This is a genomic window from Salinicola salarius (assembly GCF_003206135.1).
In the GTDB taxonomy this organism is placed as follows: Bacteria; Pseudomonadota; Gammaproteobacteria; order Pseudomonadales; family Halomonadaceae; genus Salinicola; species Salinicola salarius.
The window spans coordinates 1-57,671 of the sequence record NZ_PZJT01000014.1; the positions used below are offsets into that span (position 1 = coordinate 1).

Annotated in this window: 51 protein-coding genes and 1 tRNA gene (1 of these 52 running past the window's edge); 20 read left to right on the forward strand and 32 right to left on the reverse strand. The window is 63.8% G+C overall.

The window, feature by feature from the left end; all coding sequences use genetic code 11:
* Positions 1-133: 133 nt before the first annotated feature.
* Together pssA and ilvC are read right to left on the reverse strand one after the other, a co-directional pair.
* The gene (pssA, locus tag DOM32_RS13320) at positions 134-1,006 is read right to left on the reverse strand and encodes a CDP-diacylglycerol--serine O-phosphatidyltransferase (RefSeq protein ID WP_071230778.1); all 873 of its coding nucleotides are present in this window, start codon (positions 1,004-1,006) and stop codon (positions 134-136) included.
* A gap of 180 nt (positions 1,007-1,186) precedes the next feature.
* Complete coding sequence (gene ilvC / locus DOM32_RS13325; protein ID WP_071230777.1) at positions 1,187-2,203, reverse strand: ketol-acid reductoisomerase; 1,017 nt, start codon at positions 2,201-2,203, stop codon at positions 1,187-1,189.
* A gap of 194 nt (positions 2,204-2,397) precedes the next feature.
* Between ilvC and ilvY the strand changes: the two genes are divergently transcribed.
* Positions 2,398-3,282, forward strand: a complete 885-nt coding sequence (gene ilvY, locus DOM32_RS13330; protein ID WP_071230776.1) for an HTH-type transcriptional activator IlvY — start codon at positions 2,398-2,400, stop codon at positions 3,280-3,282.
* Between the two features lie 87 nt (positions 3,283-3,369).
* On the opposite strand, the gene ilvN is transcribed toward ilvY, so the two are convergent.
* Positions 3,370-3,861, reverse strand: coding sequence for an acetolactate synthase small subunit (gene ilvN, locus DOM32_RS13335; protein WP_071230775.1), 492 nt, complete (start codon positions 3,859-3,861; stop codon positions 3,370-3,372).
* The gene (locus DOM32_RS13340) at positions 3,861-5,585 is read right to left on the reverse strand and encodes an acetolactate synthase 3 large subunit (RefSeq protein WP_071230774.1); all 1,725 of its coding nucleotides are present in this window, start codon (positions 5,583-5,585) and stop codon (positions 3,861-3,863) included. The genes ilvN and DOM32_RS13340 overlap by 1 nt, the downstream gene beginning before the upstream one ends.
* Before the next feature lie 624 nt (positions 5,586-6,209).
* Between DOM32_RS13340 and DOM32_RS13345 the strand changes: the two genes are divergently transcribed.
* A complete protein-coding gene (locus tag DOM32_RS13345; RefSeq protein ID WP_110635275.1) occupies positions 6,210-7,553 on the forward strand; it encodes a sugar porter family MFS transporter in 1,344 nt (447 codons plus the stop codon).
* A 143-nt stretch (positions 7,554-7,696) separates the two neighbouring features.
* Here the strand turns inward: DOM32_RS13345 and clpB are convergent, their stop codons facing one another.
* The 3 genes from clpB to rluD all read right to left on the reverse strand — a co-directional run bounded on the left by clpB (position 7,697) and on the right by rluD (position 12,366).
* The gene (clpB, locus tag DOM32_RS13350; protein ID WP_110635279.1) at positions 7,697-10,282 is read right to left on the reverse strand and encodes an ATP-dependent chaperone ClpB; all 2,586 of its coding nucleotides are present in this window, start codon (positions 10,280-10,282) and stop codon (positions 7,697-7,699) included.
* A 321-nt stretch (positions 10,283-10,603) separates the two neighbouring features.
* Positions 10,604-11,410, reverse strand: coding sequence for a peptidoglycan editing factor PgeF (gene pgeF / locus DOM32_RS13355; protein ID WP_071230771.1), 807 nt, complete (start codon positions 11,408-11,410; stop codon positions 10,604-10,606).
* Entirely contained in the window at positions 11,410-12,366 is a 957-nt protein-coding gene (rluD, locus tag DOM32_RS13360; protein ID WP_110635282.1) for a 23S rRNA pseudouridine(1911/1915/1917) synthase RluD, read from the reverse strand. Before rluD ends, pgeF begins: the two co-directional genes overlap by 1 nt.
* A 146-nt stretch (positions 12,367-12,512) precedes the next feature.
* On the opposite strand from rluD, the gene DOM32_RS13365 reads away from it, so the two are divergent.
* Positions 12,513-13,325 carry an outer membrane protein assembly factor BamD gene (locus tag DOM32_RS13365; RefSeq protein ID WP_071230782.1) on the forward strand — a complete coding sequence of 271 codons (813 nt, stop codon included), beginning with the start codon at positions 12,513-12,515 and terminating at the stop codon, positions 13,323-13,325.
* Between the two features lie 116 nt (positions 13,326-13,441).
* On the opposite strand, the gene DOM32_RS13370 is transcribed toward DOM32_RS13365, so the two are convergent.
* The gene (locus DOM32_RS13370; RefSeq protein WP_071230769.1) at positions 13,442-15,082 is read right to left on the reverse strand and encodes an NAD+ synthase; all 1,641 of its coding nucleotides are present in this window, start codon (positions 15,080-15,082) and stop codon (positions 13,442-13,444) included.
* Positions 15,083-15,264: 182 nt separating this feature from the next.
* A complete protein-coding gene (gene thiO, locus DOM32_RS13375; protein ID WP_110635285.1) occupies positions 15,265-16,380 on the reverse strand; it encodes a glycine oxidase ThiO in 1,116 nt (371 codons plus the stop codon).
* A 59-nt stretch (positions 16,381-16,439) separates the two neighbouring features.
* Here thiO and DOM32_RS13380 point away from each other — a divergent pair, with 59 nt between their 5' ends.
* Entirely contained in the window at positions 16,440-16,994 is a 555-nt protein-coding gene (locus DOM32_RS13380) for a GspH/FimT family pseudopilin (protein ID WP_110635288.1), read from the forward strand.
* A 108-nt stretch (positions 16,995-17,102) separates the two neighbouring features.
* Here DOM32_RS13380 and DOM32_RS13385 read toward each other — a convergent pair whose 3' ends face one another.
* From DOM32_RS13385 to rplU, 16 genes are all read right to left on the reverse strand, one after another.
* Positions 17,103-18,827 (reverse strand): DUF7305 domain-containing protein, encoded by a 1,725-nt coding sequence (locus DOM32_RS13385; protein WP_157957078.1) that lies wholly within the window; start codon positions 18,825-18,827, stop codon positions 17,103-17,105.
* A gap of 29 nt (positions 18,828-18,856) precedes the next feature.
* A complete protein-coding gene (locus tag DOM32_RS13390) occupies positions 18,857-19,354 on the reverse strand; it encodes a PilW family protein (protein WP_157957079.1) in 498 nt (165 codons plus the stop codon).
* Between the two features lie 20 nt (positions 19,355-19,374).
* Positions 19,375-19,854 carry a type IV pilus modification PilV family protein gene (locus DOM32_RS13395; RefSeq protein WP_244179929.1) on the reverse strand — a complete coding sequence of 160 codons (480 nt, stop codon included), beginning with the start codon at positions 19,852-19,854 and terminating at the stop codon, positions 19,375-19,377.
* Entirely contained in the window at positions 19,835-20,296 is a 462-nt protein-coding gene (locus tag DOM32_RS13400; protein ID WP_276233078.1) for a GspH/FimT family pseudopilin, read from the reverse strand. The genes DOM32_RS13395 and DOM32_RS13400 overlap by 20 nt, the downstream gene beginning before the upstream one ends.
* Positions 20,286-20,741: a type IV pilin protein gene (locus tag DOM32_RS13405; protein WP_071230762.1), complete on the reverse strand. Its 456-nt coding sequence runs from the start codon at positions 20,739-20,741 to the stop codon at positions 20,286-20,288. The genes DOM32_RS13400 and DOM32_RS13405 overlap by 11 nt, the downstream gene beginning before the upstream one ends.
* Before the next feature lie 117 nt (positions 20,742-20,858).
* Entirely contained in the window at positions 20,859-21,827 is a 969-nt protein-coding gene (ispH, locus tag DOM32_RS13410) for a 4-hydroxy-3-methylbut-2-enyl diphosphate reductase (RefSeq protein WP_110635303.1), read from the reverse strand.
* 51 nt (positions 21,828-21,878) lie between these two features.
* Positions 21,879-22,337: an FKBP-type peptidyl-prolyl cis-trans isomerase gene (fkpB, locus tag DOM32_RS13415; RefSeq protein WP_110635306.1), complete on the reverse strand. Its 459-nt coding sequence runs from the start codon at positions 22,335-22,337 to the stop codon at positions 21,879-21,881.
* The gene (gene lspA / locus DOM32_RS13420) at positions 22,334-22,897 is read right to left on the reverse strand and encodes a signal peptidase II (RefSeq protein WP_110635309.1); all 564 of its coding nucleotides are present in this window, start codon (positions 22,895-22,897) and stop codon (positions 22,334-22,336) included. Before lspA ends, fkpB begins: the two co-directional genes overlap by 4 nt.
* A gap of 34 nt (positions 22,898-22,931) precedes the next feature.
* On the reverse strand, positions 22,932-25,781 hold the full coding sequence (gene ileS / locus DOM32_RS13425) for an isoleucine--tRNA ligase (protein WP_110635312.1): 2,850 nt from the start codon (positions 25,779-25,781) through the stop codon (positions 22,932-22,934).
* A gap of 191 nt (positions 25,782-25,972) precedes the next feature.
* Entirely contained in the window at positions 25,973-27,094 is a 1,122-nt protein-coding gene (gene ribF, locus DOM32_RS13430; RefSeq protein ID WP_110635314.1) for a bifunctional riboflavin kinase/FAD synthetase, read from the reverse strand.
* Positions 27,095-27,192: 98 nt separating this feature from the next.
* Complete coding sequence (gene murJ / locus DOM32_RS13435) at positions 27,193-28,815, reverse strand: murein biosynthesis integral membrane protein MurJ (protein ID WP_110635317.1); 1,623 nt, start codon at positions 28,813-28,815, stop codon at positions 27,193-27,195.
* Between the two features lie 142 nt (positions 28,816-28,957).
* Positions 28,958-29,224 (reverse strand): 30S ribosomal protein S20, encoded by a 267-nt coding sequence (gene rpsT / locus DOM32_RS13440; RefSeq protein WP_071230757.1) that lies wholly within the window; start codon positions 29,222-29,224, stop codon positions 28,958-28,960.
* Positions 29,225-29,470: 246 nt separating this feature from the next.
* The gene (proB, locus tag DOM32_RS13445) at positions 29,471-30,607 is read right to left on the reverse strand and encodes a glutamate 5-kinase (RefSeq protein ID WP_071230756.1); all 1,137 of its coding nucleotides are present in this window, start codon (positions 30,605-30,607) and stop codon (positions 29,471-29,473) included.
* 51 nt (positions 30,608-30,658) lie between these two features.
* Entirely contained in the window at positions 30,659-31,852 is a 1,194-nt protein-coding gene (gene cgtA, locus DOM32_RS13450; RefSeq protein WP_110635320.1) for an Obg family GTPase CgtA, read from the reverse strand.
* Positions 31,853-31,961: 109 nt separating this feature from the next.
* Positions 31,962-32,219 (reverse strand): 50S ribosomal protein L27, encoded by a 258-nt coding sequence (gene rpmA, locus DOM32_RS13455; protein WP_071230754.1) that lies wholly within the window; start codon positions 32,217-32,219, stop codon positions 31,962-31,964.
* A gap of 32 nt (positions 32,220-32,251) precedes the next feature.
* Positions 32,252-32,563, reverse strand: coding sequence for a 50S ribosomal protein L21 (gene rplU / locus DOM32_RS13460; protein WP_071230753.1), 312 nt, complete (start codon positions 32,561-32,563; stop codon positions 32,252-32,254).
* A 296-nt stretch (positions 32,564-32,859) separates the two neighbouring features.
* Between rplU and ispB the strand changes: the two genes are divergently transcribed.
* The 9 genes from ispB to crtB all read left to right on the forward strand — a co-directional run bounded on the left by ispB (position 32,860) and on the right by crtB (position 41,845).
* Positions 32,860-33,852 (forward strand): octaprenyl diphosphate synthase, encoded by a 993-nt coding sequence (gene ispB, locus DOM32_RS13465; RefSeq protein ID WP_110635323.1) that lies wholly within the window; start codon positions 32,860-32,862, stop codon positions 33,850-33,852.
* Positions 33,853-33,945: 93 nt separating this feature from the next.
* Positions 33,946-34,022: transfer RNA gene (locus DOM32_RS13470), tRNA-Pro, on the forward strand.
* Positions 34,023-34,297: 275 nt separating this feature from the next.
* Complete coding sequence (locus DOM32_RS13475; RefSeq protein WP_110635326.1) at positions 34,298-34,645, forward strand: hypothetical protein; 348 nt, start codon at positions 34,298-34,300, stop codon at positions 34,643-34,645.
* A 281-nt stretch (positions 34,646-34,926) separates the two neighbouring features.
* Positions 34,927-35,835: a polyprenyl synthetase family protein gene (locus DOM32_RS13480; RefSeq protein ID WP_110635328.1), complete on the forward strand. Its 909-nt coding sequence runs from the start codon at positions 34,927-34,929 to the stop codon at positions 35,833-35,835.
* Positions 35,836-35,919: 84 nt separating this feature from the next.
* Positions 35,920-36,963, forward strand: a complete 1,044-nt coding sequence (gene fni / locus DOM32_RS13485) for a type 2 isopentenyl-diphosphate Delta-isomerase (protein WP_110635331.1) — start codon at positions 35,920-35,922, stop codon at positions 36,961-36,963.
* Entirely contained in the window at positions 36,960-38,237 is a 1,278-nt protein-coding gene (locus tag DOM32_RS13490) for a glycosyltransferase (protein ID WP_110635334.1), read from the forward strand. Before fni ends, DOM32_RS13490 begins: the two co-directional genes overlap by 4 nt.
* Positions 38,234-39,403, forward strand: a complete 1,170-nt coding sequence (crtY, locus tag DOM32_RS13495; RefSeq protein ID WP_110635338.1) for a lycopene beta-cyclase CrtY — start codon at positions 38,234-38,236, stop codon at positions 39,401-39,403. Before DOM32_RS13490 ends, crtY begins: the two co-directional genes overlap by 4 nt.
* A gap of 19 nt (positions 39,404-39,422) precedes the next feature.
* Entirely contained in the window at positions 39,423-40,919 is a 1,497-nt protein-coding gene (locus DOM32_RS13500; RefSeq protein WP_110635375.1) for a phytoene desaturase, read from the forward strand.
* Complete coding sequence (gene crtB / locus DOM32_RS13505; RefSeq protein ID WP_110635341.1) at positions 40,916-41,845, forward strand: 15-cis-phytoene synthase CrtB; 930 nt, start codon at positions 40,916-40,918, stop codon at positions 41,843-41,845. Before DOM32_RS13500 ends, crtB begins: the two co-directional genes overlap by 4 nt.
* Here crtB and DOM32_RS13510 read toward each other — a convergent pair.
* Positions 41,784-42,311, reverse strand: coding sequence for a sterol desaturase family protein (locus tag DOM32_RS13510; protein ID WP_244179930.1), 528 nt, complete (start codon positions 42,309-42,311; stop codon positions 41,784-41,786). The two genes, crtB and DOM32_RS13510, sit on opposite strands and share 62 nt — an antisense overlap.
* Before the next feature lie 112 nt (positions 42,312-42,423).
* Positions 42,424-42,648 (reverse strand): hypothetical protein, encoded by a 225-nt coding sequence (locus tag DOM32_RS13515; protein ID WP_110635347.1) that lies wholly within the window; start codon positions 42,646-42,648, stop codon positions 42,424-42,426.
* Positions 42,649-42,833: 185 nt separating this feature from the next.
* On the opposite strand from DOM32_RS13515, the gene rapA reads away from it, so the two are divergent.
* Entirely contained in the window at positions 42,834-45,818 is a 2,985-nt protein-coding gene (rapA, locus tag DOM32_RS13520; RefSeq protein WP_110635349.1) for an RNA polymerase-associated protein RapA, read from the forward strand.
* A 48-nt stretch (positions 45,819-45,866) separates the two neighbouring features.
* Here the strand turns inward: rapA and DOM32_RS13525 are convergent, their stop codons facing one another.
* On the reverse strand, positions 45,867-46,772 hold the full coding sequence (locus DOM32_RS13525; protein WP_071230743.1) for a TIGR01777 family oxidoreductase: 906 nt from the start codon (positions 46,770-46,772) through the stop codon (positions 45,867-45,869).
* A gap of 142 nt (positions 46,773-46,914) precedes the next feature.
* On the opposite strand from DOM32_RS13525, the gene DOM32_RS13530 reads away from it, so the two are divergent.
* The 3 genes from DOM32_RS13530 (at position 46,915) to phrB (ending at position 50,073) form a co-directional block, all read left to right on the forward strand.
* Complete coding sequence (locus tag DOM32_RS13530) at positions 46,915-47,286, forward strand: sirohydrochlorin chelatase (RefSeq protein ID WP_071230742.1); 372 nt, start codon at positions 46,915-46,917, stop codon at positions 47,284-47,286.
* A 320-nt stretch (positions 47,287-47,606) separates the two neighbouring features.
* Entirely contained in the window at positions 47,607-48,524 is a 918-nt protein-coding gene (locus tag DOM32_RS13535; RefSeq protein ID WP_071230741.1) for a MerR family transcriptional regulator, read from the forward strand.
* Between the two features lie 112 nt (positions 48,525-48,636).
* Complete coding sequence (gene phrB, locus DOM32_RS13540) at positions 48,637-50,073, forward strand: deoxyribodipyrimidine photo-lyase (RefSeq protein WP_110635351.1); 1,437 nt, start codon at positions 48,637-48,639, stop codon at positions 50,071-50,073.
* Positions 50,074-50,174: 101 nt separating this feature from the next.
* On the opposite strand, the gene DOM32_RS13545 is transcribed toward phrB, so the two are convergent.
* Positions 50,175-52,010 carry a putative bifunctional diguanylate cyclase/phosphodiesterase gene (locus DOM32_RS13545; protein ID WP_071230739.1) on the reverse strand — a complete coding sequence of 612 codons (1,836 nt, stop codon included), beginning with the start codon at positions 52,008-52,010 and terminating at the stop codon, positions 50,175-50,177.
* A 234-nt stretch (positions 52,011-52,244) separates the two neighbouring features.
* Here DOM32_RS13545 and fabA point away from each other — a divergent pair, with 234 nt between their 5' ends.
* Entirely contained in the window at positions 52,245-52,760 is a 516-nt protein-coding gene (gene fabA, locus DOM32_RS13550) for a 3-hydroxyacyl-[acyl-carrier-protein] dehydratase FabA (protein WP_071230738.1), read from the forward strand.
* Positions 52,761-52,773: 13 nt separating this feature from the next.
* On the forward strand, positions 52,774-53,991 hold the full coding sequence (gene fabB / locus DOM32_RS13555) for a beta-ketoacyl-ACP synthase I (RefSeq protein WP_110635353.1): 1,218 nt from the start codon (positions 52,774-52,776) through the stop codon (positions 53,989-53,991).
* An 86-nt stretch (positions 53,992-54,077) separates the two neighbouring features.
* Here the strand turns inward: fabB and DOM32_RS13560 are convergent, their stop codons facing one another.
* Positions 54,078-54,836, reverse strand: coding sequence for a lysophospholipid acyltransferase family protein (locus tag DOM32_RS13560; protein WP_110635356.1), 759 nt, complete (start codon positions 54,834-54,836; stop codon positions 54,078-54,080).
* Positions 54,833-55,747 carry a sugar nucleotide-binding protein gene (locus DOM32_RS13565; protein ID WP_083387222.1) on the reverse strand — a complete coding sequence of 305 codons (915 nt, stop codon included), beginning with the start codon at positions 55,745-55,747 and terminating at the stop codon, positions 54,833-54,835. Before DOM32_RS13565 ends, DOM32_RS13560 begins: the two co-directional genes overlap by 4 nt.
* Positions 55,748-55,943: 196 nt before the next feature.
* Between DOM32_RS13565 and DOM32_RS13570 the strand changes: the two genes are divergently transcribed.
* Positions 55,944-56,825: an SMP-30/gluconolactonase/LRE family protein gene (locus DOM32_RS13570; protein ID WP_110635359.1), complete on the forward strand. Its 882-nt coding sequence runs from the start codon at positions 55,944-55,946 to the stop codon at positions 56,823-56,825.
* 8 nt (positions 56,826-56,833) lie between these two features.
* On the opposite strand, the gene DOM32_RS13575 is transcribed toward DOM32_RS13570, so the two are convergent.
* A protein-coding gene (locus DOM32_RS13575) for an OPT family oligopeptide transporter (RefSeq protein ID WP_110635362.1) crosses the window boundary here: on the reverse strand, positions 56,834-57,671 show its 3' end. The gene runs 1,250 nt beyond the window's last position; 838 of the gene's 2,088 nt are visible here — the last part of the coding sequence; its start codon lies off the right edge, out of view; the stop codon is at positions 56,834-56,836.

The window sequence follows — 57,671 nt, forward strand, 5'->3', positions numbered from 1 at the left end:
CTTTACGGACCAGCGACCCGCTTGGCAAGTGTTGTTTGTCACTTTTTGCGCATTCGGTCAAAACCGTGCCCGGCAAAAACGACAACGCCCGCGCGGGGCGGGCGTTTCAGCGGCATGAGGCCACATTCAGCTTTCAGTCATCCTGCGAGTTCTGACCGCCGGCTTCGCTACGGCGCTTCTCCCTACGCCCCTTGTTCAATCGTCCCAGCGCCAGAATCGGGCCGGAAATGACGTAGCAGCCAAACAGAGCCAGCAGCATCACCGAAGGCTCGATGGAGATCAGCACGAACAACAGCACGATCGCCAACAGGAACACGAACGGTACCGGCCCCTTGAAATCGATCTCCTTGAAGCTGTGATAGCGCACGTTGCTGACCATCAGCACCCCGGCAGCGGCAACCACGACGGTCATCAACACCTTGAAGCCCAGCGACTCGGCGTCGAAGGTGTGAAAGACCCACACGCAGGCAGCCACGATGGCCGCCGCCGAGGGGCTGGGCAAACCGACGAACCATTTCTTGTCGATACTGCCGATCTGGACGTTGAAGCGGGCCAGGCGCAACGCGGCACCGGCAACGAAGATGAACGCTGCGATCCAGCCGATCTTGCCGATGTCCTGCAATATCCAGGTGAACGCAACCAGCGCCGGAGCCATACCGAACGAGACCATGTCGGCCAGGCTGTCGAACTCGGCACCGAAGGCACTCTGCGTATTGGTCAATCGCGCCACGCGTCCATCCAGCCCATCGAGCACCATGGCAACGAAGATCGCGATGGCGGCCTTGGCGTAGTCGCCGTTGATGGCAGCCACGATGGAGTAGAAGCCAGCAAACAGCGCCGAGAGCGTGAACAGGTTAGGCAGCAGATAGATGCCTCGGCGGCGTATCCGCTTGCCGTTCTCCACCGTTTCCTCGATGACTTCATCCTCGTCGTCGAACAATGGAGAGGTGGCACCAATGGTAATGGTCTCGGGCTCTTGCTCGTGGTGGCGGTCATCCTGCGTCATGAAGCGAGTCCTATAGTGGCGAGTGCGCTCGGGCATGTATAGCCAGCCCATTCTACAGCCTAGCGGGAATCTCGACAGATGCTCGCGCAAAGCGCCTGGCAAACGTCATGGGTTCGGCCAAACGAACAGGGGCGCGACAATCGTCGCGCCCCTGTCGAAACCAAACCTGCGGGTCGAGTCTTAGTTCTTGCTCTTGTCGACCAGCTGGTTGGCGGTGATCCACGGCATCATCGCGCGCAGCTTGGCTCCAACCTGCTCGACCGGGTGCTCGGCAGTCTGGCGACGGCGTGCGTTCAGCGAAGCGTAGTTGCAGGCGCCCTCGGCGATGAACATCTTGGCGTACTCGCCGTCCTGGATGCGCTGCAGCGCCTTGCGCATGGCGGCACGCGACTCGTCGTTGATGATCTCGCGGCCGGTGACGTACTCGCCGTACTCGGCGTTGTTGGAGATCGAGTAGTTCATGTTGGCGATGCCGCCTTCGTACATCAGGTCGACGATCAGCTTGAGCTCGTGCAGACACTCGAAGTAGGCCATCTCCGGCGCGTAACCGGCCTCGGTCAGCGTTTCGAAGCCGGCCTTGACCAGTTCGACCGCCCCGCCGCAGAGAACCGCCTGCTCACCGAACAGGTCGGTTTCGGTCTCGTCCTTGAAGGTGGTTTCGATGATCCCGCTGCGACCGCCGCCGATGGCCGCCGCGTAGGAGAGCGCGATCTCCTTGGCCTGACCGGACGCATTCTGATGAATGGCGATCAGATCCGGGATGCCACCGCCGCGGACGAACTCGGAACGCACGGTATGACCCGGCGCCTTGGGCGCGATCATGATGACGTCGAGATCGGCGCGCGGCTCGACCTGGCTGTAGTGGATGTTGAAGCCGTGAGCGAAGGCGATGGTGGCGCCCTCTTTCAGGTTCGGCTCGATATCCTGCTCGTAGATGACCTTCTGGTTCTCGTCCGGAGCCAGGATCATGACGACATCGGCGGTCTTGCACGCTTCGGCGACACTGGCCACCTTGAGACCGGCGCTTTCGGCCTTGGCAGCCGAAGAAGAGCCCTTGCGCAGACCGACGGTCACGTCGACCCCGGACTCTTTCAGGTTGTTGGCGTGAGCGTGGCCCTGTGAGCCATAGCCGACGATCGTGACCTGCTTGGCCTGGATCAGGGAAAGGTCACAATCCTTGTCGTAATAAACGTGCATGTCGTACTCCGGAAATCGATGGGCCGTTGGCCCGGAACTGTCGTCACTCAATATCTGTCAGCGTTGATGGCCACTGGCGTCGTCTGGCGCGGCGCTCTTCGTTTTAGCCTGGAGCCACGATAAGCCAGGCAACTTGTTGCGTAAAACGCTATATTTGCAACGCGACATTTCAATTTCTGAAACGAAACAAGCCCATGGATTACCGTCCGCTCACCCAGTTTCTGGCCCTGGCCGACCATCTGCACTTCGGCCGGGCCAGCGATGCCTGCCATGTCAGCCCGTCGACACTGAGCCGCTCGATCCGCCAGCTCGAGGAGACGCTCGGCGTCACCTTGTTCGAGCGCGACAACCGCCATGTCACGCTGACGCGAGAAGGACAGCTGTTTCACTCCTACGCCAGGGAGACGCTGGAGCAGTGGCAGGCGATGCAGGCCACGCTGATGGCGGAAACCCGCGAGCTGGCCGGCGAGATCAGCATCTACTGCTCGGTCACCGCCAGCTACAGCTTCCTCTACCGCCTGCTGAGCCAGTTCCGCCTGCGCCATCCGCGTATCGAGATCAAGCTGCATACCGGCGACCCGGCGGACGCCATTGCCCGCGTGCAGGCCGAGAACGAGGACATCGCCATCACCGCGCGCCCGCGCAGCCTGCCGGATGCCCTAGCATTCAAGCCACTGGCGACCTCGCCGCTGGTGTTCATCGCGCCCCGTGACGGCGCCGACTGGCTGCCCGCCACGCCGGAAACGCCGACGCCCTCGCAGTGGAAAGGCGTGCCGATGATTTTGTCCGAATCCGGCCTGTCGCGGGATCATGCCGATACCTGGTTTCGGGCGATGGGCATCAGCCCGCGAATCTATGCGCAGGTGGCGGGTAACGAAGCGATCGTCAGCATGGTCGGACTGGGATTCGGGGTCGGCATCGTGCCGCGCATCGTGCTCGACAACAGCCCCTTGCTGGACCGGATCACGATCCTGCCGGTCAAGCCGGAACTCCCTCACTACGACGTCGGCCTGTGCGTGCTCAAGCGGCGCCTGAAGAGCGCGCTGATCGAGGCGCTGTGGGCTCAGTTGCCGAACTGATCCGACACGCCGGAGAGGCTAAATACGCAAAAACGCAAAACGCCCGACAGGATCGCTCCTACCGGGCGCCGAATTACCGCTGGCCACTTACAACGTGAGCAGCTTGTCTCCGCGAGCAATGCCCGACACGCCGGTCCGTGCCACTTCCAGAATGCCGATCGGCGCCATCGCCTGGATGAAGGCATCCAGCTTACCGGCATCGCCGGTGATCTGCACGGTGTAGACGCTCGGCGTGACGTCGACGATCTGCGCCCGGAAGATGTCCGCCGTGCGCTTCACCTCGTCGCGGGCCGCCCCCAGCGCCTTGACCTTGACCAGCATCAGCTCGCGCTCGATGTGGTTGCCCTCGGTCAGATCGACCAGCTTGACCACGTCGATCAGCTTGTTGAGGTGCTTGGTGATCTGCTCGATCACCCGGTCGTCGCCCACCGTGGTCACGGTTAGCCGCGACAGCGACGGATCTTCCGTCGGCGCCACGTTGAGGGTTTCGATGTTGAAGTTGCGCTGGGAGAACAGCCCCACCACGCGGGACAGAGCGCCCGGTTCGTTTTCCAGCAGAATCGAGATGATATGGCGCATCAGGTCCGCTCCGTCTTCGAAAGCAGCATGTCACGCATGGAGCCCAACGGCACCTGCATCGGATAGACGTGTTCGAATGGGTCGACGTAGATATCGAGGAACACGAGCTCGTTGGTATCGGCGAAGGCACGCTCCAGCGCCGGGGCCAGCTCTTCGTGCGTCGTTACCTTGATCGCGGTGAAGCCGTAGGCCTCGATCAGCTTGGCGAAATCCGGCAGCGACTCCATGTAGGAGTGAGCGTGACGGGACTTGTAGTTCAAGTCCTGCCACTGGCGCACCATGCCCAGCGACTGGTTGTTGAGATTGACGATCTTGACGCCGACATCGAACTGCTTACAGGTCGACAGCTCCTGCATCATCATCTGGAAGCTGCCTTCACCGGTGAAGCAGACCACGTCGTCCTGCGGGTAGCTGAGCTTGACGCCCATCGCCGCCGGAAAACCGAAGCCCATGGTGCCGAGGCCGCCAGAGGTGATGAAACGGTTGGGCTTGGCGAACTTGTAGTACTGCGCCGCGAACATCTGATGCTGGCCCACATCGGTAGTCACGAACGCCTCGCCGCGCGTGGCCCGATAGACCGCCTCGATCACCTCTTGCGGCTTGAGCGCTTCGCCCGGCTTCGAAGGTTCGTAGAGCCTGCCCTTGCGCTCGGCCCGCCAGCCATCGATGCTTTTCCACCATTCGCCCAGCGCCTCGGGATTGGCCGGCTCGCGGTCCTGGACCAGGCTGATCATCTCGTTGATGACGCTGCCCGCCGCACCGACGATCGGCACGTCCGCCCGCACGGTCTTGGAGATCGAGCTGGGGTCGATGTCGACATGGACGATCTTGGCCGTGGGGCAGAACTTCGAGGTGTTGTTGGTGACACGGTCGTCGAAGCGCGCGCCGATGGCAACGATCAGATCCGCGTGATGCATAGCCATGTTGGCTTCATAGCTGCCGTGCATCCCCAGCCACCCCAGCGACTGGCGGTCGCCCTGCGGATAACCGCCGATGCCCATCAGCGTGGTGGTGATCGGGAAGCCGAGCCGCTGGACCAGATCGGTCAACGCCTCCGAGGCTCGCCCGGTGACGATGCCGCCGCCGGTATAGAACACCGGACGACGCGCCTTGAGCATCATGTCGACGGCCTTCTTGATCTGGCCGCTATGCCCGCGCGTCACCGGGTTGTAGGAACGAATCTTGACCTTCTTCGGATAGACGTATTCGTAGCGCTCGGTGGGCGCGGTCATGTCCTTGGGAATATCCACCACCACCGGGCCGGGGCGGCCGGTCGAAGCCAGGTAGAACGCCTTTTTCAGGACTTCAGGGATCTCGCTGGGATGGCGGATCGAGAAGCTGTGCTTCACTACCGGCCGGGTGACACCGACGATATCGGTTTCCTGGAAGGCGTCTTCCCCGATCAGGTGACTGGCGACCTGACCGCACAGCACCACCATCGGAATCGAATCCATGTAGGCAGTGGCGATGCCGGTGACGGCATTGGTCGCACCGGGGCCGGAGGTGACCAGCACCACGCCGGGCTTGCCGGAAGCGCGGGCGTAGCCATCGGCGGCGTGGGTCGCGGCCTGCTCGTGACGAACGAGAATGTGTTGAACGCTATCCTGGCGGAACAGGGCATCGTAGATGTGCAATGCCGCGCCACCCGGATAGCCATAGATACGCTCGACGCCTTCGTCTTTCAGAAAGCGGGCGATCATATCGGCGCCGGAAAGTAATTCCACTGGTGAGTCTCCCCTGGAAGTTCGAGTGCCGCTTCGCGGTTCTGGTCACAAAACCGGGTCCGTGAACGATTGGCGCGATCCACGGAAACGAAGCTCAATCACGGCGGTAAGCCGCTGCCGACAGCCGAAACCGTCAGCGCCTGATGCCATATCCTGGCGTCCTGGGCCCGGGGTGGGGACCCGCACTCATAGGAACCGCCTGCGCCTCGGCGCCGACAGCTCCTGACACGGCAGATCGCCGCATCGGGGTTGGCGGGAACAGGCGTTTGGCCCGCGCCCTTCTTTCCTCAGAAAGATGTCCTTCGACAGGCGGGTAGAGGTCGCTCGGAACCTACCCTTCACGCAGCGGCTGGGGATCACCCGGAGTTTGGCTGCGCCCGCAATCAGGAACCGCCTAGATTCCACCAGCGGCCCGAGGCTGTCAACCTTCAGCGCCGCCAACCACGCCCCGGACACGGCGAGTCCCGAACCTCTCGGATGACGCCGACTAAAGTCGGTTCGCTTTTCGCAGCGCCAACGAGACATCGCTGCTGTACTGAACCGAAGACCCGTGTCGAGTCCTGTCTTATCGGCTCGGATACCGATCGATGACTCGCAGACAAACGACCCATGGGAGTAACGCGCATGTCCCCCATCGTGAAATGGTCCGCGTTCGTGGCCATGGCAGGCTTTCTGTTCGGCTTCGATACCGCCGTGATATCCGGCGCCGACAAACCCATCCAGGAGCTGTGGGGGCTGAGCGATCTCCAGCACGGGCTGTTCATCATGTCGATGGCGCTGTGGGGCACCGTTCTCGGCGCGATCTTCGGCAACTGGCCGACCGATCGCCTGGGGCGACGCACCACGCTCTTCATCATCGGCGTGCTCTACTTCGTCTCCGCCGTGGGGTCGGCGCTGGCCACCGACCCGTTCTGGTTTTCGTTCTTCCGCCTGATCGGTGGCTTCGGGGTGGGGATGTCCTCGGTTGCCGCGCCGGCCTACATCTCCGAGATCGCGCCCGCCGAACGGCGTGGCAACCTGGTCGCCCTCTACCAGTTCAACGTCGTGTTCGGGATCTTCATGGCCTATGTCTCCAACGCCATTCTGGGCAGTCTGCTCGGCGACGATGCCTGGCGCTGGATGGTCGGGATCGAGGCGATCCCTGCACTGGTCTACACGCTGGCGCTGCTCAAGGTGCCGGAGAGCCCGCGCTGGCTGATCCTCAACCGCAACGACACCCGCGCTGCCGCCGAGGTGCTGGACCAGATCGATCCGCACCGCGACAACCAGGCTCAGATCGAGGAGATCCAGGCGGCAGATCGCGAAGACAGCAAGGTGCATTCGCGCTTCTTCTCGCGCCGCTATCGCCTTCCCATCGTGCTCGCATTTCTGATCGCCTTCTTCAACCAGTTCACCGGCATCAACTTCGTGCTCTACTACGCGCCTCGTATCCTCGAGTCCGCCCAGTTGGGAGATAACGCCGCCCTGCTCTCGACGGCGGGAATCGGACTGATCATGGTGATCTTCACCATGATCGGCATGTCGCTGATCGATCGATTCGGCCGGCGGACGCTGATGTACATCGGCTCGGTGGGCTACATCATTTCGCTGTCGATCATCTCCCACGCCTTCTTCACCGATAACCTGGGCGGCGCGCTGATTCCGCTGCAGCTATGCCTGTTCGTCGCCGCCCATGGCATCAGCCAGGGCACGGTGATCTGGGTCTTCATCTCGGAGATATTCCCCAACCGCGAACGGGCCCGCGGGCAGTCGCTCGGCAGTTTCACGCACTGGTTCTTCGCCGCCGTCATCACCTTGGTCACGCCGTGGGTTCTGAGCGTGTTCAACGGCGGACCGGTGTTCGCCTTCTTCGCTTTCATGATGGTGCTGCAGATCGTCTTCGTCGCGTTCCTGATGCCGGAGACCAAGGGCGTCTCGCTGGAGAAACTGCAGCAGAAGCTATCGCCGAGAGGGGAGTCTCGAACGTAAAAAAGCCCGTGACATCGAGCGCCACGGGCGGGAAGACGGTCAGGACGCGACCGTTTGTCTTGGAAAGACTGTTTCTCTTGCAAAGACCGTTTGTCTTGGAAAGACAGAGCCGATCGGCCCGGCGGCACCGCCGGGCCGAGTCGTTACTTGTCGAAGGCCAGATGGTCGCCCTCGGCGCGAACGCGGATCGTGTCGCCCGGCAGGAATCGGCCCGACAGCAGATCCTGCGCCAGCGGGTTCTCGATCCGACTCTGGATTGCCCGCTTGAGCGGACGCGCACCGAACACCGGGTCGAAGCCGACCACCGCCAGTTGGGCCATCGCCTCGTCGCTGACAGCGAGCTTGAGGTCGCGCTCGGCGAGGCGGCTGCGCAGGCGGTCGAGCTGGATCGAGGCAATCGCCTGAATCTGCTCCTGACCCAGCGCGTGGAATACCACGACCTCGTCGATACGGTTGATCAACTCGGGCCGGAAGTGGTTGCCCACCACCGCCATCACCGCGTCGCGCATGGCGGAGTAGTCGCTATCATCGCCGCCCATGCGCTGGATCACGTCGGAGCCCAGGTTGGAGGTCATCACGATCACGGTATTGCGGAAATCCACCGTGCGCCCCTGGCCATCGGTCAGGCGGCCGTCTTCCAGCACCTGCAGCAGGATGTTGAACACATCCGGATGCGCCTTCTCGACCTCGTCGAGCAGCAGTACCGAATAGGGCTTGCGGCGGACGGCCTCGGTCAGATAACCGCCCTCTTCGTAACCAACATAGCCGGGAGGCGCGCCGATCAGCCGGGCCACGGAGTGCTTCTCCATGAACTCGGACATGTCGATTCGCACCATCGACTCCTCGGTGTCGAACAGGAAGTTGGCCAGCGACTTGCAAAGCTCGGTCTTGCCCACCCCGGTCGGGCCGAGGAACAGGAACGAGCCGTTGGGCCGATTCGGATCCGACAGCCCGGCGCGGGAACGGCGTACCGCGTTGGCCACCGCCCTGACCGCTTCGTCCTGGCCGATGACCCGCTCGTGCAGCGCCTCTTCCATGCGCAGCAGCTTGTCGCGCTCGCCTTCGAGCATCTTGGCCACCGGGATCCCGGTCCAGCGCGAGACGACCTCGGCAATCTCCTCCTCGGTCACGTTGGAGCGCAACAGCTGGTGTTGCGCAGTATCGGCGCTGGCGCTATCGCTGCTATCGGTGATCTGCTGCTCGAGCCTGGGAATCACGCCGTACTGCAGTTCCGACATTCGTCCCAGATCACCCTGACGCCGGGCCGCTTCGAGGTCGATGCGCGCCTGCTCGAGATCGGCCTTGTACTGCGCCGCTCCCTGGATACTCGCTTTCTCGGCCTTCCACACCTCCTCGAGGTCGGCGTATTCGCGTTCAAGTTCGCCGATCTGGGTCTCGAGATTGTCGAGGCGCTTCTTGGACGCCTCGTCGGTCTCCTTCTTCAGCGCCTCGCGCTCCATCTTGAGCTGAATGAGACGCCGGTCGAGGCGATCCATCTCTTCCGGCTTGGAGTCGAGCTCCATGCGGATCCGCGAAGCGGCTTCGTCGATCAGGTCGATCGCCTTGTCGGGCAGTTGACGATCGGTGATGTAGCGAGTCGACAGCTTGGCCGCGGCGATGATCGCCGAGTCGGTGATATCGACACCGTGGTGAACCTCGTAGCGTTCCTTGAGCCCCCGCAGAATGGCGATGGTGTCCTCCTCGGACGGCTCGTCCACCAGCACCTTCTGGAAGCGGCGTTCCAGCGCCGCATCCTTCTCGATGTACTGGCGATACTCGTCGAGCGTGGTCGCGCCGACGCAGTGCAACTCGCCCCGGGCCAGCGCCGGCTTGAGCATGTTGCCGGCATCCATCGCACCTTCGGCCTTGCCGGCGCCGACCATGGTGTGCAGCTCGTCGATGAACAGAATGACGCGCCCTTCTTCCTTCGCCAGTTCGTTGAGCACCGATTTCAACCGTTCCTCGAACTCGCCACGGAACTTGGCGCCCGCCAGCAGCGAGCCCATGTCGAGCGATAGCACTCGCTTCTCTTTCAGCCCCTCGGGCACCTCACCGTTGACGATGCGCTGCGCCAGTCCTTCAACGATGGCCGTCTTGCCCACGCCGGGCTCGCCGATCAAGACCGGGTTGTTCTTGATACGGCGCTGCAGTACCTGAATCGTGCGCCGGATTTCATCATCCCGGCCGATCACCGGATCGAGCTTGCCTTCGGTGGCCCGGGCGGTCAGGTCGAGGGTGTATTTCTCCAGCGCCTCGCGCTTCTCCTCGGCGTTGGCGTCATCGACATTGGCGCCGCCGCGCAGCTCGCCGATCGCGGTCGCGAGACGCTTGCGATCCAGCCCCGCCTGGGCCAGCACCTTGGTAAGCCCGTTCTTCATGTCCAGCGCGGCAAGCAGTACCAGTTCGATGGCGATGTACTGATCGCCACGGGTCTGGGCCTCGCGATCGGCAAGGTTGAACAGCCGCGCCAGATCCTGGCTCATGCTGACGTTGCCATCGAACTGACCTACCTCGGGGAGATTGCCGAGATAGCCGACTAGTCCTTCCCGCAATCGACTGACATCGCCACCGGCTTTTTGCACCAGCCCCTTGATGCCGCTGTCGCGCATATCGAGCAAGGCCATCAGCAGATGGCCGGGATCGAGTTGATTGTGTCCGCGTCCTACCGCCAGCGATTGTGCCTCGGCCAGCGCATTTTGTAGCTTGGTTGTCATGCGATCCATACGCATATCGTCACCTCCAGAAGCCGGCGCAAGGGGTCTTGGCGGCTCGTCGTTTTCATCGGTTGACTATAAGATGGCGGTATGTTTGGACTTTTCAAGCGAGTCGAATGAAGAATTCGCTGCGGCAGGCTGTCGCATGAGAATTGCATTCAGGAAGCCGACCACAGACGTGAAAAGTCGCTGGCGGTAGCAGACTTGCGCCGCCGGACGGCGCTGAACATCACGAAGATTCAGCGAAGAGCATTCAATGGTAGAAAGCTGGAGCTGGAGCTGGAGCTGGAGAGCAGGCTGACGGTGAAAAGTCGAACTCAGACACCAAAGCGGTCGTCAGCGCAGCCAGATCACGCTGGCCATTCGCCCGGTATGCCCATCATCGCGGCGATGGGAGTAGAAACGGGATTCGCACGCCGTGCAGAAATGGCCGCCGCTGATCGAGAAAACGCCGATGCGCTCCAGGCGAAGCCGGGCGAGCCGATAGAGATCCGCCATGTAATGGTTCAGGCGATAGGGGCTGCGCTCGAACGCACTCTCGGCATCGGGCTGCATGGCGACGAAGGCTTCGAAGACTTCCGGCCCGACCTCGAACTGGGCGTTGGAGATTGCCGGCCCCATCCACACCATCAGCTCTTCGGGGTCGACACCCAGCGCTGCCACGCTGGCTTCCAGCACACCGCCAGCAAGACCGCGCCACCCGGCATGAGCCAAGCCGACACGCGTTCCCTGCCGATCGCAGAAAAAGACCGGCAGACAGTCCGCGGTGAGAATGACGCAGGCATGGCGACGGTCGAATGCCACCGAGGCGTCGGCTTGCGGCGGCTGCCGGCGATAACGCGACTGATAGTGCTGGACGACGCGGGCGCCATGCACCTGATCGAGCCACAGCAGCGGCCGCTGGTCGCCGATTTCGGTCACCAGCCGATCCCGGCAGCGAACCACGGTATCGGGATCGTCGCCAACGTGAGCCGCCGGATTGAACGCCGCGAAATCGCCCCGGCTGGGGCCGGTTTCGCGCGTGGTGACGAAGGCTCCGACCGTGCTCGGCGCGGGCCAGTCGGGCAGCAGCAGGGTCGGCGCGTCTACCGACGATGTCTCGGGTTCGTTCGCCAGTATCGACGAATCATGTTCGGAACTCATCAATCGGACTCCTGATCCTCGCGCAGCGCGTCCAGCAGTAGAAACATGTCGTCCGGCAGCGGCGCCTTGCACTCGATCGGCGCCCCGCTGACCGGATGCTCGAAGCGCAGCTTGTGGGCATGCAGCGCCTGGCGCGGAAATTCCCTCAGCAGCGTCTTCAGTGATTCACCGGCACCGGCCGGCATTTTCAGCCGCCCGCCGTATACCGGATCACCGACCAGCGGATAGCGAACGTGCGCCAGATGCACGCGGATCTGATGCGTCCGCCCGGTCTCGAGCCGGCAGCGAACATGGGTATGGGCACGAAAGCGCTCGTTGACCCGATAATGCGTGACCGCCGGCTTGCCCGAGGCCGTGACCGCCTGACGCTGGCGGTCCTTGGGGTGACGGCCGATCGGTGCATCCACCTTGCCGCCCGCGGTCATTGCGCCGACCACGATGGCATCGTATTCCCGCGAGACGGTTCGTGCCTGCAACTGAGCCACCAGAGCCGTCTGCGCCGTCAGCGTCTTCGCCACCATCATCAGGCCGGTGGTGTCCTTGTCGAGACGGTGGACGATCCCCGCCCGGGGAATCGCCGCCAGCGGCGCATGGTGGTACAGCAGCGCGTTGAGCAGCGTGCCATCGGGGTTGCCGGCAGCGGGGTGCACCACCAGGCCGGCAGGCTTGTCGATGACCATGACATCGTCATCCTCGAAGACGATGGACAGCGGAATCGCCTGAGGCTCCCACCGGACTTCCTCTTCGAGCCGGGTATCGAGCGCTAGCCGCTCGCCACCGATCACCTTATCCTTGGGTCTGGCCTTTTGCCCATCGACTGTCAATTCCCCCTGCTGAATCCACCCCTTGAGGCGTTCTCGCGAGAATTCGGGGAACATTTCGGCTGCGGTCTGGTCAAGACGTCGCCCGGCCAAATGCTCGGGTATGCGCTCGTCACGCTTCAAGATATCGGCCATACGTGGGGATCGGTTCCGTTTCGCCGGTACGTTTCGCCGCTGCGTTTCGTCGGCGCGTTTCGTCGGTACAAGGGTTTGCTTTATAGTGGGTCGGATTCGGCGGATTCTAGCACGGCCGCCAAGGAATGGTTGATACGAGGATGATGATGCGATTTTCTGCGCGATGTTCTGCTCTGGCTGCCATGTTGGTGGCAGGCGCCCTGCTCGCTGGCTGTGCCAGCAACGAGCCGGCCCCCGACCTGCAGGAGCAGGAACTGTACCAGCAAGCCCAGAGTTCCCTCGACGCCGGCCGTTACAGCACCGCCGTTACCCAGTTGGAGGCTCTGGATACCCGCTTCCCGTTCGGTCGCTATGCCGAGCAGGCCCAGCTGGAACTGATCTACGCCTATTACGAAGTCGAGGACTGGGAGAAGACCCGGGCCGCTGCCAGCCGATTCATCCGCCTTCATCCCGATCATCCGCAGGTCGACTACGCCTACTACATGCGCGGTCTCGGTGCCTATCAGGCGGGGCGCTTCAGCCTCGAAAGCCTAGAGCTGATCGATATCTCCAAGCGTGACCTGGGCGCGTCCCGCGATGCCTACGTCGACTTCGGCGAACTGGTACGCCGCTTCCCCGACAGCGCCTACGCGCCGGATGCCCGTCAGCGCATCATCTATCTGCGCAACGTCATGGCACGTCACGAGTTGCAGGTTGCCGACTTCTATCTGCGCAAGGGCGCCTACGTCGCGGCCGTCGAACGCGGCCGCTGGGTCATCGAGCATTATCCGAAAGCCGAAGCCACCCGCGATGCCCTGGCGGTCATGGTCGAGGGCTATCTCGGCCTGAACATGCGGGATCGCGCGCAGACCGTACTTCAGACACTGATCGAGAACGACCCCGACAACAGCCAGCTCGATGGCGACACCTTCGTGCCCAAGCACGTCGATGTCGATCCGCCGCTGGCGCTCAAGGGCTGAAGCTGCGAGCTGCGAGCTGCGAGCTGCGAGCTGCGAAAACCAGCATTGCGGTTTACCGTAAAGAAGAAAGTCAGCGATGAACGTCGCTGGCTTTCTTCATAGACCGTAGCCCGTAGCTAGTTTCCCGGCTTCCACCCGTTGACGATGGGATAGCGCCGGTCGCGTCCGAATCCTCTGAGCGTCACCCTCACACCTACCGGCGCCTGTCGTCGCTTGTATTCGCTGCGATCGACCAGCTTGACCACCTGATAGACGTCGTCGCGCTCGAATCCTGCCTCGATGATCGCCTCGGCGCTCATGTCGCCTTCGATGTAACGTTCGAGAATTGCATCCAGCACGTCGTAACCGGGCAACGAGTCGCTGTCCTGCTGATCCGGCGCCAGCTCGGCGGAGGGCGGCCGCGTGATCACCCGCTCGGGGATCGCCGGCTCCTGGGCGTTGCGCCAGTTGGCCAGGCGATAGACCCAGGTCTTGTAGACGTCCTTGAGCGCGTTGTAGCCACCGACCATGTCGCCGTAGAGCGTGGCGTAGCCCACCGCCATCTCGCTCTTGTTGCCGGTGGTCTGGACCATCAACCCCTTCTTGTTCGAGATCGCCATCAGCAGCACACCGCGCACGCGAGACTGCAGATTCTCCTCCGTGGTATCGGCCGCCAGCCCTTCGAAGCTCTCGGCAAGCGTTGCGCTGAAAGCCTCGACCATCGGCGCAATCGGCATCACCTCATAACCGACACCCAGCATCTTCGCCTGTTCGGCCGCGTCGGCCTGGGAGATCTCGGCGGTGTAGTGATAAGGCATCATCACGGCATGGACCCGATCCGGCCCCAGCGCATCAACCGCAATGGCCAGCGACAGCGACGAATCGATACCGCCGGAAAGCCCCATCACCACGCCCTTGAAGCCGCTCTTGTTGACGTAGTCGCGAAGCCCGGTGACCAGCGCGCAGTAGAGATTCTCCTCGGCCCCAAGCAGCGGCTCGCGCTCCCCCGCCTGAGGAATCCAGCTGCCGCCCTCCCGGGTGAACCGGACCGGCATCAGCCCGACCTGCCAGAATGGCGCGCGCACGGCGACGTCACCGGCAGCGTCCAGCACCAGCGAGCCGCCGTCGAACACCAGCTCGTCCTGGCCGCCGATGGCATTGACGTACACCAGCGGTCTGTCGACTTCCCGTGCGCGCTCGGCAAACAGGCGCTCGCGCTCGGCAGGCTTGTCGAGATGGAACGGCGACGCGTTGAGCGTCACCAGAATGTCGGCGCCGGCCTCGGCGGACCGACGCACTGGCGCGCCATCCCAGAGATCCTCACAGATCAGGATACCGAGTCTGGCGCCCCGATGTTCTATCACCAGCGGCTCGCTTCCAGGTTCGAAATAACGATCTTCGTCGAAAACCTGATAGTTGGGCAGCGCCTGCTTGGCATACTCGCCGCGCCACTGGCCACCCAGCAATACGCCGGCCAGATTGCGGCGCGCGCCCTGGCGCATGCCCGGATAGCCGATGATGACCAGCGTCTCCGGCGCGATCCTGTCGATCTTGCGGGCCATCTCCGCCAACGCCTCCTGCAGGCGCGATTCCATCGCCTCGCGCAGCAGTAGATCCTCCGGCGGGTAACCGGTCAGGAACAGCTCGCTGAACACGACCACATCCGCGCCGTGCTCGAGTCGCGCCTCGCGTACCGCTTCGATGGCTGCCGCGGTATTGCCGGCGATATCGCCCACCAGCGGGTCCAGCTGCGCCATCACCAGGGTCAGATCTTGCATCGGTCTACATTTCTCCAAACAGATGGGATTCTCGATATCGAAGACGTCTCCCGATCGAGAGCCCTCCGACGAGTGACGGCGCGCCTGGCGCTCGGATCGCTATCGAACAGAAAACCGTTGCCACGACAGCGCTTTCCGCCATTTTCGCGCATGCCATCCACGGAGGCAAAACCCGCCCATGCTCAACGAACCGACACATCGGAGCCGAGGAGGCGCGAGCCGGGCAGATAGGGGGAAGGGTCGACGATGGGCTCGCAGCCGATCAACTGATCGACCAGCAGCCGCGTGGCAGCCGGTGCCAGAACCAGCCCATTGCGATAGTGGCCGGCGTTGACGTGAAGCCCCTCGAACGTTGGCACTGTACCGATCATCGGCACTCCATCCGGCGAACCCGGCCGCAGCCCCGCCCAATGGTGCTCCACCGGACACTCGGCCAGCGCGGGCACGATGGAGAGCGCGCTGGCATGCAGCGAGTCGCGGGCCTCACGGGTCGTCTGCTTGTCGAAGCCGACCTCCTCCAGCGTCGAGCCCGCCAGCACCCGGCCATCACCGCGGGGAATGACATAACGCCCATCCTTGAGAACGACCCGCTCGACCAGCCCCGGCGGCGCCTTGAACAGAATCATCTGCCCTTTGACCGGCCGAACCGGCAGTTCGATGCCGATACTTGCCAGCAACCCTTGCGACCAGGCACCGGCGCAGACGACGGTCTGGCCCGCCCGGATCGCACCCTGCGACGTCGCCACGCCGCGAATGGCCGCCCCTTCACGAATCAGCGCCGAGACCTCGCACTGCTCGTGCAGGCCCACCCCCGGCATCTGCAACAGACGCGCACGCAGCGCCTGGCCCAGCCGCGGGTTGCGAATGCTGCCGAGCGTCGGCATCCATAATGCACTATCGAAGCCCGGCGCGGCGTTGGGCTCCTTGGCGTAGAGCGTGTCAGCGTCGATGCGGTTCAGCGGCTTGGCCACCTCCCGCGCCCAGGCGAGCGCGACATCGACATCCTCGACCCGCAGATAGAGCAGGCCTTTCTGGCGATATTCGGGATCGATGCCGGTTTCCTCGAGCAGCCGGCCGGCCAGCTCCGGATAGCGCCCTTCGGACCAGCTCGACAACGCCGAGATCGCTTTCGAGTAACGCCACGGATAGAGCGGCGAGACGATGCCACCACCCGCCCAGGAGGCCTCCCTACCGCACTGGCCACGCTCGACCAGCGCCACCGAATGACCCGCATCCGCCAACTGCAGCGCCGTCATCATGCCGATGACCCCGCCGCCCACGATCAAGAAATCCTGCATGCTGTCGATATCCTGACAAAAGGGCGATTCTATCACTTGCTCAGACCCCGGACGCCGCAATGGACTCTCGCGCGACACCTTCACAATCGCCTGCTGGCCGTTACGAAAAGCGGACGCGACAAGCAGGTTTTACGCTGATCGAGTTGCTGATCGTTCTTGTCGTGCTCACGATCCTCGTCACGATGGTCACGCCAAGTATCCAGAGGTTGATGGCACAGCAGCGCGTCTCGACCGAAGTTCTGCGCTTGCGCAATGCCCTGCAGTTGGCGAGAAGCCTTGCCATCACACGACATACGACCATGACGATATGCCCCAGTCATGACCGCCAGGTTTGCACCCCCGAAGACTGGACGGCACCCCTGATGATCGTGCAGGGCCCCGCCGATGACGACACGCTGGAGGACGAAATCGTTCTCCGGGAGCTGAGCGCCAGCCAGGTCGTTTCCGTCACCTACCGGAACGATGGGCGCCTCGTGCGCTTCAAGCCGATGGGCTGGTCGACAGGCCATAACGGTACTTTCGAGATCTGTGGCCAGTATGGCGAAGGGGCTCAGGTGGTTCTGAGCAATCTGGGAAGAATACGAACATCCGGAGAGACACCGCCCGGCTGCTGATCAGGCTCTGTACGAAATTGCCTGCGCTCGGCCAGACGGCGGTAAAATCAGCTCACTGAACCGCATTCAGAACGTCCGAAGGGCGAGCGGAGCGAGTAGTGCACTCATTTACAGCCAGGTGAAAGAGATCCCTCCCGTCCCCCCGGCACTCTCACCATTGGTGCCTACGGTCGATTCCATCAGCGCCTCGTCGTAATGGATGCCCGCGCCGCCGGACACCTCGACACGTCTGCCTTTCACGGCGCCATACAACCCCCCGCTGCCAGCGACGTTCACGGTGCTGTACGGCGCAAAAATGGTGCCCTTGAATGCAGAGCTTCCGGTGATATTGACGCCTGCATTCCAGGCGGGGGCATCACCATCGTCAAAAGTCGAGTAGAGGGACAGGATCGGGTTGCCCTCTTCATCGGTCGGGCTGTCGGAGGCAACATCCAGGCCACTGGACAGACTAAAACGCCCATCGGTAACTATTTTCAATGAACTGCCTTCGGCAACGCTGAACGTGGCGCCGCCTCCGATGTTGATATCGCCCTTGACGTAGAGCGTCATGTCGCCACCGTCCACGACGAAATTGGCGCTGCCGCCCAGCGAAAAACTATCCAGCACCAGTACGTTGGTGGGCTCGGGAAACACGCCGTCGATCATGACATCACGCGTGACCTGATAGCGCTCGGGGTTGGGTACGCTGTTATTGTTACTGTCCGCAGGTACCTGTATCCCGTACGGCGTCAATTTATAGGTCCGATTGCCGCCACCGATCGATAGGCTACCCGACGAGGCATAAGGTGTCAGCGCATCGCTCAAATCACCGATCGTCGCGCCATCGGATGTGATAAAGGAATCGCAGCTCGATGTCGCCACCTTGCCCACGTTGGGTGACGAGCGATTAATGCTTCCGCCCACCTGCTCCTCTACATCGCGATTGGTCGTGGTGCGTACGACTGGCGCGGTGGCATTGCCTTCGATACTTGACCCCCAATTACCGGTCACGATTTCCGTGTTCGCTTCGGCATTACCTGCGATGGTACCGCTGCCGGTCAGACGTATCGCCTGATTTGACGCGACATTGCCTCGAATATCCGCCCCACCATTACTAATTACGATGTCTCCATTCGCCTTCAGATTACCGTAGATAGTGCCAGAATTGCCGACTTCGATTCCCCCCGACGACACAACATCTCCATAAAACGGTTGCCCCGTACTCAGGACAATATCGCCTCCCGGAGCATTGGATTGGATTTTCGCGTTACTACGCCCCTGATTCTCACCACCGTAGCTTCCTTCACGAGAATCATAACTATCTATAGCACCACCGCCTGATACATTGACACCCTCACAGCCCAGCAACACCGAACCATATGCACCACCAGACGTACCGCCATCCACCTCAATAATCAATGGCTGGCCCACGAACGGCTTCGAGCCTCGTGATATGGCACTCCAGGCAACGATATAGTTGCCCGCTTTTCTGTCCTGAAACTCCTCGCCCTCGGGCACTTCGATATAGCAGGCGGCTGCGGTCATATCATCAGCAGCCTCGATCAGACAGCTCTTGCCGCCGTCATTCTCGGTCTTCGCGGCGAAACTTTGAAAGCCGTCCTGATCCATGTCGATATTGCTGGGCAAGGTAATGGCGGAGGCACCAGCGCGCACTTCGGAAGCCAGTGACATGGCGGTACGTTCCGTGAACAGAGCCGTTCTGGTGGACAGTTTATAGTTGCCGGCCATTTTCTCGTCGATCTGCGACGACTGCATGCTAGCCAGGCCAATCATGGTCGATATCGCTACGATGCCAAGCACCACGATCAAGGCAGCGCCACCTTGTCTCTTCATGGCAAGCCTTCCATATCCCTTCTGCATATCTACAAGGCTCCCATGGACTGATTGCGATTCATGACGACAAGGGTGATCTCCTTGTTGTTCTCGAACGTGATGGTGACTGGACACAACTCGTTCGCCGCGGTTTCGCACTTGTCTTTCGGCACGTCTAGGTGAGAGAAACCATTGAGAACGGGCTGCCCGTCGACATAAAGACTCAGCCCATCCTCGCTATCGGGGTCACCGCTCCAGCGATAGGTTCTTTCGTCACCGTCTCCCAGTGTCAGGATGACGACTTCGCCTTCATCGTCATTCTCGATCGTCACGTCGATCGCACGGCGAATATCTCCGATCAGGCTATCAGCCAAATAGGACAGGACGGCCTGGCGCTGACTTAGCCGCTGCGTCGCCTGCTGATTCTGTATGCCGATCATGAAGAGCCTTTCGGCCCCCAGCGCTATCAGCAGCCCGATCGCCATGGCGATCAGCAACTCGACCAGGCCAAATCCACGGTGGCGGGCCGGATAGCGCTCGGCGTCCACGTTCCCGTTCAGGTTCACGTTCATGTTCCTAACTTGGGCAGTCCGACTTCGTAGCTGTACGTTACAGAATCGCCGCCGTTTTCCCATCTCACCTCGATGGTGTAATCGCAACTGTCGCCCGATGCACTGTCAGCCGACGACTTGGTCTTCTGCTTGACTGCATTTCCGGACAAAAGGCCAGGAAGGTGGGATTGCCAGTTGTCGTACCAGTCGGCCGCGATCTCGCTACCCTTCGGACACTCGCTTCCTCCTGCCCCGGCCTTGTGGGCCGCCCAGAGACGCTCGACGGCATCCTGGGCCGCCAGCGAAGCGAGCGTGCGCTGGTATCCGGCCTGCGCCCCCTGAAGGGATTTGAGCTGTAAGCCACCGACGGCCAGCAGGCCGATTCCCAGCACCGCGACCGCAACCAGCACTTCGATCAGGCTGAAGCCCCGGGCGCGGCCGCTGCCCCAACACGGGGGAACAGGCAGCGACTGTCGATCATGGCGTCTTGTCATCATTTCGTTTGCCGATATAGCCAATCGGGGAAATCCACAATGTTTTGTCGGCAATCTCTATTTTCTTCTCCGGACACAGGGAGTCGGAATCGCACTGTAACCGGCCCACCTCATTGAACGTAACGTTCCATGTTCGCGTCACGCCGCCGCCCCGAAAGCTTTCTCTAAGCGGTGGGCCATCCAGACCATCAACCACCAGTGTCCAGCCGCCGCCTTCTCTCGGTGCCAGCGTGACGGAAACGCTCTCGCCCTCCGATATCGCCATGCTTCGTGCCTGCCGCAAGCCGCCGGCAATGTCGTTATAGTCGCTGGCAATGCGGTTATGGGTGAACAGCGACTGCATGCCCGGCACGGCCACTGACGCCAGAATCGCGACGATGGCGAGGGTTGCCAACAGCTCCAGCAGCGTGAATCCGCCCTGTCGTACGTCCCGGTTACCAGCCACAGTTGGCTTGGCTATCCGTGTTGTCTTCCAGCCCGTGCCGGCCAAGCTGGTCCAGCGTGAAAACGCCGCAAGTATCTCCCGCCTGTGAGCCGATGGGCTTCGCCTCCAGCTTGTACTCGCTTTCCCAGCTGTCGTCGGAACTCCCGGTAATCCGGTAATAGCCGCCTGTCTCCGCTCGTTCTGTCAAATCGACGCTACTGGCGCTCGGGTCCGCAATCGCGCACGAAGCGCCACTGTTACCGGCACTGGAGAAGTAAGCGCCCAGGTCGGCGTAGCAGCGCTCCAGTTGGCTCGCGATGTCCATCAAGGCGGTTTTGGCATAGGTACGCCGCGAGCTTTGCATGTAACTTGTGTAACTGGGGTAGGCAATACTTGCCAGGATCGCCACGATCAGCATGACGATCATCAGCTCCAGCAAGGTGAAGCCGTCCTCACGCTTTCGCATCACATACCTGCTCGATAGTTTGTTTCAGTCTGTATCAATCTATACAGGAGTGGCTGACGATCGTATATGAAAAAGCCGGACCTTGGTCCGGCTTTTCGTCAAATAGGCGTTGAAGTGTCAGTCGCTGACGATGACCTGCTCCCTGAGCTCTCGCGGCATCGAAAACGTGATGGTCTCGGCGCGCCCGGAGAGTTCTTCCGGCGCCTCGGCGCCCAGCGCCTGGAGCCTGTCGATCACGCCCTTGACCAGCACTTCCGGGGCGCTGGCACCGGCGGTGACGCCGATGGTCTCGACGCCTTCGAGCCAGCTCGGCTCGATCTGCTCGGCATCGTCGATCAGATAGGCCGGCGTGCCGACTCGCTCGGAGAGTTCGCGCAACCGGTTGGAGTTGGAGCTGTTGACGCTGCCTACGACCAGCACCAGTTGGGAACCTGCAGCCAGTTCGCGCACCGCATCCTGCCGGTTCTGGGTGGCATAGCAGATGTCATCCTTGCGCGGCCCCTGAATCTCGGGAAAGTGCTCGCGCAGCGCGTCGATCACCTTGGCGGTATCGTCCATCGAGAGCGTCGTCTGGGTGACGAATGCCAACCGCGAGGGATCGCGTACCGGCAGCCTGGCGACGTCGTCCTCGTCTTCGACGAGATAGATCGACCCGCCGTGGCTGTCGTCGTAACGCCCCATGGTGCCCTCGACTTCCGGATGGCCGGCATGGCCGATCAGGATGCACTCCTGGCCGCGCTTGGCGTAGCGCAGCACTTCCATATGCACCTTGGTCACCAGCGGGCAGGTCGCATCGAAGATCTCGAGGCCACGGCGTTCGGCTTCCACCTGTACGGCGCGGGAAACGCCGTGAGCGGAGAAGATCACGATGACGTCGTCGGGCACCTCGTCGAGCTCTTCGACGAAGATCGCCCCACGCTCCCGCAGCGAGTCCACCACGAAACGGTTGTGCACGACTTCATGGCGAACATAGATGGGCGGCCCGAAGACATCGAGCGCGCGATTGACGATGTCGATGGCACGATCGACGCCGGCGCAGAAACCGCGGGGATTGGCCAGCTTGATTTGCGTAGGAACCTTTGGCATAGCGACCTCGCTTGGTACGCCCGAATATCGTGGTGAAGGCGCAGTCCGGATTCAATGAGTCGTGGCTGGCTTCACGTCCAGAATTTCCACCTCGAAGGTCAGGGTACGCCCTGCCAGCGGATGATTGAAGTCGACCTCGACATGGCGCTCGTCGACGCTGGCGATCACGCCGGGCAGTTCGCCGCCGGCAGCGTCGGCGAACGACATCACCGTGCCCGGCTCCACGGCTTCCTCGAACGCATCGCGAGAGAGCCGCTGCACGTTCTGCGGATTGTGCTGGCCAAAGGCGTGCTCGGGCGAGATCTCGAACGCCCCTTCATCGCCGGCAGCCATGCCCTTGAGTGGCGCCTCGAAGCCCGGCGGCAGATTGCCGTCACCGAGCTGGAACGTGGCCGGCTGCTTGTCGCGGGTCGAATCGACGACTTCGCCGTCCTCGAGCTTCACCGTGAAATGCAGTGTGACCTCCATTCCGTCATCGATGCGATAGTCGTGCTGGCCGTTTTCGCTCATGAGTCACCCCTGGTCGAAGAAGATTGATCAGTCGAAGAAGATTGATCAGTCGAAGAAGATGGACCCTTGCGGGAATCCCGGGAGGCTTTCGGCCGGCGCGAATCGAACAGCGATTGCAGCACCAGACCGATCGCACCCAGCGTGATCGCGGTATCGGCGAGGTTGAACGCCGGGTAGTACCAATCGCCCCAGTGGAACGACAGGTAGTCGACCACGTAGCCGTGAACCAGGCGATCGTAGAGGTTGCCGATGGCGCCGCCGATCACCAGCGCCAGCGAGACCGCCGCCAGCGTCTCGCCGCGCTTGAGACGGGAGAGCCACACCGTTAGGCCGATACTAGCGCCGATGGCGATCAGCGCGAACAGCCAGCGCTGCCAGCCTGCGTGCTCGGCCAGGAAACTGAACGCCGCCCCGGTGTTGTGCAGAAGCGTCAGATTGAAGAACGGTAGCACTTCCAGCGGCCGACCGTACTCGAGATTCGCCGAAGCCAGCGCCTTGATGCCGAGATCAAGCACGATGACGACCAGCGACAGCCACAGCCAGCGCAGCGGACGCCGCATCGGCGCCCGCTCGACGGGTTGGTGAGAGGCGGAATCAGGCAAAGCGGCGCACCTCGCCCGGACCGTCAGGCAGGTTGGCTATCGAGCGGGCCGACAGCGTCGGATGCTCTGGATTCGTGCCCACGTCCGGGCGACGCTCCCAACTGCGCTCGTCCTTCTCATAAGGACTCATGCGAACCGCGACCTTTAGGCCATCCAGCTCAGTGGCCTTGGCATCGCCCGCTCCCGCCAGCGGCTCGAGCGTCGCCTCGGACGTGATCAGCACGAAGCGCAGTTCGTCCTCGAAACGCGACAGCAGCGCATGCAGCGCGTCATCGACGTAGAGCGTCACTTCGCTGTCCAGAGCACCCTTGATGACGCCGGCGTTGCGGGCATCCTCGAGCTGCTTGTTGACCGCCTGCTTGACGGCGATCACCTGCTCCCAGAACGCGCGACCCATCGGCGCGTCTTCCGGCAGCTGGCTCAGGCCTTCGTAGTAGGTCTCCAGATGCACGCTCTCGCCGCGTTCGCCGGGGATGTTCTCGTAGATCTCCTCGGCGGTGAACGACAGGATCGGCGCCACCCAGCGCGAGAGCGCCTCGACGATATGATAGAGCGCGGTCTGGCAGCTGCGCCGCGCCAGCGAGTCGGGCTGGGTGGTGTACTGACGATCCTTGATGATGTCGAGGTAGAAACCGCCCATGTCCCGCGCGCAGAAATCGTGCACCTGCTGGTAGACGTCGCGGAAGCGATAGTCGGCGTAGGCCTTCTGAATGCGCGCCTGCAGTTCGGCGGCACGATCCACGGCCCAGCGGTCCAGCGCCAGCATGTCGTCGAACGCCACGGCATCGCGGCTCGGCTCGAAGCCGCTCAGGTTGCCGAGCAGAAAGCGCGAGGTGTTGCGGATCCGGCGATAGACATCGGCGGTGCGCTTGAGGATCTCGTCGGACACCGCCATCTCGCCGGAGTAGTCGGTGGAGGCGACCCACAGGCGCAGGATATCGGCGCCGAGCTTGTCCATCACCTGCTGCGGCGCGACCACGTTGCCCAATGACTTGGACATCTTGCGGCCCTTCTCATCGACGGTGAAACCGTGGGTCAGCAGCGACTTGTACGGAGGATGGCCATCGATGGCGCAGCCGGTCAGCAGCGACGAATGGAACCAGCCGCGGTGCTGATCCGAGCCCTCGAGGTAGAGATCCGCGCGCGGCCCGTGTTCGTGCCCCAACGGATGCGACCCGCGCAGCACGTGCCAGTGCGTGGTGCCGGAATCGAACCAGACGTCGAGTGTGTCGGTGACCTTCTCGTACTGGTCCGCCTCGTTGCCCAGCAGCTCGCTCGGGTCCAGCTTGAACCAGGCATCGATGCCTTCCTGCTCGACGCGCTTGGCCACGGCTTCCATCAGCTCGACGGTGCGCGGATGCAGCTCGCCGCTCGCCTTGTCGAGGAAGAACGGGATCGGCACGCCCCAGTTGCGCTGACGCGAGATGCACCAGTCAGGGCGGTTGGCGATCATCGAGTGCAGACGCGCCTGCCCCCAGCCGGGAATGAAATCGGTGGCGTCGACGCCGGCCAACGCCTTGTCACGCAGCGTCTTGCCATCGCTGCCCTCGCGATCCATACCCACGAACCACTGCGCCGTGGCGCGATAGATCACCGGCGTCTTGTGGCGCCAACAGTGCATGTAGCTGTGGGTGATCTTCTCGTGCGCCATCAGCGCGCCCGCCTCTTCCAGGCTGGCGACGATGTGCGGATTGGCCTTCCAGATCATCTGCCCGCCGAACAGCGGCAGATCGGCGGCATAGACACCGTTGCTCTGCACCGGATTGCGAATCTCGTCGAAACTCATGCCGTACTGGCGGCAGGTGTAGAAGTCGTCTTCGCCATAGGCGGGCGACGAGTGGACGATGCCGGTGCCGGCACCCAGCTCGACGTAAGCGGCCACGTAGATCGGCGAGACGCGATCGTAGCCTGCATCCAGGCTCGCCAGCGGATGGCGGAAGGCGAGGTTCTCGAGGCTCGCACCCGGCGCCGTAGCGATGGTCTCGCCGGTCAGGCCGAAGCGTTCCAGGCTCGACTCGACCAGCTCTTCGGCGAGAACCAGCAGGCGCTCGCCGGTATCGACCAGCGCGTAAACGAAGTCGGGATGCACGTTCATCGCCTGGTTGGCCGGGATGGTCCAGGGCGTGGTGGTCCAGATCACGGCCGCCGCCGGCTTGGCCAGCGACGCCAGCCCGAACGCGGCCGCCAGCCCGGCATCGTCGACGCTGGGGAAGGCGACATCAATGGCATCGGACTGCTTGTCCTGGTATTCGACCTCGGCTTCGGCCAGTGCCGAGCCGCAATCGAAGCACCAGTTGACCGGCTTGAGCCCCTTGAACACGTAGCCGCCCTTGACCATCTCGGCCAGCGCGCGGATTTCGCCCGCTTCGTTGGCGAAGTTCATGGTCAGGTACGGGTTGTCCCAGTCACCCTGGACGCCCAGCCGCACGAAACCTTCCTTCTGCACCTCGACCTGGGCGGCAGCGTACTCGCGACACAACGCACGCGCTTCATCCGCCGGCAGATGCTTGCCGTGGGTGGTCTCGACCTTGTGCTCGATCGGCAGGCCGTGGCAATCCCAGCCCGGGACGTAGGGCGCGTCAAAGCCGGCCAGACTCTTCGACTTGACGATGAAGTCCTTGAGCAGCTTGTTGACCGCGTGCCCGATGTGAATGCTGCCGTTGGCGTACGGCGGGCCATCGTGAAGCACGAACCGCTCGCGCCCCCGACGCGCCTCACGCAGCTTGGCGTAGAGGTTCATGTCGTTCCACTGCGCAATTCGGCTCGGCTCCCGAGCCGGCAGATTGCCGCGCATGGGGAAGTCGGTCGATGGCAGATTCAGCGTGTGCTTATAGTCGCTCATGGCTTTTGGGTCCGCTCAGGGCTGTTTTCAGGTCGCTCAGGGCTGTCTCGGGTCGCTCAGGGCTGTTTCAGATCGCTCAAGACTATTTGTCAGATCGCTCAAGGCTGTCTCGGGTCGCTCAGGGCTATTTGTCAGATCGCTCAAGGCTGTCTCGGGTCGTTCAGGGCTATTTGTCAGATCGCTCAGACTGTTCAGTCGTCTCGGGATTCATGCGGTGCCGGCCCCGCATGCGTACCGCCATGCGAATTCTCGGACAGCGGCGCCGATGCCAGCGGAAACTGCGCCTGGGGCAAGGTGGCGGCGCAGATCTCTTCGATGGCGTGGTTCACATCGGCGCGGGCCGCTTCGGGAACATGAGGATCGCGCTGCCCGAAATAGCGGCGGGCGTTGTCGATATCTCGATGAATCTGGGTAACCAGCGCGCCGAAATCGTCGAATTTGGTTTCGCCGCGCAGCCGGGCGCAGGGCACGACGGTCAGGGTCTGGCCGTACAGCTCGACCTCGCGATCCAGCAGATGTACCTCGAGGATCGGCCGGTCGGCACCCACCGTCGGGCGCCAACCGATGTTGGCGACACCGGCGCCCCACTCCCCGCTCGGCAAGCGCGCGGCACAGGCGAACACGCCGCGCAGCGCCATGGGTCGTCGGGTCAACGGAATGTTGGCAGTGGGCACGCCGATGGTGCGTCCCAGCTGGCGATCACGGACGACTCGCCCCTGATAGCCGTAGGGCCGGCCCAGCATGCGTGCGGCCTGGAAGAAGTTGCCGCTGGCCAGCAGCGTCCGTACCCGCGTGCTCGAAACGCGCTCGTCGTCGAGGGCGAAGGTCCGCGTGTGCTCGACGGCAAAGCCCCGTTCGCGTCCCACCGCCTGCAGCAGCGCGAAATCCCCGGCGCGGTCGCAGCCGAAGCGGAAATCGTCGCCGACGACCAGGTGCCTGACCTGCAGGCCTTCGATCAACACCCGTTCGACGAACTGCTGCGCGGTCAGACTGCGCAGTGCATCGTTGAACGGCAGGCACAGGATTCGATCGGCGCCGTGGGCCTTGAGCAACGCGACCTTGTCGCGCAGCCGTGTCAGCCGCGGCGGTGCCTGATCGCCGGCGAAATACTCGCGTGGCTGCGGCTCGAAGATCACCACCGTGACCGGCAGCCCCTGTGCCCGGGACAGCGTCTGCAGCTGCTCGAGAATGGCCTGGTGGCCCAGATGCACCCCATCGAAGTTGCCGATGGTCGCCACACAGCCACGCGCGGCCGTACCCTGCGCGGCATCGTTGGCGGACGGCAAATTGTGCAAGCCTCGGATCAGTTCCATGGGGTCTGTTCCCGTTTCAGCGCGAACCGCATTTCTGCATAAAAGGGCGTCATTATAACCAAAGGGCTTGCCCCGTAACCAAAAGCGGCCTGGACCTCTCAGCCCTGCAGGCGAAAGTCTCTCAACCGGACGCCGCTGAGTGCCAGCCAGCCAAAATAGAGGGCGGCGCCACCGACCACCAGCGCGGCCAGCACCCCGGCCCGGTGCAGCGCGCCCCAGGTGACCCAGGCATGCCAGTCCGGCGAGCACCACCACAAGCCCACGCTCATCACCAGACAACCGCCGACGACCTGCACGGCATAGCGGCCCCAGCCGGGCTGGAAGCGCAGCACGCCCTGCCGGCGCAGCCCCAGGCCCAGCAACCCCGCGTTGAGAAACGCCGACAGTGCGGTGGCCAGCGCCAGGCCGGCGTGAGCCAGCGGCACGATGAGCGCCAAGTTCATGACCATGTTGGCGAACATCGCCACGATGCCGATCTTGACCGGCGTCTTGGTGTCCTGGCGCGCGAAGTAGCCCGGCGCCAGCACCTTGATCAGCATGAACGCCAACAGCCCCAGTGCATAGGCCCTCAGGCTGCGCGCGGCCATGATCACGTCGTGGTCGGTCATCGCCCCGTAGTGAAACAGGCTGACCAGTAGCGGCTCGGCCAGCAGGATCAACGCCAGCGCTGCCGGCAGCCCGATCAGCAGCACCATGCGCAGCGCCCAGTCCAGCATGCGCGCGAAGTGATCCCGGGACTGGTCCGCATGGCGCTTGGAGAGCGCCGGCAGGATCACAGTGGCAATCGCGATCCCGAACACGCCCAGCGGCAGTTCCACCAGGCGATCGGAATAGTAGAGCCAGGAGACGCTGCCCGAGACCAGAAACGAGGCCAGCACCGTATCCAGCAACAGATTGATCTGCGAGACCGACACCCCGAACAGCGCCGGGGCCATCAGGCGCAGAATGCGCCGGACGCCAGGGTGCCTGAACCGTGCCTTCGGACGCGGCATCAGTCCCAGACGGGCCAGGAACGGCAGCTGAAACAGCAGCTGCGCCGCACCGGCAATCAGGACGCCCCAGGCCAGTCCCAGCGCCGGGTCGCTCATCAACGGGGTCAGCCACAGCGCGGCGCCGATCAGGCAGACATTGAGCAGCACTGGCGTGAAGGCGGGTATCGCGAACCGCTCCCAGGTGTTGAGCACGCTGCCGGCGAACGCCGTCAACGAGATCAGCAACAGGTACGGAAAGGTCAGCCGCAGCATCTCCGCCGTCAGCGCCAGCTTGCCGGGGTCGGCCTGGAAGCCCGGCGCGAACAGCCACACGAGCCACGGCGCGGCAGCGATGGCCAGCGCGGTGATCAGCGCCAGCACGACACTGAGACTGCCGGAGACCGCGTCGAGCAGCTCGCGAACTTCCGCGCGCGTACGCTGCGTGGCGTATTCCGACAGCACCGGCACGAACGCCTGGTTGAATGCCCCTTCGGCGAACAGCCGTCGCATGAAGTTGGGGATCTTGAACGCCACGAAGAACGCATCGGCACCGCTGCCGGCACCCAGCAACGCGGCTATCACGACGTCCCGCGCCAGGCCGAGCACACGCGACAGCAGCGTCATCGTGCTGACCACCATGCCGGAACGCAGCAGCCCGCGACGCGAGACCGGGGTAGCCGTCTCCGCGGCCGCCACGTCTGCCGGCGTATCGTCTGGCGTCTTGTCCACAGGGCCGTGCTGTTCGTTCATGACGCGCCGTCACTCGCTCCAGGGGATTCGCACGCTTCGCCGCCCATACGGCGACCTCGATGCGATGTTCTCGATACGAGGGCCACGGAAGGCAGCCACAAAAAAACCGGCCGAAGCCGGTTTTTCATCAAGCGCGTCCGGCTCAGGCAGCCAGCGCCTTAATTCGCTTGTTCAAGCGGCTCTTGATGCGTGCAGCTTTCTTCTTGGACATGGCGTCCTTGTCGGCGATGCGATCGATGACCGGCTGAGCGGCCTTGAATTCGCTGTTCGCCTGCGCCTGATCGCCAGCCTGGATGGCCTTGATCACACGCTTGATGTAGGTACGAACCATGGAACGCTGACTAGCGTTGAGCTTGCGGCGGTCTTCCGCCTGACGTGCGCGCTTGCGCGCCTGCTTGGTATTCGCCACCGTCGACTCCTTGGAGATGTTGACAGTCAATTCTGTAAGTTAAATCACCCAGGCCAGCCTCGAAACCGCTTCAGGCAACCCTGAATGATTCGGCCGAATGTTCAATGACGCCCGAATTCATCATGCTTCGGGAGCCACTTCGACTGCCATTTTCGCAGTCTTCAACGGGCCATGTCTGAGAGGATGCGGGATTCTATCACAAGGCCCAAGCACGATACCAGCGCCAACTGGCGCGGCCTGCCGCCCTCAGATCACCACCAGATTGTCCCGATGGATCAGCTCCGGCGCTTCCATGTAGCCGAGAATGTCGGCGATGCGCTGACTGGGCTGCCCCAGCAGCCGGGCCGCGTCGACGCTTGAATAGTTGATCAGCCCCTTGGCAACGCGCCCGCCCTGCTCGTCGACGCAGACCACCATGTCGCCGCGCCGAAAGGTGCCCTGCACCTGCTTGACGCCCACCGGCAGCAGGCTCGACCCCTGGGAACGCAGGACGTTGACCGCGCCGTCATCCAGCGTCAGCGTGCCACGCACCTGCAGCTGACCGGCGAGCCAGCGCTTGCGTGCCGCCAGCGGTGCATGATCGGGATGCAGCAGCGTTCCCAGCGACTCGCCCTCGAGCAGCCGGGTCAGCACCGCCGGCTGGCGCCCGCTGGCGATCGCGGTGACCGCGCCGGAACGTGCCGCCAGCCGGGCGGCGCGCAGCTTGGTCGCCATGCCGCCGCGACCCAGCACGCCACCTCCGCCAGCAACGGCATCCAGCTCGGGATCGTCGGCCTGGCCTTCGCTGATCAGCCGGGCGTCGGGATCGTGACGCGGGTCGGCATCGAACAGACCTTCCTGATCGGTCAGGATCAGCAGCGCATCGGCCTCGAGCAGGTTGGCGACCAGCGCCCCCAGGGTGTCGTTGTCGCCGAAGCGGATCTCGTCGGTGACCACGGTATCGTTCTCGTTGATCACCGGGACCACATCGAGCTGAACCAGAGTGCGTAGCGCGGAACGCGCGTTCAGGTAGCGCTTGCGATTGGAGAGATCGTCATGGGTCAGCAACACCTGGGCGCTGCGCAAGCCGTGGCGGGCAAAATGCGTTTCGTAACACTGGGAGAGTCCGCTCTGCCCCACGGCGGCGGCCGCCTGAAGCTCGTGCACGGCGGTCGGGCGCGTATGCCAGCCCAAGCGCACCATGCCCTCGGCAATGGAGCCGGACGACACCAGCACGACTTCCACACCCCGGCGGTGCAGCTCTGCCATCTGATCGACCCAGCCACCGATCGCCGCCGCGTCGAGGCCACGGCCATCGTTGGTCAGCAGGGCGCTGCCGATCTTGACCACGACACGCTTCGCGCCCTCGAGTACGCCGCGCCCTGCTCGCTCTTCCGTCGCCATCTCATTCTCCGCCCGACTGCCCGCCTGTCATGACCCGAATCACGGTTACCCTCAACGAACGTATTCCACCTCGACGTCGTGATCGTCGTCGTCATCGTCGAACTCCTCGACGGCTTCACCACGCTTGACGCGCAGGCGGGTCTGGTGCGCCTCCACCCGCGCCACCGACTCGGCCTCCATGCGCCGACGCATCTCGCGCTCGCGCTCGGCGGCCTCCTCGTCGTCGTTCTCCAGCTGGCGCTGCTCGGTCAGCCAGCGATGCGCGGCCTGCACCAGCTCCCCGGTGCCGTCGCTGGAGATCGCCGAAATCAGGAATACTGGACCCTGCCAGCCGAGCCGGGAGACGATGTCCGCCACGCGCGCCTCGCGATCTTCCGCCGGCAGCAGGTCGAGCTTGTTGATCACCAGCCAGCGCGGCAACTCCGCCAGCGTCTGCGAGAACTGCTCCAGTTCCCGGGCGATCGCCTCGACCGCCGCGACGGGATCGGACTCGTCGAACGGCGCCGCATCGACCACGTGCAGCAGCAGCCGCGTGCGCGTCAGGTGCTTGAGAAAGCGCAGTCCCAGTCCGGCGCCATCGGAGGCCCCTTCGATCAGCCCGGGCACGTCTGCCATCACGAAGTGCTCGTGAGTCCCGAGCTTGACCACGCCCAGGTTGGGCACCAGCGTGGTGAACGGATAGTTGGCCACTTTCGGCTTGGCGGCGGAGACCGCCCGGATCAGCGTCGACTTGCCGGCATTGGGCAGCCCCAGCAAGCCGACATCGGCCATCACCTTCATTTCCAGGCGCAGCTTGCGCCGTTCGCCTTCGGTGCCCGGCGTGGTTCGCCGCGGCGCGCGGTTGGTCGAGGACTTGAAGTGGATATTGCCGAGCCCCCGGCGCCCACCCTGTGCCACCAGCACCACCTGACCTTCCGCCGTGACATCGGCGATCACCTCGAGGGTATCCTCGTCGATCACCGTCGTGCCCACCGGCACCTTGACGTGCAGGTCGTCGCCGGCCTTGCCGCTCATCTGACGCCCCTGCCCCTGCTGACCGCTCTGCGCCTTGTAGAAGCGCTGGAACTTGAAGTCGATCAGCGTGTTCAGCGACTCGTCGCCGATCAGATAGACATTGCCGCCGTGGCCGCCATCGCCACCGTCAGGGCCACCCTTGGGCACGAACTTTTCACGCCGGAAGCTGAGACAGCCATTGCCGCCTCTGCCGGCTTCGACGGTGATCGAGGTTTCATCGACGAACTGCATGTCACTCTCCCGGCGGCAGGTGCCGCACGCGTGGATGCTGCAAGAATAATACGGCAAAAACAAAAAAGCCCCGCCTGGGCGGGGCTTTTCATACAAGGTTCGTGACGTCTCAGGCGGAGACCACGCTCACGAACTTGCGGTTTCTCGGGCCTTTCTGCTCGAACTTGATGACGCCGTCATTCAGAGCGAACAGCGTGTGGTCCTTGCCGATACCCACACCGGTTCCCGCATGGAACTTGGTGCCGCGCTGGCGAACGATGATGTTACCGGCCGTAGCCTTCTGTCCACCGTACAGCTTGACACCCAGGCGTTTGGATTCGGAATCGCGACCGTTACGCGTACTACCGGCGGCCTTCTTATGAGCCATGGCGAATACCTCTTTCTGGGGGAATGTTCCGCTTAAGCGGAGATTCCAGTGATCTTGACTTCAGTAAACCACTGACGGTGGCCCTGACGCTTCATGTGATGCTTGCGACGACGGAACTTGATGATCTGCACCTTGTCGCCACGACCGTGCGAGACGATCTCGGCAGACACCTTGGCGCCGCCGACCAGCGGAGCGCCGACCTTGATGTCGTCGCCGTCGGCAACCAGCAGAACCTGGTCGAATTCCAGGGTTTCACCGGTCGGCACTTCCAGCTTCTCGAGCTTCAGCGTCTGACCTTCCTGCACGCGGTACTGCTTACCGCCACTCTTGATAACAGCGTACATAAGATTCTCCAAACACTCATCGGGGTTGGCGCTCTTTCATCGACCTGCGGCGAGTGGTGCCCCTTCCGGCAACCATCTGACAGGGAGCATGATGAGTTGGGCGGCGGATTATAACGGCTCACGCCATGCCAGGCAACCTTACTTGCGCGCCCGGCCCGCGCGCGTTCCGGCGGATGGGCAACCGCCGAGCGCCACGTCGGTTGACGCACCTGAGGGGGCCACCTAGCATACCCCCACACGTCGTCTCCCGGCCCGAGAAGCCGAACGACCCCACCCGATTCATTGACAAGCCGACCATGCAATCCAACGCTGCATCCATCCATGCATCGGTGGCTGAGGACTTCGCCGCCGTCAATCGTACGATCCTCGATCAACTGGCGTCGCGAATTCCACTGGTCGAAACCATCGGCCAGTACATCATCGAAAGCGGTGGCAAGCGTCTGCGCCCGCTGCTGGTGCTGCTGGCGGCGCGGGCGCTGGGCTATTCCAGAGACGAGAGCGTCCCCGGCGACAAGCACATCATCCTGGCGACGCTGATCGAGTTCATGCACACCTCCACGCTGCTGCATGACGATGTCGTCGATGAGTCGAGCCGGCGCCGTGGCAAGGCCACCGCCAACGACACCTGGGGCAACGCCCCTTCGGTACTGGTCGGCGACTTCCTCTACTCGCGCTCGTTCCAGATGATGGTCGAGGTCGGCTCGATGCGGATCATGCAGGTGCTCTCCGGCGCTACCTGCATCATTGCCGAGGGCGAAGTCCAGCAGTTGACCAACATCGGCAACGCCGATATCGAAGAGTCGGACTACTTCGACACCATCCAGGGCAAGACCGCGATGCTGTTCGAAGCGGCCTCTCATAGCGGCGCCATCCTCGCCGGCGCCGACGCCGAGCAGGAACAGGCGCTGCAGCTCTACGGCCGCTACCTGGGGCTCGCCTTCCAGCTGATCGACGACCTGCTCGATTACCAGGGCGACGCCGAGACCATGGGCAAGAACGTGGGAGACGATCTTGCCGAAGGCAAACCGACGCTGCCGCTGATCCATGCGATGCGCACGGGCTCGCCCGAACAGGCCGCGCTGATCCGGCAGGCGATTACCGATGGCGGCCTGGAACGCCTGGACGAGGTGCTCGCCATCGTGCGTGAAACGGGCGCCCTCGAATATACCCAGCAGCGTGCCGAAGAGATGGCGAGCCTGGCCCGTGCTCAGCTCGAAATCCTCGCGCCCAGCCCCTATCGCGACAGCATGGAAGCGCTGACACGAGTGGCTGTCGAACGCGACGTCTAAAAGGGTGCAAGATCAGGGTTGCACCGCGCCTTCGGATGAGTATAATTCACCCCCGTCGAGCTAGCCTGAGTGGCAACGGCCCGGCAATGACATCGGAATATAGCTCAGCTTGGTAGAGCGCTGCCTTCGGGAGGCAGAGGTCGTAGGTTCGAATCCTGCTATTCCGACCAAGAATTTCGAAACGCCCGTTCAGGCCCTGCCTGACGGGCGTTTTGCATTTCAGGGATCATGGCGTGGCAGGGTTTACGTGGCGGGGGCTCATACCGGCCACTTCCCTCATCAACCGGTCAACCGGCCACACCTATGATTAATGGCAGCCAGCCGTGAAATCTCTAGAGTAAAAGGCAGCGGTACTCGTTTCGGCCGTCTCCACTCGTCTTGGCAAGCGCTTGCCGGAGCACCCCTCGAAAAGCCTCCCGAGAGCTGCCCTTCAGGAGAACCCATCATGTCCCTATGGCTTCGCCTCACTTTCAGTGCGGCACTCTGCTGCGCCTTCGCCGTGGCGGCTCATGCACAGACGCAGGATGAAGAGACGCCACCGCCGCCGTGGTCGACAAAGGCCATCGAGGCTTCCCGGGCCCAATGCCGGGCCAACATCACGGCCAGCGGCATCGAAGGCCCCAAGGTCGAACGCTATTGCGAGTGCGTGACGGAAGCGCTGCAGGCACGCTTCAGCGAGGCCGAGGTGCGCAAGATGCAGCGAGAGTACGATCCGAGCGACGAGAACGACAGCCGACCGCCCGAGCTCGACAAGACGCTCGATCAGTGTTCGGCGGTCCTGGAGTCGCAATAGGCCCGGCCTGCAGCGGCCCTGCATCCATACACGCCAGGCATGCGTAGATGTCGGACGGGCGCCACTTTCTACCGACACGGACTACCGGGCACAGCGAAGCGAACCTCCCGGCGGCGACGAGGCGGACTCGGACAGGGTAATGTAGGATTTACGCACGCTTACCGAAACATCGCGTTCATGCGCGAGTTCGTAGCGCCGCCTCACCGCCGGGACAGGGATGTCCGGGCCGATACCGTCCGTATCGACGCGCACCGCAACATGGCGACAGCAGGGAAGTGACCATGACCGCTCACACCGCAGAAAAGACCCCGCCCCCGGACGAGGAGCTGGCGTTGCTCAAGGAGACGCTGCAGCGGCGTCTCGAACAACTCCTGCCCGCCGGCAGTCAACGCGATCTCGTCAGCGCCGCGATGCGCGAGGGTACGCTGACGCCGGGAAAGCGCATCCGGCCGCTACTGCTGATTCTCACCGCCCGCGACCTGGGCTGCGATGCGCATCACCCGGGCCTGCTCGACCTGGCCTGCGCGGTGGAGATGATTCATGCCGCCTCGTTGATGCTCGACGACATCCCCTGCATGGACAACGCCATGCTGCGACGCGGCCGGCCGACGATCCATCGCCAGTTCGGCGAGCATGTCGCCATTCTCGCCGCCGTGGCGCTGCTCAGTAACGCCTTCGGCGTCGTGGCCTCGGTCGAGGGGCTTTCGAGCGAATCGCGCAACCAGGCGGTTTCCGAGCTCTCCGCTGCCGTGGGCCTGCAGGGACTGGTTCAAGGCCAGTTCCTCGACCTGCAAGAGGGCAACCTTCCCCGCGGGGAAGACGACATCGTCGCCACCAACGAACTCAAGACCAGCATGCTGTTCGGCGCCACGCTCCAGTTGGCTGCCATCGCCGCGGATGCCGCCCCCATGGTGCGGCAACGGCTGCGCTGCTTCGCGCAGGATCTGGGCCAGGCGTTCCAGCTGCTCGACGATCTGGCCGATGGCCACGACAACACCGGCAAGGACGCCGGCAAGGATCTCGGCAAATCGACGCTCGTGGCGACACTCGGCGCCGAGGCAGTGCGACAGCGCTTGCGCGATCACCTGCACAGCGCCGAAGACCACTTCACTCATGCCTGCGGTCAGCAGGGTTCGACGCGTCGTTTCATGCACGCCTGGTTCGAACGGCAGCTGGCGGATTTCCAGTAGTTCCCGTCCCGCTCTTGCGCCCCGCCAGCGCTGTAGAAGATCGGCAATGCCTTACGGCGTATCCCTCAGGGCCATGGAGAATTCATGAAGGACGCGGAACTGCTGCAACGCAAGAACGATCATCTGGATATCGTCCTCGATCCGGAGCGGGCCAGATCTCGAACCCGGGCCGGATTCGAGCGCTTTCGCTTCGAACACTGCGCCCTGCCCGAGCTCGATCTCGATCGCATCGACCTCGGCACCACGCTCTTCGGCAAACCGCTGAAAGCCCCGCTGCTGATCAGCTCCATGACCGGCGGCGCCGAACGCGCGCTGACCATCAATCGCCATCTGGCACAGGCAGCACAGACCCTGGGCCTGGCGATGGGCGTGGGCTCCCAGCGCATCGCCATCGAGAGCGACGCCAATGTGGGGCTCGACCATACCCTGCGCGAGATCGCCCCCGACGTTCCGCTGCTGGCCAATCTCGGCGCCGCCCAGCTCAAGGGGCGGCGCGGGCGCGACTATGCTCGCCGTGCAGTGGAGATGATCGACGCCGACGCCTTGATCGTTCACCTCAACCCGCTTCAGGAGGCGGTCCAGAACGGCGGTGATCGGAACTGGCGCGGCGTGCTCGACGCCATCGAGCAGATCGCCGGCACGCTGGACGTCCCGCTGATCGCCAAGGAAGTCGGCGCCGGGCTGTCCGTCGGCGTGGCTCGCCGACTGATAGATGCCGGCGTGGCGATGCTCGACGTCGCGGGTGCCGGCGGCACCTCCTGGGCGGCGGTCGAGGGCGAACGCGCCGCGGAACCGCACCAGCGCGCCGTGGCGATGGCGTTCGCGGACTGGGGCATTCCCACCGCCGAAGCCGTCCGCGACATTCGCCGGGCCCTGCCGACGACGCCACTGATCGCCTCCGGCGGTATTGCCGATGGCATCGATGCGGCCAAGGCGTTGGCACTGGGCGCCGATCTCGCCGGCCAGGCGGCCGCGACGCTCGCCGGCGCCACCGATTCCAGCGAGGCCGTCATTCGCCATTTTCGCGTCGTCATCGATCAGCTTCGCATCGCCTGCTTCTGCACCGGCAGCGCCGATCTCGCCGCGCTCAAGCGCGCGCCACTCCTCGGTCGGGAGGGGCGGGATTGAGTCACTACGCCGTCATCGCGCCCGCCCTCTACAGCCATTTCCAGGCGCTGCAGGCGCTGGCGGGCGTGTTGATCGATCGCGGCCATCGCGTCACCTTCGTCCACCAGCAGGAAGCCCGCACGCTCGTCCACGATGCTCGCATCGGCTTCGAGCCGGTCGGGTTGCACACGCACCCCGCCGGCAGTCTGGCGCGCAGTCATCGATTGGCCGCGCATCCGACCGGGCTTTCGATACGCCGGCTCATTGCCGACATGGCCGCGACGACCGACATGCTTTGCCGGGAGCTGCCAAGCGCGCTCGAACGCCTCGGCGTGGACGGGATCATCGCCGATCAGATGGAAGCGGCCGGCGGCCTCGTTGCCGAGGCGATGGCGCTGCCGTTCGTGTCGGCGGCCTGCGCGCTGCCGATCAATCGCGAGCCGGCGCTGCCGCTGCCGGTGATGCCGTTCCGCTATGCCACCGACGAGCGCGCCCGGCGAATGTATGCGACCAGCGAGGCGATCCACGATCGATTGATGCGTCCTCACGCTCGGGTGATCGCGCATCATGCGAGCTCCTTCGGCCTGCGACATCGCACCGGGCTGCATGAATGCCTGTCGCCCCTGGCGCAGATCAGCCAGACACCGGCAACGCTGGACTTCCCCCGCCACGGGCTGCCGGCGAACTTCCATGCCGTCGGCCCGCTGCGCCGGGCGAAAGGCGATACGGAAAAGAGACGAGACGCCTGGCCGATCGATCCCGCACGCCCGTTCGTCTTCGCCTCGCTGGGTACGCTGCAGGGTCACCGCTACGGTCGCTTCAAGGCGATCGCCCGTGCCTGTCGTCGTCTCGATGTTCAGCTGGCGATCGCGCACTGCGGCGGTTTGCCTCCCGCCCGGGCGGAGGCATTGAAAGACCACGGTGCCACCTTTGTCACCGATTTTGCCGACCAGCGCGTAACGCTGCGCCAGGCACAGGCGGTGATCACCCATGGCGGCCTGAACACCGTCGTCGATGCGATCGCCACCTCGACGCCGATGCTCGTCATGCCGATCGCCTTCGACCAGCCCGGCGTCGCCGCCAGGCTGGTCTGGCACGGGCTGGGTCAACGGGTTTCCCGCCGGAGCGGCAGCATCCGCCTGGCGCGAGCGCTCAAGACGCTGCTGACGGATGACGCCTGCCGCCGGCGCCTCGACGACGCGGCCATTTCGCTGCGGTCGGCCGACGGCGCCGAACGGGCGGCCGGCATCGTCGAGCTGGCGCTCGGACCGATACCGATGAAGGTGGCGTCATGAGTCGACCATGGGATCTCATTCTGGTGGGGGCTGGGCTTGCCAACGGCCTGATCGCATGGCGGCTGAAGCAGCGCCAGCCGGACCTCGCGATTCTGATGCTGGAAGCGGGGCCACACGCCGGCGGCAATCACACCTGGTCGTTTCACGGCACCGACCTCACGCCGGCCCAATGCGACTGGCTCGCCCCGCTGGTGGCGCACCGCTGGTCCGGCTATGACGTGCGCTTTCCCGAGCTCACGCGAACGCTCCCCGGCGACTATCTCAGCATCACGTCGGAACGCTTCGCCGCGGCCCTGGCGGACACCCTCGGCGACGATCTGCGCACCAACGCCCCGGTCGACAACGTCTCGCCATGCAGCGTCACGCTCGCCGACGGAGAGCGACTCGAGGCCCGCGCCGTGATCGACGGTCGGGGCTATCGCCTTTCACCGCATCTGACCATCGGTTTCCAGGCCTTCGTCGGCCAGCAGTGGCGACTCGCCACGCCGCATGGTCTCGTCAGACCGACCCTGATGGATGCCACCGTCGACCAGCAGGGCGGCTATCGCTTCGTCTATACGCTGCCGTTGTCGCCGACCGAACTCCTGATCGAGGACACCCACTACGTCGATAGCGCCGGCCTCGATGCTGATCGCGCCCGCGCCAATCTCGTGCGCTACGCCGAGGCTCGGGGCTGGCAACGGCAGGCGCTGGTGCGGGAGGAGCAAGGCAGCCTGCCGATCACGCTGGCCGGCGACTTCGAGGCTTTCCGGGCGCCGCTGGCGAACCAGCCGGCCAGCGGCCTGCGTGCCGGGCTGTTCCATGCCACCACCGGTTATTCGCTGCCGACGGCCGCGGCGCTGGCGGATCGCATCGCCGAGCGCATGCCGCTCGGGGCATCAGCGCTGTCCGCGCTGATTCATCGCTTCGCCGCAACGCATTGGCGTCAGCAGCGCTTCTTTCGCATGCTCAATCGCATGCTGTTCCTCGCCGGCCGGCCCGACGAGCGCTTTCGCGTCATGCAGCGTTTCTACGGGCTCGACGCCGGGTTGATCGCGCGCTTCTACGCCGGCCAGTTGAAGCGTGCCGACAAGCTGCGAATTCTCGTTGGCAAACCGCCCGTCCCGGTCGTCGAAGCGGCCCGGGCGGTGCTGAAACGGACGCCGCGCCTGGATGATTTTCGATGATTCGGCCAAGGGCTTTTCAATGAAGAAAACGATCGTGATCGGCGCCGGCTTCGGCGGTCTGGCGCTTGCCATTCGCCTGCAGGCGGCGGGTATTCCCACGCTGTTGCTGGAGAGCCGCGACAAGCCCGGCGGGCGGGCCTACGTCTACGAGGACGAAGGCTTCACCTTCGACGCCGGCCCCACGGTGATCACCGACCCCAGCGCCATCGAGTCGCTGTTCACGCTTGCCGGCAAGTCGCTTTCCGACTACGTGGAGCTGTTGCCTGTCACGCCCTTCTACCGGCTCTGCTGGGAAACGGGGGAGGTGTTCGACTACGACAACGATCAGGCGAACCTGGAAGCGCAGATTCGCCGGCTCAACCCGAGCGACGTGGAAGGCTACCGGCGCTTTCTCGACTATTCCCGCGACGTGTTCCGGGAGGGCTACCTCAAGCTCGGCGCCAAGCCGTTCCTGTCGTTTCGCGACATGCTCAAGGCCGCGCCGCAGCTCACCCGATTGCAGGCGTGGCGCAGCGTCTACAGCATGGTATCGAGCTTCGTCGAGGACGAGCATCTGCGCCAGGCGTTCTCGTTCCACTCGCTGCTGGTGGGCGGCAATCCGTTCTCGACCTCGTCGATCTATACCCTGATCCATGCTCTCGAGCGCGAATGGGGCGTGTGGTTTCCCCGCGGCGGCACCGGTGCGCTGGTCAACGCGATGGTCAGGCTGTTCGAGGACATCGGCGGCGAGATCGCGCTCGACGCCAGGGTCGAACGGCTGGAGACCCAAGGCGATCGCATCAGCGCAGTCACGCTCGCGGACGGCCGCCGGCTCGAGGCGCGTGCGGTGGCCTCCAATGCCGATGTCGTCCACACCTACGAGACGTTGCTCGGCCATCACCCACGCGGCATGAAGGCTACCGCGAGCCTCAAGCGCAAGCGGATGAGCAATTCGCTGTTCGTCCTCTATTTCGGCCTCGACCACAACCACACCCAACTGGCGCACCACACGGTCTGCTTCGGGCCGCGCTATCGCGAGCTGATCGACGAGATCTTCAACAAGGACGCGCTGGCCGACGATTTCTCGCTCTATCTGCATGCGCCCTGCGTCACCGACCCGTCGCTCGCCCCACCGGGCTGCGGCGCCTACTACGTGCTGGCGCCGGTCCCGCACCTGGGCACCGCCAATCTCGACTGGGAAATCGAGGGCCCTCGCCTGCGCGAGCGGATCTTCGATTATCTGGAAGCGAACTACATGCCGGGCCTGCGCAGTCAACTGGTGACCCACCGTCACATCACCCCGTTCGATTTCCGCGATACGCTGAATGCCTATCAGGGCTCGGCGTTTTCGATCGAGCCGATCCTGACCCAGAGCGCCTGGTTCCGGCCCCACAATCGCGACAGCCGGATCGACAATCTCTACCTGGTCGGCGCAGGCACGCATCCCGGTGCGGGGATACCCGGCGTCATTGGCTCCGCCCAGGCGACCGCCGGACTGATGATCGAGGATCTGGGCAAGCGAGAGGCGTCAACATGAGCGAGGCGCTGCTCGACCACGCGACCCGCACCATGGCGGTGGGCTCGAAGAGCTTCGCTACCGCTTCGAAGCTCTTCGAGCCGCGCACGCGGCGATCCGCGCTGATGCTCTACGCCTGGTGCCGTCACTGCGATGACGTGATCGACGGTCAGACGCTGGGCTTCGAGACGGACCTCGGAGCAAGCCCCGACACACCCGAGCAGCGCCTGGCGCAACTCAAAGCCGCCACGCGGCAAGCCTACGCCGGAGCGTCCATGTCGGACCCGGCCTTTGCCGCGTTTCAGGAAGTCGCGCTGACCCACCAGATTCCCCAGTCGCAGGCGTTCGATCATCTGGAAGGCTACGCCATGGACGTACGCGGCGAGACCTATCCGCATCTGTCGGACACGCTGCGCTACTGCTATCACGTCGCGGGCGTGGTGGGGCTGATGATGGCGCGTGTCATGGGCGTGCGAGACGAAGCCGTGCTGGATCGTGCCTGCGACCTGGGCCTCGCCTTCCAGCTCACCAACATCGCCAGGGATATCGTCGACGACGCCCGGATCGGACGCTGCTATCTGCCGCTGGCCTGGCTCGACGAGGTCGGCATACCGCTCGATGAACTCACGGCGTCGCGCCATCGCGACCGCCTCGCCGTTCTCGCCAGCCGGCTGGTGGCCGTGGCGGAGCCCTACTACGACTCGGCGCGGGACGGCCTGCCCGCCCTGCCGTTGCGCTCGGCCTGGGCCGTCGCCACGGCGCGGGACGTCTATCGGCGGATCGGCGTCAAGGTCGCCGGGGCCGGAGAACACGCCTGGGATCGACGTCAGGGCACCGGCAAGGCGGAGAAGATCGGGCTGTTGCTGGCCGGGGCGGGGCAGGCGATCAGCGCTCGCGGACGGCGACCCGATCCTCGGCCCGCGCATCTCTGGCAGCGCCCTCGCTAGCGGAAGACGGCCGACGGCGACGCAATTCCGCCTTCAGCTTGTCCGTCGGCGGCGCATAGAGAAAGCCGAAGGAGATTCCGTGCTCGCGCTCCTTGACGGCATGATGAAGGCGGTGGGCCTGGTAAAGGCGCTGGAGATAGCCGCGCCGCGGAATGTAGCGAAACGGCCAGCGCTTGTGCACCAGCCCGTCGTGAACGATGAAGTAGAGCAGCCCGTAGGCGGTCATGCCGGCACCGATCCACTGCAGCGGCCAGACGCCCTGGGTCCCCAAGGCGATGAGCACGATGGCGATGGCGGCAAAGACCACGGCGTAGAGATCGTTCAGCTCGAACCGTTTTTGGTGCGGCTCGTGATGCGAGCGATGCCAGCCCCAGCCAAAGCCGTGCATGACGTAGCGATGGATCAGCGCCGCCGCGATCTCCATGCCCGCAACGGTCAATATCAGGATCAGGCTGTTCAGTAGCACAGGCACGCTCCGGGCGCGGGGATATGGCCAAGCTTAATGCATCCGAACGTGGATGCCATGGACGACATTCGATCGATGGCCGTCAGGAATCGACTGGCATTGGCCGGCGGCATCAATCGTCGTCTTCGCGCTTGCGGCGCTGCTTTCGGTTACGCCGATAACGTCGCACCAGCGCCAGCCAGGCCGCGGTCGCCAGCATCAGCGCCAGCGTCACCCCCTGCCAGGGCCTGGCACCGTCTCCCATCACCGTTTCCAGGGTGATGATCAGAACGAATCCTATCGCCTGGCTGGCGATCGCGATCCGACGCAGACCGTCTCTTGGCCCTGCTCCCGCCATGATCTCTCCTCGTAAGATGCTTCGCGCCCGTATCCGAGTCCGCGACGCCCGGACCCACGCCGAGGCAGTGTAACGCCAATGCCGGAACACGCCGAACCGTTCAGTGCTTAAGGCCGCACGCGGTTTACGCTAGAATGCGTCGCCCATTCGATCCGTTCCCGCAGCGTACACACGACCGAGGCACCATGAGCGACTTCTCTCCCGGCCAGCGTTGGATCAGCGACGGCGAAACCGAGCTTGGACTCGGCACCATTCTCACCGTCGATGCACGCAGCGTCACCGTGCTGTTCACCGCCAGTCAGGAAACCCGTACCTACAGCGCCCGTCAGGCACCGCTGACCCGCGTGGTGTTCGGCCCCGGTGATCGCATCGACACCGCCGACGGCGACCAGTTGACCGTCGAGCGTATCGAAGAACGCGATGGCTGCGTGATCTACCACGGCCAGACCGATGACGGCGAATCCGTGTCGCTCAGCGAAGCCAGGCTCTCCGACAACATGCGCTTCCATCAGGCACAGGATCGTCTGCTGACCGGCCAGGTCGACCGCAACGACTGGTTCCAGTTACGCTATCGCTCGCTGCATCACCACCAGCGCATCGCCCGTAGCCCGGCACTGGGCCTGGCCGGGCCGCGCATCGATCTGATTCCGCACCAGCTCTATATCGCCGATGAAGTCTCCCGGCGCCATGCCCCGCGCGTTCTGCTGGCCGACGAAGTCGGCCTGGGCAAGACCATCGAGGCCGGGCTGATCCTGCATCGCCTGCTGCTGACCGGGCGCGCCAGCCGGGCGCTGATTCTGGTGCCAGCCAGCCTGACCCACCAATGGCTGATCGAATTGCTGCGCCGTTTCTCGCTCTCGGTCACGCTGCTGGACGAAGCCCAGAGCGAAGCGTTCGACGAGGACAACCCCTTCGACAGCGGCCAGTGCATCCTGGCCAGCCAGGAGTGGCTGTTCGCCAACCCGCATCGTCAGCGTCAGGCCGAGAGCGCCGAGTGGGATCTGCTGATCGTCGACGAGGCGCACCATCTCGACTGGACGCCACAGGCAGAAGGCCCGGGTTATGCCTGCATCGAACGCCTGTCGAAGCATATCGCCGGTCTCCTGCTGCTGACCGCGACACCGGAGCAGATGGGTCTGGAGAGCCACTTCGCCCGGCTGCGCCTGCTCGACCCCGACCGCTATCACGATCTCGAACGCTTCCGGGAAGAAGAAGCCAGCTATACCGCCGTGGCCGAAGCGATCGAAGCACTCGAGCGGCTGCCGGGCGATGCCGCCGACCGCGACCGTCTCGGCGCCATCATTGATGACGGCGACAGCCGCGCGCTGCTCGACACCCTGCTGGACGCCGAAAGCGACGAGGCCCAGCGCGACAGCGCCCGCCGCCAGCTGCGCGAACAGCTGCTGGATCGCCACGGCACCGGCCGGGTCATGTTCCGCAACAGCCGCCGTCATGTCGGCGGCTTTCCCGAGCGCCACCTGCACGTTGCCTCGCTGGCGATGCCGACGGCCTACCAGGATCAGTTCGAGGAGCTCAGACAGGGCAACGATCACTTCGCCGCCCGCCTGACCGCCGCGGACCTGAGCACGCACGACGCCCGCCTCTATCCCGAGGCGGCCTATCGCGCCCTGCACGATGCCGCGATCCAGCATGACACGCCCTGGTGGCGTTTCGATCCCCGCGTCGAGTGGTTGATGGGCCAGCTCGAGGCACTGGGCAACCAGCAGAAGGTGCTGGTGATCGCCCACTGGCGCCAGACCGCCGTGGACCTGGCCGAGGCGCTGCGCGTGCGCGCCGGTATCCAGGCGCCGGTCTTCCACGAAGAGATGAGCCTGGTCGAACGCGACCGTGCAGCTGCCGCCTTTGCCGATGACGATGGCGGCTGCCAGGTACTGATCTGCTCGGAAATCGGCTCCGAAGGGCGCAACTTCCAGTTCTGCCATCATCTGGTGATGTTCGATCTGCCCTGGCACCCCGATCTGCTCGAGCAGCGCATCGGGCGACTCGATCGTATCGGCCAGCTGCACCCGATCGATATTCACGTGCCGGTGATCGAGAAAAGCCCCACCGCCACGCTGCTGCGCTGGTATCACGATGGCCTCGCCGCGTTCGAGGCACCGCACGCGGCGGGCGGCGACGTTCTCGAGGCTTTCGGCGATGCGCTGCGTGAAAGTCTCGATGACGACTATCGCGATGACGGCTCTCTCGACGACGACTCTCTCGATGAAAACAGCGGCCTTGATTCGCTGATCGCAGAGACCCGCACCTTCAACGACGCTCGTCTGGCCGAGCGCGAAGCGGGCCGCAATCGTCTGCTGGAGTGGAACGCCTGCCGCCCCGAGCGGGCGGATGCCGTGATCAGCGCGATCGTGGAGCAGGACAACGACAGCGCCCTGCCCCGCTACGTCGATCAGGCGCTGGACATCTTCGGCGTCGATAGCCGGGATCTTGGCAACGGTCAGATGCATCTCACGCCCGGCTCGCACATGATCGACAGCCTGCCGGGGCTGGCCCAGGGCGACGAGGGGTTCACCGTGACCTACTCGCGCACCCAGGCGCTGGCGCGTGACGATATCCAGCGTCTCTCCTGGGAGCATCCGCTGGTGACCACGGTGATGGAGCGCATTCTCGACTCCAGCCTGGGCAACACCGCCCTCGCCCTGCTCAAGCATCCCAACATTCCCGGCGGCCGGCTGATGCTGGAGCTGATCTTCCGCACGCACTGCCCGGCGCCCAAGCGGCTGCAACTGGGCCGCTTCCTGCCGGATACCGGCATTCGCGTGCTGCTCGACGAGAGCGGCGCCAACCTGTCGGACAAGGTCACCTTCAGCGGGCTCTCCCGCAACCTGCAGCGAGTCAAGAAAGGCGTCGCGCGCGAGCTGCTGAAATCCCGGCATGACGCGTTGCGCGAGCTGCTGAAGAAGGGCGAGCAGGAGGCCCAACGCGAATTGCCGTCGCTGGTCGAACGCGCTCAGCAGGAGATGCGGGAGACGCTCGATCTGGAGCTGTCGCGTCTCAAGGCCCTTGCCCAGCACAACGGCGCTATTCGCGACGACGAGCTGCAGGCCCTGAAAGACGAACGTCGCGCCCTCGATACCGCCATCGAAAGCGCGTCGCTGCGCCTCGACGCGGTGCGCGTGATCGTCACCGTCGACAAGGATGCACGCTAGTTCGCCAGCGCATCGAGGATCCGCGTCCGCGGCAAGCCGCGGGCGCTCTCAATGCGACACGATTGCCGCCAGGGCGTCGTCCAGCGTCGGATAGCGAAAGGTGAAGCCGGCCTCCTGGAAGCGCCTGGGACGCATGCAAGCGCCAGTCAGAAGCAGGCGCGACATCTCCCCCAGTCCGAGTTTCAGCAGCGGCGCGGGCACGAACAGCGCCGCCGGCCGATGCAGGTGTCGTCCCAGCGCCCTGGTGAACTCGGCATTGGTCACCGGTTGCGGCGCGGAGCCGTTGAACGGGCCGCTGAGCATGGTTTTCTCGAGCAGAAACTCGATCATGGCGACCAGATCCTCCCGATGAATCCACGGCATGTACTGGCGCCCATCCCCCAGGCGACCGCCCAGCCCCAGCTTGAACGCCGGCATCATCTTGGCCAGGGTGCCGCCGCCGGCATCCAGCACCAGCCCGGTACGCAGACAGGCCACCCTTACCCCGAAAGCTTCGGCCTTGAGCGCCTCCGCCTCCCAGGCCTGGCACAGGCGGTGGGCGAATTCGTCGTGGGGTGGCGTCTCCTCGGTCACGTCACGATCGCCCTGATCGCCGTAGTAGCCCATGGCCGAGCCGGAGACGAGCACTTCCGGCGGCTGTTCCCGCCGCGCCAGCTCCTCGCATAGCGCGACGACGTCGCGTGTCGCGTGGCGGCGCGATTCGACCAGCCGGGTCTTCTGCGGGTCGCTCCAGCGCCGGTCGGCAATCGGTTCCCCGGCCAGATTGACGATGGCCTCCGGTAGAGACGATGCAAAATCCATGGCATCGTCACCGATGCGCACGCTCTGCGGCAACTGCCGGCGAGCCCGTTCCGGGTCGCGAGAGATCACCATGACGTCGTGGCCGGCCGCCAGAGCCCGCTCGACCAGTCGACGTCCGACGAATCCCGTACCGCCCGTGATCAATAGACGCATGATGGATGCTCCAAGTTATACGGATATTGTACAATACGTTGAGCCTGGCCATCCGACGGCGAGCCGTCCCAGCGCGTCCTTTCCATGGTCGCGTGACAACTCGACTCCGCCCCCGGCATTCAACCCCTTTTCAGGGAGCAGCATGACACAGTCCGCCATGATTCTGCTGGCCCACGGTTCCAGCGATGCTCGCTGGCGTGCCCCGTTCGAAACGCTGGAGCAGAACCTGCAGCCTAGCGACGGCAAGCCTGTCGTTCTCGCCTTCACGGAGTTGAGCGAGCCTTCACTCGAGCCCCGGGTGGCCGAACTGGCAGCGCAAGGCATCTCGCGAATAGAGATCCTGCCGCTGTTCTTCGCGGCGGGCCGGCACCTGCGAGAAGGCGTTCCCGGCCAGCTCGAGGAGATCGCTCGGCAACATCCGGTTTCGCTGCATCTGCTGGATCCGGTCGGCCAGCACCCGGCTTTCGTCGACGCCCTCGCCAGTATCGTCGAATCGCAGGCGCAGGATCTGTAAAACCTGTCTACGTCTTACATGGATATTGTACAAACCACTTGAAACGTACAATATCTTCACCCATCCTTGAGGTATCGAGACGGTAGTATCCGTCTCGTCACGACTCGTCGAAGTCATCGCTCTCTAGCGATCGTCACCGAACCGAGGTGACGTCCTCAAGGCATCAGGGCACTATCGCAGGTTACACCGGTGCGGATCGCGACAGATGACCGTAACCGACGTCCTGACACTTTCGAAGCCGTAGTGATGACTCGCAGCATTGACATGACCTATCTCATTCGACGAGACGGCGCACGCAGAGACCTCGCAGGAGGACTTGCATGACTTACAAGGCAATGGATTCCAGTGCCGCGCCGCTCTACCCGATTCGTGAAGTATCGCGCCTCACTGGAGTCAACTCCGTCACTTTACGTGCCTGGGAGCGCCGCTACGGCCTGATCCGTCCCCAGCGCACGCCAAAAGGCCACCGGCTGTACGGCCGTGACGATATCGAGCGCGTCGAGCGCATTCTGCAGTGGCTCAACCGGGGCGTCCCGGTCAGCCAGGTACGGGAACTTCTGGATCAGCCGGAAGCGGTCGAGACGCCGGCGCCGCAGATGGGAGACTGGGCCAGCCAGCGCCAGCATCTGATCCACGCCGTGGAGTCTCTCGACACTGGCCGGCTGGAAGTGCTGTTCAACCAGAGCCTGTCGCTGTATCCGGTCAGCCTGTGTATCGCGGAACTCTGGCAGCCCGTCATCTCGCAGCTGGAAGAGCGCTGGGGCGACCAGTTCGGCGCCACGCTCCAACGCCGGGTGCTGGAGACTTTCCTGCGTACGCGGATCGGTACCCGGATCTACCACACCAACCAGTTGAGCAATGCGGGGGAGATATTGGTCGCCCGATTGCCGGACGACAGCAGCGGATTCTGGGCGCTGCTGATGGGCCTGGCCGCATCCGCCGCAGGCTATCGCGTCCAGCTGATCGATGGTGATCTGCCGCTGAGCGAATTTCCGTTGGCCGTCGAGCGTCTCGGCGCCAAAGCGCTGCTGCTCGCCAGCAGCCACGCAGAGCGCAGTGATGTCATTCGACGCCAGCTGCCGCGGCTTGCCGAACAGTCCCAGGCGCCGGTATGCCTGGTCGGGCCCGTCGCCCGCATCCGGGCCAGCGATTTCGAGAACACTTCGGTCGCCGTGCTGGGAGAGGACATGAGCCAGGCGTTGAGCCGGATGCGAGCGACGATCGAAGCCGGCAGTTGAGCCGGACATGGACGCACGGCGCGATCGTCAGGTCCGCCGTGACAGCGCAATAGGGTGAATAGCCCGCGACGCAGGGACGCGTCGCCCAGTCATCGGTAACAGGGACGTGTCTATGTCGCCCACGCAACTCGTCTGGTTTCGCAACGACCTGAGAACGTTCGACCACTCCGCATTGAGCGCAGCTGCCAGCAAGGGTCCGGTGATCGGCATCTATCTCGCCTGTCGTCACCAATGGCGCAGTCACGATCATGGTGCCAGCAAGATCTCGTTTCTGCATCGCGGCGTCATCGCGCTACGGAAAGCGCTGGCCGAACTCGATATCCCGCTGCTCTACCGCGATATCGGCGATTTTGATGCGGCGCCCAAGGCACTGCTGGAAGCAGCCAGGCGTTACGAAGCGCAAGCGCTCCATTTCAACCGCGAGTACCCGCTGGATGAGCGGGAGCGTGACGCCAGGGTCTCCGAAGCGTTCGCTCACGAGGGGCTCGCGGCCCATGGCTACACCGACTCTATTGCCTTCGAGCCGGGCGAGCTGCTGACGGGTCAGGGCGAGTACTACAAGGTCTTCACCCCGTTCGCCAAAGCCTGGCACCAGCGCGTCACCGCAGACCAGCTGGCGTTGCGTGAAACGCCACAGCGCCAGGCCAGGCTGGAGATTTCCAGCGATTCGATTCCCGAGCTACCCGAGCGGGACCGCTCCGCCGTGGCCTTCCCCGACTCTGCCAGCGCAGAGGATGAGCCCTGGCCGGCAGGTCAGGAGGCCGCCGCCGACCGGCTGTCCCGATTCCTGCAGCAGCGGGCGCGCCGTTACAATGATGATCGCGACTTCCCCGCCATCGCCGGCACCAGCGAACTCTCCGCCTACCTTTCGGCCGGGATGATCTCCCACAGGCAGTGCCTGCAGGCCGTGATGGCCCATAACGGCGGCCATCTCGGCGATGGCGACGCCGGTCTGACGAGCTGGGTCAACGAGCTGATCTGGCGCGAGTTCTACCAGCACATTGCCGTCGGCTTTCCCCGCGTCTGTCGCCATCGCCCGTTCAAGCTCGCAACCGACAGGTTGAGCTGGCGCCACAGCGACAGGGATTTCGAAGCGTGGTGCGAGGGCCGCACCGGATTCCCGCTCGTCGATGCCGCCATGCGCCAAATGGTCACGACCGGCTGGATGCACAACCGGCTACGCATGGTAACGGCCATGTTCCTGAGCAAGCATCTGCTGCTCGACTGGCGCCGCGGCGAAGCCTTCTTCATGCAACACCTGGTGGATGGCGATTTCGCATCGAACAACGGCGGCTGGCAGTGGGCAGCCTCGACCGGCACCGATGCCGCCCCCTATTTCCGGATATTCAATCCGACCACCCAGTCCCGGCGTTTCGATCCGGAGGCCAAATTCATCGCCCGCTGGCTGCCGGAGCTCGCCGGCCTGCCGGCCAAATCCCGCCATCAGCCCAACGCGGAGCAGCGCCGCCAAACGGGTTATCCGCCAGCGATCGTCGATCATGGACGCGTCAGAGAGCGGGCCCTGGAGGCATTCAAGAACTTGGGCTAATGCTGGTCTCAGTGGTGTCTACATGCGTCCACCACGCGGTCGACGCCTTGCCGAAGAGGGCATGCACGCTTTTACGGAACGACGCGAACGGCGGCGTCACTTCAGGACTGGACGCTTTCCACTGCCTCGCGCAGCCGGCTTTCCACCTCGTCGGCCGGCTGGGGCCGGGCGTAGAGATAGCCCTGTACGTGGCGGCATCCTCTGGCCAGCAGGAAATCCCGCTGCTCGGCGGTTTCCACGCCTTCGGCGATCACGTCCATGTGCAACCCCTGCGCCATTGCCAGTACCGCCGAGGTGATCGCGGCGTCGGCATGATCGTGGGGCAATGCTCGGATGAACTCTCGATCCAGTTTCAGCTTGTCGATCGGCAGACGCTTGAGATAAGCCATCGACGAATAGCCCGTGCCGAAATCGTCGATCGCGATCTGCAGACCTTCCTGCCGCAACGCCTCCAGTCGTGACGAGATATCGCCGGCACGCTCGTCGATCAAGACGGATTCGGTCAACTCCAGGCCGAGCAGCTGAGCCGGCACTCGATACTGTGCCAATGTCGAGATCAGGTGGGATTCCAGGTCGCCCTGAATCAGTTGCAGCGCCGAGAGATTGACCCAGATGGGCACGACTTCCAGCCCCAGCCCTCGCCAGGTCGCCAGCTGCGCCACGGCCTGGTCGATGACCCAGCCTCCCAGCGCCGGCATCAGGCCATAGCGCTCCGCCAGCGGAATGAACTCGCTCGGCAGGATCAGGCCATGCTCGGGGTGATGCCAGCGCAGCAACGCTTCCATCCCCACCATTTTGCCGTCGTCCAGCCGGTGCTGAGTCTGGTAATAGATTTCCAGCTGCGATCCATGGGCCAGCGCCTGGCGTAGTTCGTTGAGAATGGTCAGATGGCGATCGGTTTCGACTTCCAGGGAAGGACGAAAGCGTCGATCATGATTGCTGCCGTGACGTTTGGCGCTGTAAAGCGCGGATTCGAGCCGCTGGAACAGCACGTTGGGGTCGGTGCCATCTTCCGGCGCCCGGCAGCTGCCGATGGTCAACCCCAGATGGAGCGGCCTCTCCTCGATCTCGAACGGCTCGCTCAGCTGCTCGCGCAGGCTCGCGACCCATTGTTCATGGTCGTCGAATGTCGTGGTGCGGATGACCATGAATTCGTCACCGCCCAACCGCCCGACGACACCACCGACGATGTGATCGGCCAGGCGCTGGCCGAAGCGCGACAGCAGGCGATCTCCGTTCTCGACGCCCAGGTTATCGTTGATCGCCTTGAAGGCATCGATATCGATCAGTGCCAGGTCCAGCCCTTCTCCGGCGCGCAGATGCTGCAAGCGAGACGCCAGCAGGTCGTGCAGACGTCGCCGATTGGGCAAGCCGGTCAGCGGATCCTCGAACCCGATACGACTCAGATCCTGCTCCCGTGCCTTGTGCCGGCTGATATCGGTGAACAGCCCCACATAATGGGAAACCCGGCCCTTGTGATCCTGAAAGGCCTGAACCCGCAACCATTCGGGGAACTGGTCGCCGTACTTGCGCTGATTCCAGATCTCGCCTTCCCAGCGGCCGGTGCTTTTCAGCGTTTTCCAGTAGAGATCGTAGAACGCCTTGTCGTGACGCCCCGACGACAGTACGGAGGGATCATGGCCCCGGATTTCTTCCAGCGTGTAGCCGGTGATCTGAGTGAATGCGGGATTGACGGCCACGATACGATTGGCAGTATTGGTAATGATCACGCCATCCTGTGAAAGCCCGAGCGCGTGCTCGCTGAGGCGGCGACGTTGATGTTCGAGCCGGATCTGGCGCCAGCCATCGAGCATGCCAATGATCACCACCGCCAGCGCTGCCAGCCTCAGCCCCAGTATGGGCAGCACGCTGGCAGCAGCCAGAGCCGCCAGGGCCAACCAGATCAGCGGTCGATTCAGCGTAAAGAAAGGCCACATAGATTGTCGTTTGTCGTCGTCATCGTTTGACTGGCGGCTATTGCAGAGCCCCCCATTTCCGTCCGCATCATGCCCCGGGGGCATTCGCCAGGGCAAGCTTCACTCCGATCATTGCGCCACAGGTAGCACAAGACTAGGCTTTGGCTGGCGTGCAATCAGCGCGCGCAGCCATTAGACTGGCCGCGCCTTGCAGACGACGAGGCAAACTCTATTTTCGATTCTCGGAACGATCCAGTGACCAGACAGCACTCTTTCAGCCAAGACGATCTGCTGAAATGCAGCCGGGGGGAACTGTTCGGCCCCGGTAACGCCCAACTGCCCGCTCCCAACATGCTGATGCTCGACCGCATCACGCAGATCAACGAGGAAGGCGGCAAGTACCAGAAGGGCGAAATCATCGCCGAGCTGGATATCCATCCGGACCTGTGGTTCTTCCAGTGTCATTTCCCTGGTGATCCGGTGATGCCCGGCTGTCTCGGCCTGGACGCCATGTGGCAGCTGGTCGGCTTCCATCTCGGCTGGCTGGGCAACCCCGGTCGTGGTCGGGCCCTGGGTTGCGGCGACGTCAAGTTCTCCGGACAGATCCTGCCAAGCGCGGGCCAGGTTACGTACCATATCGAGATCAAGCGCGTGATTACCCGGCGCCTGGTACTTGGCATCGCCGATGGCACGCTGTCGGTCGACGGTCAGGCCATCTACGAGGCCAAGGACTTGCGTGTCGGCCTGTTCACCAATACTGAGAAATTCTGAGCGGGAGGCTTCCATGAAACGAGTGGTAGTCACCGGCCTGGGCATCGTTTCCTGCCTGGGCAACGACGCCCAACAGGTACTCGACTCTCTGCGTCAGGGGCGCTCCGGCATTCGCTTCAAGCCGGAATATGCCGAACTTGGCTTTCGCAGCCAGGTTGCCGGTGTCGTCGATATCGACATCGAGTCTCTGGTCGATCGCAAGCAATTGCGCTTCATGGGCGATGCAGCCGCCTACGCCTATATCGCCATGCAGCAGGCGATCGACGATGCCGGGCTCGAGGCCAGCGACATCTCCAGCCCGCGCACCGGCCTGATCGCGGGTTCCGGCGGCGCGTCCAGCGCCAACCAGGTCGAAGCCGCCGATGTGATGCGGGAAAAAGGTCTGCGCCGTGTCGGCCCCTACCGCGTGACGCGCACCATGGGCAGCACGGTTTCGGCCTGTCTGGCGACGCCGTTCAAGATCAAGGGCATCAACTACTCGATCTCCTCTGCCTGTGCCACCTCGGCCCACTGCATCGGCAGTGCCGTGGAACAGATCCAGATGGGCAAGCAGGACGTGGTCTTCGCCGGCGGCGGCGAGGAAGAGCACTGGACGTTGTCCTGCCTGTTCGACGCCATGGGTGCGCTGACCACCCATTACAACGACACGCCGGAAAAGGCCTCGCGCCCCTACGACGTGGATCGTGACGGCTTCATCATCGCCGGCGGTGGCGGCATGCTGGTGATCGAAGAGCTCGAACACGCCAAGGCTCGCGGCGCCAAGATCTACGCCGAGATCACGGGCTACGGCGCGACGTCCGACGGACACGACATGGTCGCCCCTTCCGGCGAAGGCGCGGCACGCTGCATGCGCCAGGCGCTCGCAGGACTGGAAGGCAAGGTCGACTACATCAATACCCACGGCACCTCGACGCCGGTAGGCGATGTGGCCGAGCTCAAGGCCATCCGTGAGGTATTCGGCGACACCACGCCGGCAATGAGCTCGACCAAGTCGCTGACGGGCCACTCGCTGGGCGCGACCGGCGTGCAGGAAGCGATCTACGCGCTGCTGATGATGCAGAACCGGTTCATCTGCGCGTCGGCCAATATCGACACGCTCGACGAACAGGCCAACGGTTTCGATATCGTTCGCCAGCGTCGCGATGATGTCGACATCAAGCGCGTGCTGTCCAACAGCTTCGGCTTCGGTGGCACCAACGCCTGCCTGGTACTGGATCGCTTCGAAAGCTGATTGCTGGCGTCATCGTTGCCAATGCAAAAGGCGTCCCGCGGGGCGCCTTTTTTTGGCTCGTTTTCCATCCATCCCAGCGAATCGGGTCAGGACGGCAGCTCCGCTGGCGGAGCTTTCTCCGGCAGCGGTGGACGCGGCACTTCGGATATCTCGTCGAGGGTGCGCTCGATCCAGGCTTCCAGCTCCGTCATCACCTCTTCGGGGCTGCGGCCGACAGTCTCGATCGGCTCGCCCACGACCACATTGAGCACGCCAGGCTGCTTGACCCAATGGCGACCCCAGCGCTCGCCGGCATTGTGAGCGACGGGCAGCACCGGAACGCCGGTACGACACGCGATCACCGCACCACTCTTGTTGAAGCGACGTCGCTGTCCCGGCGGTACGCGCGTCCCTTCGGGAAAGATCAGTACCGACAGCCCTTCTTCCAGACGCTGCTTGCCATGAGAAAGTACCTGGCGCATGGCGGCCGACGGCTTCGAGCGATCCAGCGGGATTGGCCGCAGCAGACGCACGCCCCAGCCGAATAGCGGAATCTCGAGCAGCTCCTTCTTGAGCACGGTGCAGATCGGTGTCTTGAGCAGCTGCAGATAAACCGTTTCCCATTCGCTCTGGTGATTGGCCAGGACCACGCAGGGCCCCTCGGGAACCCGCTCACGGCCTCGAATGTGGTAGCGAATGCCGCAAGTCAAGGAGAGCCACTTGATGATGAAACGGTTATGCCAATTGAACAGACGGAACCGCGAGCGGGTCGGCAGGGCGAAACCGACGGGCAACATCAGCAAGCCGGATACGAGGATCGCCAGGAAATAACCGATATAGAAGATCACACTACGAAAGACTTTCATGCGCGGGACGTTTCCCTTTTGCGACTGTCTCGGCTGCCGTTATCGGCCTCATCACGATCGGGATAGTGCTGCTGGCACCAGGCATCCAGCATCAGCCCCAGCTCCAGCCGCCAAGACTTCTGATGAATACCGAAGACATCGAGCAGCCGACGACAGTTGAGCACGCGTCGCAGCGGGGTGTCGTGGTGTTGGTTGAGCGCCAGCAACTCACCCGGCGCCGGCGAGGCCCCGACGCCTTCGAGGCGTGTCGCCAGCTGTGTCCGGACCACAGAGCAGAAAGTGAACACGCTGACGGGTTCCGTACCGCAGAGATGATAGGTGCCCCAGGCGCCGGCACCGCTATCGAGCTGCAGCAGCACGCCCGTGAGCGCGCGCGCGGCGGCTGTCACCGATGTCGGGCAGAGCACCAGATCCTGGGCCGCGCGCACCGACTCGCCGCGCATCAGCGATTCGATCAGTTCGCTCAACCAAGCGCCTTCCCCTTCGAGCCCGAACAGCGGCCCCAGGCGCAGGATCAGATGCTGGGGATGGCGGCGCACGTGCTCGCCGACCGAGATCAGTCGGCGCAATGCCTCATCCCGCGGTCGTGGCAGAACGTCCTCGTCGATCGGGCCTTCCGCCCCATCCTCGTAGAGCGTGTCCGAGACGCACCAGATCAGCGGAATCCGGCGAGCCTGGCACGCTTCGAGCAGCGCTTCGACCTGACTGGCGTGGGCATAGACCACCGCCGGTTCGCAGCGACCAGGATCCGCCAGCGGCGGCACGATCACGGCATCCGGACCGATCGTGGCCAGCACATCGGCATCCACCAGCTCCGGTGCCGGCCAATATTCGATGTCGCTACGCTGCACAGCCACATCGCGCAGCGCCAGACTCAAACAGTGCTCTGCTTGCAACACCAGACACTTCACGATGGCACCTCGACACGTATCATCGCTTTGGAATCCTTACTCATTGGGAGAATCATATTTCCATTGTCGGTACCGGCACTATGATAATGAAAGCCGCGACAACGGAAGCACTGATAATCAGGGTATCGATAGTGACAGACATTGATATTGACGGACATCGGTACCGGCACACTTCGCTAGTCTATGGAGGGTCATCATGAACAAGGACGTCACTGTGGCTTGGGAGGTCGGCGCCGAACTCGGCGAAGGCCCCATCTGGTCCGATAGCCTTCGGGCTCTGCTGTTCGTCGACATCCGGCAGGCCAGACTGCATGCCTATCACCCCGACAATGGCGAGCGCCAGAGCTGGGACCTCGAAGAAGCCTGCTGCTGGCTGCTCCCCCGCGAGGATGGCGGCTTCGTTGCCGGCTTGCATTCCGGTGTGGCTGAACTCGACCTCGATGCCGATGGCCCTCGTATCGGCAAGAGACTCACACCCATCAAATGGCTGCCGGACGGCGATCGCCTCAACGACGCCAACAGCGATGCCCACGGCCGGCTGTGGTTCGGCTCCATGGATAATGCCGAAGCCGAGATTCACGGCTTCCTGTTCCGCCTCGACAGCCGCGGGCTGGTCGAGATGGACAGCGAATACCACGTGACCAACGGCCCCGCCATCAGCCCCGACGGTCGCACACTTTATCACAACGACAGTGCGCGCCAGATCGTCTTCGCCTTCGATCTCGACGACGACGGCGAGCTGTCGAACCGCCGCGAGCACATTCGCCTGCCGGAGGGCGCCGGCTATCCGGATGGCATGACCTGCGATCGCGAAGGCGGGTTATGGATCGCCCTGTGGGATGGCGGCCGCATTGCCCGCTACCGCGCCGATGGCTCGCTCGATCGCGAAGTCACGCTCCCGGTTTCCCGCCCCACCTCCTGCATCTTCGGCGGCGATGCGCTGGATCGTCTCTTCGTTACTTCGGCAGCCACCGGCTGCGACGACGAACCACTGGCCGGTGCGCTGTTCGAGGTCGATGTCGAGATCGGCGGTATCGCGACCACGCCCGTGGTCATGCCCAACGATTCGACACTCTAAGCCGGCCGTCACGCCACGCTCGGTTTCGCCAGCACCCGCCGGTAGAAGCCGAAACACACGGCAACGAACACGATCAGCCCCAACCACCGGGCGGTGTCGGCGAAGCCGTCGCCGACCAGCGCCAACGGTGCCGGTGCTCCACTCAACCCAATGATACCGGCCATCAGCACGCCTACCAGGCTCTCGCCGACGATCATTCCGGAGGCGAGCAACACGCCGCGCTGGCGAGGCCGCGTCGAGGCGTGCTCGATGTCTTCGCCGCGTGCCAGTGCACGGGCGCGCAGACGGCGATCTATCACCCAAGCGAGTACGGCACCGATCACCAGCGGCATGTTGACGCTCGGCGGCAGATAGATGCCGATGCCTACGGCCAGTACCGGCAATCGCGCTATCCCGCCACGCTTGCGCAGAAACTCGTCGACGGCGATCAGCACGACACCGATGGCCAGACCGATGAGGATCATCGTCCACTCCAGATCGTGGGAGAACACCCCGCGCACGATGGCGGTCATCAGCGATGCCTGCGGCGCTGCCAGCGCCTGGGACGGATCCATGCCTTCCCGAGGCATCGCCCCCACGAATCCATAGGCGTTATAGAGCAGCGACAGCACTGGCGGAATCACCGCCGCGCCCACCAGGCAGCCGATGATCAGTGCCGCCTGCTGCCGCCAGGGGGTGGCACCGACCAGATATCCCGTCTTGAGATCCTGCAGGTTGTCGTTGGAGATTGCGGCCACGGCAAGAATGACGGAGGTCACGAACAGCGCCAGCGCGGTAGGCAGCATTCGCGCGACCTCGGGATCCAGCGCATCGAAGGCGTCGCTGACAGCGGTAAAGCCGAGCAGC

Bases quoted from the DNA above. Each gene is read 5' to 3' on its own strand.
- pssA (WP_071230778.1), bottom strand. From the start codon at position 1,006: ATGACGCAGGATGACCGCCACCACGAGCAAGAGCCCGAGACCATTACC.
- ilvC (WP_071230777.1), bottom strand. From the start codon at position 2,203: ATGCACGTTTATTACGACAAGGATTGTGACCTTTCCCTGATCCAGGCC.
- ilvY (WP_071230776.1), top strand. From the start codon at position 2,398: ATGGATTACCGTCCGCTCACCCAGTTTCTGGCCCTGGCCGACCATCTG.
- ilvN (WP_071230775.1), bottom strand. From the start codon at position 3,861: ATGCGCCATATCATCTCGATTCTGCTGGAAAACGAACCGGGCGCTCTG.
- DOM32_RS13345 (WP_110635275.1), top strand. From the start codon at position 6,210: ATGTCCCCCATCGTGAAATGGTCCGCGTTCGTGGCCATGGCAGGCTTT.
- clpB (WP_110635279.1), bottom strand. From the start codon at position 10,282: ATGCGTATGGATCGCATGACAACCAAGCTACAAAATGCGCTGGCCGAG.
- pgeF (WP_071230771.1), bottom strand. From the start codon at position 11,410: ATGAGTTCCGAACATGATTCGTCGATACTGGCGAACGAACCCGAGACA.
- rluD (WP_110635282.1), bottom strand. From the start codon at position 12,366: ATGGCCGATATCTTGAAGCGTGACGAGCGCATACCCGAGCATTTGGCC.
- DOM32_RS13365 (WP_071230782.1), top strand. From the start codon at position 12,513: ATGCGATTTTCTGCGCGATGTTCTGCTCTGGCTGCCATGTTGGTGGCA.
- DOM32_RS13370 (WP_071230769.1), bottom strand. From the start codon at position 15,082: ATGCAAGATCTGACCCTGGTGATGGCGCAGCTGGACCCGCTGGTGGGC.
- thiO (WP_110635285.1), bottom strand. From the start codon at position 16,380: ATGCAGGATTTCTTGATCGTGGGCGGCGGGGTCATCGGCATGATGACG.
- DOM32_RS13380 (WP_110635288.1), top strand. From the start codon at position 16,440: ATGGACTCTCGCGCGACACCTTCACAATCGCCTGCTGGCCGTTACGAA.
- DOM32_RS13385 (WP_157957078.1), bottom strand. From the start codon at position 18,827: ATGAAGAGACAAGGTGGCGCTGCCTTGATCGTGGTGCTTGGCATCGTA.
- DOM32_RS13395 (WP_244179929.1), bottom strand. From the start codon at position 19,854: ATGATGACAAGACGCCATGATCGACAGTCGCTGCCTGTTCCCCCGTGT.
- DOM32_RS13405 (WP_071230762.1), bottom strand. From the start codon at position 20,741: ATGCGAAAGCGTGAGGACGGCTTCACCTTGCTGGAGCTGATGATCGTC.
- ispH (WP_110635303.1), bottom strand. From the start codon at position 21,827: ATGCCAAAGGTTCCTACGCAAATCAAGCTGGCCAATCCCCGCGGTTTC.
- fkpB (WP_110635306.1), bottom strand. From the start codon at position 22,337: ATGAGCGAAAACGGCCAGCACGACTATCGCATCGATGACGGAATGGAG.
- lspA (WP_110635309.1), bottom strand. From the start codon at position 22,897: ATGCGGCGTCCGCTGCGCTGGCTGTGGCTGTCGCTGGTCGTCATCGTG.
- ileS (WP_110635312.1), bottom strand. From the start codon at position 25,781: ATGAGCGACTATAAGCACACGCTGAATCTGCCATCGACCGACTTCCCC.
- ribF (WP_110635314.1), bottom strand. From the start codon at position 27,094: ATGGAACTGATCCGAGGCTTGCACAATTTGCCGTCCGCCAACGATGCC.
- murJ (WP_110635317.1), bottom strand. From the start codon at position 28,815: ATGAACGAACAGCACGGCCCTGTGGACAAGACGCCAGACGATACGCCG.
- proB (WP_071230756.1), bottom strand. From the start codon at position 30,607: ATGGCGACGGAAGAGCGAGCAGGGCGCGGCGTACTCGAGGGCGCGAAG.
- cgtA (WP_110635320.1), bottom strand. From the start codon at position 31,852: ATGCAGTTCGTCGATGAAACCTCGATCACCGTCGAAGCCGGCAGAGGC.
- rpmA (WP_071230754.1), bottom strand. From the start codon at position 32,219: ATGGCTCATAAGAAGGCCGCCGGTAGTACGCGTAACGGTCGCGATTCC.
- rplU (WP_071230753.1), bottom strand. From the start codon at position 32,563: ATGTACGCTGTTATCAAGAGTGGCGGTAAGCAGTACCGCGTGCAGGAA.
- ispB (WP_110635323.1), top strand. From the start codon at position 32,860: ATGCAATCCAACGCTGCATCCATCCATGCATCGGTGGCTGAGGACTTC.
- DOM32_RS13475 (WP_110635326.1), top strand. From the start codon at position 34,298: ATGTCCCTATGGCTTCGCCTCACTTTCAGTGCGGCACTCTGCTGCGCC.
- DOM32_RS13480 (WP_110635328.1), top strand. From the start codon at position 34,927: ATGACCGCTCACACCGCAGAAAAGACCCCGCCCCCGGACGAGGAGCTG.
- fni (WP_110635331.1), top strand. From the start codon at position 35,920: ATGAAGGACGCGGAACTGCTGCAACGCAAGAACGATCATCTGGATATC.
- crtY (WP_110635338.1), top strand. From the start codon at position 38,234: ATGAGTCGACCATGGGATCTCATTCTGGTGGGGGCTGGGCTTGCCAAC.
- DOM32_RS13500 (WP_110635375.1), top strand. From the start codon at position 39,423: ATGAAGAAAACGATCGTGATCGGCGCCGGCTTCGGCGGTCTGGCGCTT.
- crtB (WP_110635341.1), top strand. From the start codon at position 40,916: ATGAGCGAGGCGCTGCTCGACCACGCGACCCGCACCATGGCGGTGGGC.
- DOM32_RS13515 (WP_110635347.1), bottom strand. From the start codon at position 42,648: ATGGCGGGAGCAGGGCCAAGAGACGGTCTGCGTCGGATCGCGATCGCC.
- rapA (WP_110635349.1), top strand. From the start codon at position 42,834: ATGAGCGACTTCTCTCCCGGCCAGCGTTGGATCAGCGACGGCGAAACC.
- DOM32_RS13525 (WP_071230743.1), bottom strand. From the start codon at position 46,772: ATGCGTCTATTGATCACGGGCGGTACGGGATTCGTCGGACGTCGACTG.
- DOM32_RS13530 (WP_071230742.1), top strand. From the start codon at position 46,915: ATGACACAGTCCGCCATGATTCTGCTGGCCCACGGTTCCAGCGATGCT.
- DOM32_RS13535 (WP_071230741.1), top strand. From the start codon at position 47,607: ATGACTTACAAGGCAATGGATTCCAGTGCCGCGCCGCTCTACCCGATT.
- phrB (WP_110635351.1), top strand. From the start codon at position 48,637: ATGTCGCCCACGCAACTCGTCTGGTTTCGCAACGACCTGAGAACGTTC.
- DOM32_RS13545 (WP_071230739.1), bottom strand. From the start codon at position 52,010: ATGTGGCCTTTCTTTACGCTGAATCGACCGCTGATCTGGTTGGCCCTG.
- fabB (WP_110635353.1), top strand. From the start codon at position 52,774: ATGAAACGAGTGGTAGTCACCGGCCTGGGCATCGTTTCCTGCCTGGGC.
- DOM32_RS13560 (WP_110635356.1), bottom strand. From the start codon at position 54,836: ATGAAAGTCTTTCGTAGTGTGATCTTCTATATCGGTTATTTCCTGGCG.
- DOM32_RS13570 (WP_110635359.1), top strand. From the start codon at position 55,944: ATGAACAAGGACGTCACTGTGGCTTGGGAGGTCGGCGCCGAACTCGGC.